The 46,595-nt window shown below is 72.1% G+C and carries 43 protein-coding genes and 1 tRNA gene (1 of these 44 running past the window's edge); 27 read left to right on the top strand and 17 right to left on the bottom strand.

The features are described 5' to 3' along the window. The 5 genes in view from F8A92_RS05375 to F8A92_RS05395 are tightly spaced (at most 43 nt apart) and all read left to right on the top strand, a layout consistent with a single transcriptional unit that may run on beyond the window. A protein-coding gene (locus tag F8A92_RS05375; protein ID WP_153504076.1) for an ABC transporter permease crosses the window boundary here: on the top strand, window positions 1-84 show its 3' portion. 876 nt of this gene lie to the left of the window's left edge; only the last 84 of its 960 coding nucleotides appear in the window; the start codon falls outside the window, past its left edge; it ends in the stop codon at window positions 82-84. Then, window positions 81-1,010 (top strand): ABC transporter permease, encoded by a 930-nt coding sequence (locus tag F8A92_RS05380; protein ID WP_153504078.1) that lies wholly within the window; start codon window positions 81-83, stop codon window positions 1,008-1,010. The genes F8A92_RS05375 and F8A92_RS05380 overlap by 4 nt, the downstream gene beginning before the upstream one ends. Next, a complete protein-coding gene (locus F8A92_RS05385) occupies window positions 1,007-2,674 on the top strand; it encodes a dipeptide ABC transporter ATP-binding protein (protein WP_228389228.1) in 1,668 nt (555 codons plus the stop codon). Before F8A92_RS05380 ends, F8A92_RS05385 begins: the two co-directional genes overlap by 4 nt. A gap of 14 nt (window positions 2,675-2,688) precedes the next feature. Continuing rightward, complete coding sequence (locus tag F8A92_RS05390; RefSeq protein ID WP_153504082.1) at window positions 2,689-3,819, top strand: MsnO8 family LLM class oxidoreductase; 1,131 nt, start codon at window positions 2,689-2,691, stop codon at window positions 3,817-3,819. 43 nt (window positions 3,820-3,862) lie between these two features. Then, window positions 3,863-4,708 carry a DUF1684 domain-containing protein gene (locus F8A92_RS05395; RefSeq protein ID WP_153504084.1) on the top strand — a complete coding sequence of 282 codons (846 nt, stop codon included), beginning with the start codon at window positions 3,863-3,865 and terminating at the stop codon, window positions 4,706-4,708. Window positions 4,709-4,739: 31 nt separating this feature from the next. Here F8A92_RS05395 and F8A92_RS05400 read toward each other — a convergent pair whose 3' ends face one another. Next, window positions 4,740-5,570 carry an ERCC4 domain-containing protein gene (locus tag F8A92_RS05400; protein WP_153504086.1) on the bottom strand — a complete coding sequence of 277 codons (831 nt, stop codon included), beginning with the start codon at window positions 5,568-5,570 and terminating at the stop codon, window positions 4,740-4,742. A gap of 42 nt (window positions 5,571-5,612) precedes the next feature. Here F8A92_RS05400 and F8A92_RS05405 point away from each other — a divergent pair, with 42 nt between their 5' ends. Continuing rightward, a complete protein-coding gene (locus tag F8A92_RS05405) occupies window positions 5,613-6,140 on the top strand; it encodes a hypothetical protein (protein WP_153504088.1) in 528 nt (175 codons plus the stop codon). Here F8A92_RS05405 and F8A92_RS05410 read toward each other — a convergent pair. Next, window positions 6,118-6,450 (bottom strand): cupin domain-containing protein, encoded by a 333-nt coding sequence (locus tag F8A92_RS05410; RefSeq protein WP_153504089.1) that lies wholly within the window; start codon window positions 6,448-6,450, stop codon window positions 6,118-6,120. The genes F8A92_RS05405 and F8A92_RS05410 overlap by 23 nt on opposite strands. 260 nt (window positions 6,451-6,710) lie before the next feature. On the opposite strand from F8A92_RS05410, the gene F8A92_RS05415 reads away from it, so the two are divergent. Then, a complete protein-coding gene (locus F8A92_RS05415; RefSeq protein ID WP_153504091.1) occupies window positions 6,711-7,967 on the top strand; it encodes an SAM-dependent methyltransferase in 1,257 nt (418 codons plus the stop codon). Window positions 7,968-7,990: 23 nt separating this feature from the next. Next, on the top strand, window positions 7,991-8,638 hold the full coding sequence (locus F8A92_RS05420; protein WP_228389229.1) for a class I SAM-dependent methyltransferase: 648 nt from the start codon (window positions 7,991-7,993) through the stop codon (window positions 8,636-8,638). Window positions 8,639-8,662: 24 nt separating this feature from the next. Here F8A92_RS05420 and F8A92_RS05425 read toward each other — a convergent pair whose 3' ends face one another. Then, window positions 8,663-9,682 carry an LLM class flavin-dependent oxidoreductase gene (locus F8A92_RS05425; protein ID WP_228389230.1) on the bottom strand — a complete coding sequence of 340 codons (1,020 nt, stop codon included), beginning with the start codon at window positions 9,680-9,682 and terminating at the stop codon, window positions 8,663-8,665. A gap of 121 nt (window positions 9,683-9,803) precedes the next feature. On the opposite strand from F8A92_RS05425, the gene F8A92_RS05430 reads away from it, so the two are divergent. Further along, window positions 9,804-10,370, top strand: a complete 567-nt coding sequence (locus F8A92_RS05430; RefSeq protein ID WP_153504095.1) for a DinB family protein — start codon at window positions 9,804-9,806, stop codon at window positions 10,368-10,370. Between the two features lie 56 nt (window positions 10,371-10,426). Then, window positions 10,427-11,029: a TIGR03086 family metal-binding protein gene (locus F8A92_RS05435; protein WP_194291369.1), complete on the top strand. Its 603-nt coding sequence runs from the start codon at window positions 10,427-10,429 to the stop codon at window positions 11,027-11,029. Here F8A92_RS05435 and F8A92_RS05440 read toward each other — a convergent pair. Beyond that, window positions 11,014-12,477: a protein adenylyltransferase SelO gene (locus F8A92_RS05440; protein ID WP_153504099.1), complete on the bottom strand. Its 1,464-nt coding sequence runs from the start codon at window positions 12,475-12,477 to the stop codon at window positions 11,014-11,016. The genes F8A92_RS05435 and F8A92_RS05440 overlap by 16 nt on opposite strands. Before the next feature lie 54 nt (window positions 12,478-12,531). Beyond that, a complete protein-coding gene (gene ctaD, locus F8A92_RS05445; protein ID WP_228389231.1) occupies window positions 12,532-14,223 on the bottom strand; it encodes an aa3-type cytochrome oxidase subunit I in 1,692 nt (563 codons plus the stop codon). 52 nt (window positions 14,224-14,275) lie between these two features. Between ctaD and F8A92_RS05450 the strand changes: the two genes are divergently transcribed. Then, entirely contained in the window at window positions 14,276-14,938 is a 663-nt protein-coding gene (locus F8A92_RS05450) for a helix-turn-helix transcriptional regulator (protein ID WP_194291370.1), read from the top strand. 73 nt (window positions 14,939-15,011) lie between these two features. Here the strand turns inward: F8A92_RS05450 and F8A92_RS05455 are convergent, their stop codons facing one another. Genes F8A92_RS05455 through F8A92_RS05465 form a run of 3 tightly spaced genes read right to left on the bottom strand, consistent with a single transcriptional unit; the run spans window position 15,012 to window position 17,853 of the window. Beyond that, window positions 15,012-15,506 carry a CoA-binding protein gene (locus tag F8A92_RS05455; protein ID WP_153504103.1) on the bottom strand — a complete coding sequence of 165 codons (495 nt, stop codon included), beginning with the start codon at window positions 15,504-15,506 and terminating at the stop codon, window positions 15,012-15,014. Then, window positions 15,506-16,798 (bottom strand): O-acetylhomoserine aminocarboxypropyltransferase/cysteine synthase family protein, encoded by a 1,293-nt coding sequence (locus F8A92_RS05460; RefSeq protein ID WP_153504105.1) that lies wholly within the window; start codon window positions 16,796-16,798, stop codon window positions 15,506-15,508. The genes F8A92_RS05455 and F8A92_RS05460 overlap by 1 nt, the downstream gene beginning before the upstream one ends. Beyond that, on the bottom strand, window positions 16,795-17,853 hold the full coding sequence (locus tag F8A92_RS05465) for a ketopantoate reductase family protein (RefSeq protein ID WP_153504107.1): 1,059 nt from the start codon (window positions 17,851-17,853) through the stop codon (window positions 16,795-16,797). The genes F8A92_RS05460 and F8A92_RS05465 overlap by 4 nt, the downstream gene beginning before the upstream one ends. A 50-nt stretch (window positions 17,854-17,903) precedes the next feature. Between F8A92_RS05465 and F8A92_RS05470 the strand changes: the two genes are divergently transcribed. The 3 genes from F8A92_RS05470 (at window position 17,904) to pntB (ending at window position 21,994) form a co-directional block, all read left to right on the top strand. Further along, window positions 17,904-18,884, top strand: a complete 981-nt coding sequence (locus tag F8A92_RS05470; protein WP_194291371.1) for an endonuclease/exonuclease/phosphatase family protein — start codon at window positions 17,904-17,906, stop codon at window positions 18,882-18,884. 106 nt (window positions 18,885-18,990) lie between these two features. Next, window positions 18,991-20,517, top strand: coding sequence for a Re/Si-specific NAD(P)(+) transhydrogenase subunit alpha (locus F8A92_RS05475; protein ID WP_153504111.1), 1,527 nt, complete (start codon window positions 18,991-18,993; stop codon window positions 20,515-20,517). 4 nt (window positions 20,518-20,521) lie between these two features. After that, on the top strand, window positions 20,522-21,994 hold the full coding sequence (gene pntB / locus F8A92_RS05480) for a Re/Si-specific NAD(P)(+) transhydrogenase subunit beta (protein ID WP_153504113.1): 1,473 nt from the start codon (window positions 20,522-20,524) through the stop codon (window positions 21,992-21,994). 31 nt (window positions 21,995-22,025) lie between these two features. Here the strand turns inward: pntB and F8A92_RS05485 are convergent, their stop codons facing one another. Then, window positions 22,026-23,051, bottom strand: coding sequence for a glutathione S-transferase family protein (locus F8A92_RS05485; RefSeq protein WP_228389232.1), 1,026 nt, complete (start codon window positions 23,049-23,051; stop codon window positions 22,026-22,028). A 25-nt stretch (window positions 23,052-23,076) separates the two neighbouring features. After that, window positions 23,077-24,213 (bottom strand): serine hydrolase domain-containing protein, encoded by a 1,137-nt coding sequence (locus F8A92_RS05490; protein ID WP_153504117.1) that lies wholly within the window; start codon window positions 24,211-24,213, stop codon window positions 23,077-23,079. Between the two features lie 167 nt (window positions 24,214-24,380). Here F8A92_RS05490 and F8A92_RS05495 point away from each other — a divergent pair, with 167 nt between their 5' ends. After that, a complete protein-coding gene (locus F8A92_RS05495) occupies window positions 24,381-25,529 on the top strand; it encodes an acyl-CoA dehydrogenase family protein (protein ID WP_153504118.1) in 1,149 nt (382 codons plus the stop codon). A gap of 32 nt (window positions 25,530-25,561) precedes the next feature. Further along, a complete protein-coding gene (locus F8A92_RS05500) occupies window positions 25,562-26,335 on the top strand; it encodes an MBL fold metallo-hydrolase (protein WP_153504120.1) in 774 nt (257 codons plus the stop codon). Between the two features lie 76 nt (window positions 26,336-26,411). Here F8A92_RS05500 and F8A92_RS05505 read toward each other — a convergent pair whose 3' ends face one another. From F8A92_RS05505 to F8A92_RS05520, 4 genes are all read right to left on the bottom strand, one after another. Then, complete coding sequence (locus F8A92_RS05505; RefSeq protein WP_153504122.1) at window positions 26,412-27,131, bottom strand: GDSL-type esterase/lipase family protein; 720 nt, start codon at window positions 27,129-27,131, stop codon at window positions 26,412-26,414. Continuing rightward, window positions 27,128-28,204: a glycosyltransferase gene (locus F8A92_RS05510; protein WP_153504124.1), complete on the bottom strand. Its 1,077-nt coding sequence runs from the start codon at window positions 28,202-28,204 to the stop codon at window positions 27,128-27,130. Before F8A92_RS05510 ends, F8A92_RS05505 begins: the two co-directional genes overlap by 4 nt. Beyond that, window positions 28,194-29,291, bottom strand: a complete 1,098-nt coding sequence (locus tag F8A92_RS05515; RefSeq protein WP_194291372.1) for a glycosyltransferase — start codon at window positions 29,289-29,291, stop codon at window positions 28,194-28,196. Before F8A92_RS05515 ends, F8A92_RS05510 begins: the two co-directional genes overlap by 11 nt. 154 nt (window positions 29,292-29,445) lie before the next feature. After that, entirely contained in the window at window positions 29,446-30,225 is a 780-nt protein-coding gene (locus F8A92_RS05520) for a MerR family transcriptional regulator (RefSeq protein WP_153504128.1), read from the bottom strand. A 198-nt stretch (window positions 30,226-30,423) separates the two neighbouring features. On the opposite strand from F8A92_RS05520, the gene F8A92_RS05525 reads away from it, so the two are divergent. The 3 genes from F8A92_RS05525 (at window position 30,424) to F8A92_RS05535 (ending at window position 32,400) form a co-directional block, all read left to right on the top strand. Next, window positions 30,424-30,879: a GyrI-like domain-containing protein gene (locus tag F8A92_RS05525; RefSeq protein WP_153504130.1), complete on the top strand. Its 456-nt coding sequence runs from the start codon at window positions 30,424-30,426 to the stop codon at window positions 30,877-30,879. 43 nt (window positions 30,880-30,922) lie between these two features. Next, window positions 30,923-31,318, top strand: coding sequence for a hypothetical protein (locus F8A92_RS05530; protein WP_153504132.1), 396 nt, complete (start codon window positions 30,923-30,925; stop codon window positions 31,316-31,318). A 176-nt stretch (window positions 31,319-31,494) separates the two neighbouring features. Then, complete coding sequence (locus tag F8A92_RS05535) at window positions 31,495-32,400, top strand: type IV toxin-antitoxin system AbiEi family antitoxin domain-containing protein (protein WP_153504134.1); 906 nt, start codon at window positions 31,495-31,497, stop codon at window positions 32,398-32,400. Between the two features lie 127 nt (window positions 32,401-32,527). Here the strand turns inward: F8A92_RS05535 and lysS are convergent, their stop codons facing one another. Together lysS and F8A92_RS05545 are read right to left on the bottom strand one after the other, a co-directional pair. Then, window positions 32,528-34,033 carry a lysine--tRNA ligase gene (gene lysS, locus F8A92_RS05540; RefSeq protein ID WP_153504136.1) on the bottom strand — a complete coding sequence of 502 codons (1,506 nt, stop codon included), beginning with the start codon at window positions 34,031-34,033 and terminating at the stop codon, window positions 32,528-32,530. A 26-nt stretch (window positions 34,034-34,059) separates the two neighbouring features. Next, on the bottom strand, window positions 34,060-34,509 hold the full coding sequence (locus F8A92_RS05545; protein ID WP_153504138.1) for a GNAT family N-acetyltransferase: 450 nt from the start codon (window positions 34,507-34,509) through the stop codon (window positions 34,060-34,062). A gap of 199 nt (window positions 34,510-34,708) precedes the next feature. On the opposite strand from F8A92_RS05545, the gene F8A92_RS05550 reads away from it, so the two are divergent. From F8A92_RS05550 to F8A92_RS05575, 5 genes are all read left to right on the top strand, one after another. After that, window positions 34,709-35,473: an SDR family oxidoreductase gene (locus tag F8A92_RS05550; RefSeq protein WP_153504140.1), complete on the top strand. Its 765-nt coding sequence runs from the start codon at window positions 34,709-34,711 to the stop codon at window positions 35,471-35,473. 130 nt (window positions 35,474-35,603) lie between these two features. After that, on the top strand, window positions 35,604-38,897 hold the full coding sequence (fdh, locus tag F8A92_RS05560; protein WP_267130031.1) for a formate dehydrogenase: 3,294 nt from the start codon (window positions 35,604-35,606) through the stop codon (window positions 38,895-38,897). After that, window positions 38,897-39,856, top strand: a complete 960-nt coding sequence (locus F8A92_RS05565) for a 4Fe-4S dicluster domain-containing protein (RefSeq protein WP_153504145.1) — start codon at window positions 38,897-38,899, stop codon at window positions 39,854-39,856. Before fdh ends, F8A92_RS05565 begins: the two co-directional genes overlap by 1 nt. Next, the gene (gene nrfD, locus F8A92_RS05570; protein WP_153504147.1) at window positions 39,853-40,926 is read left to right on the top strand and encodes an NrfD/PsrC family molybdoenzyme membrane anchor subunit; all 1,074 of its coding nucleotides are present in this window, start codon (window positions 39,853-39,855) and stop codon (window positions 40,924-40,926) included. Before F8A92_RS05565 ends, nrfD begins: the two co-directional genes overlap by 4 nt. A 29-nt stretch (window positions 40,927-40,955) precedes the next feature. Further along, window positions 40,956-42,254 (top strand): L-lactate MFS transporter, encoded by a 1,299-nt coding sequence (locus F8A92_RS05575; RefSeq protein ID WP_153504149.1) that lies wholly within the window; start codon window positions 40,956-40,958, stop codon window positions 42,252-42,254. A gap of 493 nt (window positions 42,255-42,747) precedes the next feature. On the opposite strand, the gene selD is transcribed toward F8A92_RS05575, so the two are convergent. Beyond that, window positions 42,748-43,749 (bottom strand): selenide, water dikinase SelD, encoded by a 1,002-nt coding sequence (gene selD / locus F8A92_RS05580; RefSeq protein WP_407643685.1) that lies wholly within the window; start codon window positions 43,747-43,749, stop codon window positions 42,748-42,750. A 32-nt stretch (window positions 43,750-43,781) separates the two neighbouring features. Here selD and F8A92_RS05585 point away from each other — a divergent pair. The 3 genes from F8A92_RS05585 to selB form a co-directional block, all read left to right on the top strand. After that, a tRNA-Sec gene (locus tag F8A92_RS05585) sits at window positions 43,782-43,877 on the top strand. Window positions 43,878-43,904: 27 nt separating this feature from the next. After that, window positions 43,905-45,203 carry an L-seryl-tRNA(Sec) selenium transferase gene (gene selA, locus F8A92_RS05590; RefSeq protein ID WP_153504153.1) on the top strand — a complete coding sequence of 433 codons (1,299 nt, stop codon included), beginning with the start codon at window positions 43,905-43,907 and terminating at the stop codon, window positions 45,201-45,203. A gap of 13 nt (window positions 45,204-45,216) precedes the next feature. Continuing rightward, window positions 45,217-46,595, top strand: a 1,379-nt coding sequence (gene selB / locus F8A92_RS05595; protein ID WP_228389234.1) for a selenocysteine-specific translation elongation factor, incomplete at its 3' end; no start/stop codon positions are given.

The raw sequence follows: 46,595 nt of genomic DNA on the forward strand, positions 1-46,595 counted from the left end.
CTCCTGGTCGATCTGGTCTACCCCGTGCTCGACCCCCGCATCGTGAGCACACCGCCGATCTCCCGACGAAAGGTACGCACATGACCGAGATCGCCACCGCTACCCTGCTTCGGGACTCTGACCTCCTGCCCGCCGACCCCGCGCCCGCGGCCGCGCCTGCGCGAGAGCCTGCCGTCCGCGGCGGCCGGCTGCCGCGATGGTTGCGGTTCGGCCTCACGCGGCCGGGTCTGATCATCAGCGTCGCCTTCCTCGCGCTGGTGCTCACGGCCTGCTTCGCCCCGAACCTGCTGGCCTCGGGCAACCCGCTGACCGGCCGACCGGCCGACCACCTGCGGGCACCGGACCTGGTGCACCTGTTCGGCACGGACCATCTGGGACGTGACGTGTTCACCCGCGTGGTGCACGGAACCGCTCTGTCGTTGCGTTCTGCGCTGGTGGCCGTCACGATCGCGCTCGTGGTCGGTGGCCTGCTGGGGCTCGTCGCGGGGACCCTCGGACGCTGGATCGACGAGGCGATCATGCGTTTCGTCGACGTACTGCTGGCCATCCCGGCCCTGCTGCTTTCCCTGGCGCTCGTTACCGCGCTCGGCTACGGGACCGTCAACGTGGCCATCGCGGTCGCGATCGGCTCGGTCGCGACGTTCGCACGAGTCGCCCGGTCCGAGACCTTGCGAGTCTCGCGCGCCGCGTACGTCGAGGCGGCGCGCTCGGCCGGCTCACGTCCGTGGACGACGCTCTGGCGGCACATCCTGCCCAACGCGATCGGCCCGATCCTGGCGCTCGCGGTGCTCGAGTTCGGGGTGGCGATCCTCGCCGTCGCCTCCCTGAGCTTTCTCGGGTACGGCGCTCCGCCGCCCACTCCGGAATGGGGGGCGATGGTCGCCGAGGGACGGAACTACCTGGCGACCTCCTGGTGGCTGACGACGCTGCCCGGGCTCACCGTCGCTGCGACGGTGCTGGCGGTCAACCGCGTCTCCCGGGCGCTCGACGGAGAATGGAGACGAGCATGACCACCCCCGACACGGCCCCGCTCCTCGCGGTCCGGGACCTACGCGTCAGCTACCGGACCAGAGGGCGCGAGGTCCCCGCGCTGCGCGGCGTCGACCTGCAGCTCTCGCGCGGCGAGGTCGTCGCGCTGGTCGGCGAATCCGGATCGGGCAAGAGCACGCTCGCGCACTCGATCATCGGGCTGCTGGCACCCAACGCGTCCATCGGCTCAGGCCAGGTGCTGTGGCGCGGCACGGATCTCGCCCAGGCATCGACTCGCACCTACCGCCGGCTGCGGGGGCGCGAGATCGGCCTCGTCCCGCAGGACCCGACCGTCTCCTTGAACCCTGTGCAGCGCGTCGGAGCGCAGGTGGCGGAGGTCTTGAAGGTGCACGGACTCGCTGATCGTCGAGGCGCCGCGGCGGCAGCCGTGGCGGCCCTGGAGAAGGCCGGCCTGCCGGACCCGGAGCTGCGGGCGCAGCAGTATCCGCACGAGCTCTCCGGGGGCATGCGGCAACGGGTGCTGATCGCGATCGCCATCGCGGCAGATCCGCAGCTGCTCATCGCGGATGAGCCGACGAGCGCGCTCGACGTCACGGTGCAGCGGCGCATTCTCGACCACCTCGATGGCTTGCGCACCGAACGCGAGCTGGCGGTCCTGCTGGTGACTCACGATCTCGGCGTCGCGGCCGATCGCGCGCAGCGGATCGTCGTGATGTCCGAAGGGCGCATCGTCGAGGACGGCGCGGCCGACGCCGTGCTGCACGACCCGCGGCACGAGTACACGCAGCGCCTGCTGCGGGCAGCCCCCGGCCTGGCGCTCGGCGGCGACCGGAACCGCAGCCGGGTCGACCGGCCTCCGGCGGTACGCGCGCTGGCGAGCGCCGAGCAGCCGGCGCTGGTCCGGGCGGCCAACCTGGTGAAGGAGTTCCGGCTACCGCAGGGCGCGACGGTGCGCGCCGTCGACGATGTCAGCTTCGCGATCCCCACGGGGCAGACCCTCGCGCTGGTCGGCGAGTCCGGCTCGGGCAAGTCCACGACCGCGCGCCTGGTCCTCGGCCTCACGCCACCGACGTCCGGCACAGTGACGGTCGGCGGCGCCGAGATGAGCGGGCTGCGCGGCAGCGCCTGGCGAGAGGCGCGCCGGCATGCGCAGCTGGTCTACCAGAACCCGTTCGCCTCGCTCGATCCCCGGTGGCGCGCGGAGGACATCGTCGGCGAACCACTCCGGGTGTTCAAGGTCGGCACCCGGGCCGCACGCCACCGGCGGGTGGCGGCACTGATCGACCGGGTCGCGCTGCCGGCCTCCACGCTGGATCGCAAAGCCGCCGAGCTCTCCGGGGGCCAGCGGCAGCGCCTCGCCATCGCCCGCGCGCTGGCGCTGTCGCCGCAGCTGGTCGTCCTCGACGAGCCGGTGTCGGCACTGGATGTCTCGGTGCAGGCGCAGGTGCTCGAACTGCTCGCCGAGCTGCAGTGCGACCAGCAGCTGACCTACCTGTTCATCACCCACGACCTCGCGGTCGTCGGCCAGATCGCCCACCAGGCAGCCGTCATGCGAGCCGGCTCGATCGTCGAGTCCGGTCCCGTCGACCAGCTGTTCACGCGACCGCGACACGACTACACCCGCGACCTGCTCGACTCCATCGCAGGTCGCCACCTGTCCCACGCGCCGGCGGCGCGTGCCTGACCGAAAGGCCCCACATGCCCACCACCCCGCTGTCCGTCCTCGACCTCGCCCCGGTCTCCGACGGAGCCGAACCGGCGCAGGCGCTGCGCAACACGATCGACCTCGCCCGGCATGCCGAACGCCTCGGCTACCACCGGTACTGGGTTGCCGAGCACCACTTCACCCCGGGCGTCGCGAGCTCGTCACCGGCCGTCCTGACCGCGCTCATCGCCTCCGCCACGAGCCGGATCCGAGTGGGATCGGGAGCGGTGCTCGCCGGCAACACGACCGCTGCGGCCGTGCTCGAGCAGTTCGCGACCATCGACGCCGTCCACCCCGGTCGCATCGACCTCGGGCTGGGCCGCACGGGCCAGCGCCGCGCGGAGGCGCTGGCCACGGTCGCGGCCGGTGCGCCCCCGAAGCCGGCGCGCCAGGAACGGGTCGTCGACGGGCTGCTGCTGCCGGCGCCGTTCGACGTGACCCGCCAGCTGACTTCCTCGCGAGCCCGCACCGCCGACCGGCTGCTTCGCCAGGACGGCGCCCAGTCGCCGCCGTTCGCCGAGCAGGTCGCCGACATCGAGGCGTTCATCGCGGGCAGCTACCGCACGGAGGACGGCGAGCCGGTGGAGCTGGTGCCCGGCCGAGGCGCCACGCTGGAGCTGTGGCTGCTCGGCAGCAGCGGCGGCGAGAGCGCGCAGCTGGCCGGCGCCCGGGGGCTGCCGTTCGCGGCGAACTACCACGTCGCCCCGTCGGCGGTCCTGGAGGCGGTGCAGGCGTACCGCGACGCGTTCGTGCCGTCGTCGCGGCTCGACCGGCCGTACGTCGTGGTATCTGCGGACGTGGTCGTCGCCGAGTCGGACGAGCGGGCCCGTGAGCTCGCCTCGCCGTACGCCGCGTGGGTGCGCAGCATCCGCAACGGCACCGGCGCAATCCCCTACCCGTCGCCGCAGCAGGCCGCCGCTCAGGCGTGGTCGGACGAGGATCGCGCGCTGGTCGACGACCGGGTGCGCACGCAGTTCGTCGGAAGCCCGCAGCGCGTGGCCGAGCAGCTACGCACCCTTCAGGCCGCCACCGGTGCCGACGAGCTGCTCGTCACCTCGGTCACCCACGACCACCGTGACCGCGTGCGATCGCACGAGCTGCTCGCCACCGCTTGGGCGGCATGATCCTCCCCCTAATCACCTACATCATCGAAGGGACCACCGCATCATGACGACGACGAAGCAGTTCACCGAGGAATGGGCCCGGTGGCACGAGGAGCACGAGCGCAACCGGGCGCACGAGCACGGCTTCCTGGCGATCACCGGGCTGTACTGGCTCAGCACCGACCCGACCACGCTGCCCGATGCGCCCGGGTCTTGGACCACCGGCGACGACGGACCGGTCGTCGAGCTCGCCGACCGGGAGTGGCTGACCGTCGAGGGACGGCGCGTGTCCGGCCGTCACGAGTTCGGGCCGATTCCCGAGCGCGGCGGCATCAACGCCGAGTTCGACGGCGGAGTCATCGAGGTCGCCCGGCGCGGCGGCCGCGATCTGCTGCGTCCGCGGCGCGGCGACAACCCGTTCCTGAAGGCCTACCGGGGGAACCCGACGTTCGCGCCGGATCCGGCCTGGCGGCTGCCGGCGCGATATCTGCCGTGGGAGACGCCGCGGGCCGTCACCGTAGGCGCCGCCGTCGACGACCTGCAGCACGTCTACGACTCCCCCGGGCAGGTGGAGTTCGAGGTGGGCGGCGCGACGCTGCGCCTTACGACGTTCCCCGGCCATGAGCCCGGTTCCCTGTTCGCGCTTTTCACCGACCAGACCAGCGGGATAACGACGTACGCCGCCAACCGGAGCGTCGCCATCCCGGCGCCGGACTCCGAGGGCCGGACCGTCGTCGACTTCAACCGCGCCGTGAACCTGCCGTGCGCGCACACCGACTTCGCGACGTGCCCCCTGCCGCCGGCGCAGAACCGACTGCCGGTCGCGGTGGAGGCCGGCGAGCGCCACCCGACGTCCCGGCTGACAGGCACGGTCACCGACACCGCGATTCTGTTACCGGCGACCCGCTAAGCGGGTCGCCGGCCAAGCTCGGGGTGGTGGGTCACTCGGAGTCGGGCAGTATCCGATGCGCCTCCTCGCCGACCAGCCGCTCGCGGACGGCGGAGCCGAGGAACCGGTACGACCACTCCTGCGCGAGCGACCGGTTCTCCAGGAACAGGATCGGGACCGACGGCCAGCGCACCTGGCACTCGGCGAGCATCTCTGCGACCACGGCCGGCCGCACATGCTCGAGCTTGAACACGGCCGAGTACCGGTCCTCGACCACCACCGCTGCCCGGTCGATGCCGGTCAGGTCCGCCAACCGGTACGCGAGACGGCCGGACGTCAGCGATCCGACGAGGTCGTCGAGCGATTTGCGCTCGACCACCGCCACCAAGTCGTCGTCGACGAACGTCGCGTAGTCCCCGACCGGCAGCGCCCTCTTCGTGACGGTCGCCTGCTGTTGCGCGAACTTCCATGCGTAGCGCTCGCGGGTGTCGACGACGATCTCCAACGAGTCGAGACCGCCCGCGCGGGCCTTGGGGAGAGCGACGTTGGGGCGGGCCGCCTTGGCGACGCGCGCGGTCTGCCAGAAGATCATCTCGCGGCCCCGCGCGCGCGTCAGCACAAACTGTGATCGCGCCTCGCGTCGGCGGTCGGCGACGATGTCGATCGCCGCCCCGCGACGCGAGCACTCTCGAAGCGGCACGGATTCGACGATCTCCGCGTCGTCCGGCCACGGCCCGTCGTGCCGGTGGCAGTACACCTTCGACGTGCGCGGCCACGTCTCGCGGGTACGCAGCACTATGCCGTCACCGATCGGGATCCGAACGAGGTACGGCAGGCTGGAGGCCGCGTCGGGGTTGCGGACGATCAGGAGCGGCTCGGTCACCCCACCACGGTATGCGCCGAGCGGGCCGTCTCTGCAGTCACCGTGCGCCTCAGTTGGCAGAGCCTCCCTCACGGTCGTCTAGCGAGCCGGAGCGCCAGCGGAGGCGACGTCGAGACGTTCTGCGGTGGACTGTCGGCTTGCGTCGTCTCGACGTCGCTCGTTCCTCGCTCGCTCGACGACCGTTGGGATGCGTTCGACGACCCGTTGGGCCGGCAGTCGCTCGTTCCTCGCTCGCTCGACGACCGTTGGGATGCGTTCGACGACCCGTTGGGCCGGCAGTCGCTCGTTCCTCGCTCGCTCGACGACCGTTGGGGTGCGTTCAACGACCCGTTGGGCCGGCAGTCGCTCGTTCCTCGCTCGCTCGACGACCGTTGGGATGCGTTCGACGACCCGTTGGGCCGGCAGTCGCTCGTTCCTCGCTCGCTCGACGACCGTTGGGATGCGTTCGACGACCCGTTGGGCCGGCAGTCGCTCGTTCCTCGCTCGCTCGACGACCGTTGGGGTGCGTTCAACGACCCGTTGGGCCGGCAGTCGCTCGTGTCTCGCCCTAGCGGTCGACGACGACGGTGAGCAGGACGACGGTGTCGGACAGCGCCTCGAGGTCGTGGCGGGCCGGCGGGATGATGAGGTAGTCGCCGGCCACGCCCTCCCAGTGCTGCTCGCCCGCGATGAGCCGTACGCGGCCGTCGAGGACCTGCAGGCTGGCCTCTCCCGGGCTCTCGTGCTCGCCGAGCGCGCGGCCGCCGGCGATGGCGATCACCGTCTGCCGCAGCGAGTGCTCGTGGCCGCCGTGGACGGTGCGGGCGGTCCGCCCGCTCGAGTGCTCGCGCGCCTCGGCGAGGAGCTCTTCGGCGAGCGCGGCCAGTCTGATCGATTCCATCTGCGTCTCCTATGGATCGCGGTCCGGGAAGCCCAGTTCACCGTACGTGACCGGCCCCCGGTGGCGCACCGGACGCCGGACCAATCCCGAACCGGCGCGGCACCGAACCGGCACCATGCGACCACCCTCGGACCCCCGGCCCCACGACCCTACCGACGCCGATTCCGCCCGGACCGCGCCCGGGCATAATCTGCGAGAAGAAGCGAGGCCCCCGGGCACGGCGGCGCCGACGAACCTCAGAGTGGAGGGCTGGTAGCAAGATGGTCCCGGTACCCGATGCCCAGCAGCTGGGCGCAACCCCGCTCGCCGGCGCACGCGCCGCGCTCGCCCGCCGGTTGCTGCCCACCGTGCTCAACCGGTTCGACGTCGACATCCGGACCGCCGGTGCTCCGCCCCTGCGCACCACCGCCCCGGCACCGGGCCTTCCGCAGATCGACGTGCACCGTCCGGACGACCTGATCCGCCGGATCGCCGACGCGCCGAAGATCGGCATCGGCGAGGGCTACATGGCCGGTGACTGGTCCGAGGCCGACGGAACCGACCTCGCCGACGTGCTGGCGCCGTTCGCCGAGAAGCTCAGCAGCGCCATCCCGCCGGTCCTGCGCCGGCTGCGCAAGGTCGTGGACCGGCCCATCCCGCTGCACATGCGCAACAGCACGGCCGGCTCCCGCCGCAACATCGAGGCGCACTACGACCTCAGCAACGACCTCTTCGCGTTGTTCCTCGACCAGACGATGTCCTACAGCAGCGCGCTGTTCGAGCACGGCCGGCCGCGCACCCGCGAGACGCTGCGCGCCGCCCAGCTGCGCAAGATCGACGCCGCGCTCGACCGCGCCCGGATCACCGAGGCATCGAGCGTGCTGGAGATCGGCACCGGCTGGGGCGCGCTGGCGATCCGCGCCGCGCAGCGCGGCGCGAAGGTCACCACCATCACGCTGTCCAAGGAGCAGGCGAAGCTCGCCCGCGACCGCGCGCGGGACGCCGGGGTCAGCGACTCCATCGACATCCGGCTGCAGGACTACCGCGAGGTCACCGGGCTCTACGACGCGGTCGTCAGCATCGAGATGATCGAGGCGGTCGGCGAGGAGTACTGGCCGATCTACTTCCAGACGATCGACGCGCACCTCAACGTCGGCGGCACCGCTGTGATCCAGGCGATCCTGATGGACGACGCTCGGCTGCGCGCCACCAGGGCGTCGTACAGCTGGATCCAGAAGCACATCTTCCCCGGCGGGATCATCCCGTCGCTGCCGGCGATCGAGCGGACGCTCGACCGCCACACGACGCTGGAGCTCACCGAGATCTCGAAGTTCGGCCAGTCGTACGCCGACACGCTGCGCATCTGGCGGGCCGGGTTCGACGCGCGCCTCGACGAGGTGCGCGCGCTGGGCTGGGACGACCAGATGATCCGCGCGTGGCAGTTCTACCTCGCCTACAGCGAGGCCGGCTTCCGCACCGGGTACCTCGACGTCGCGCAGCTGCGGCTGGAGCGGCCGCGGGCGGACGCCGACGTCTGAGCGGCGCGCGGCATGATGGCGGCATGGGATTGCGCAGCAGCTGGGAAGCGCACGTGCTTCCGCGGATCATGGACCGTTCGCTCCGGGACCCGATCACGCACCCGTGGCGTGAGTTCGCGTGCGGGCAGGCCCACGGCGAGGTTCTCGAGCTGGGCTTCGCCGCCGGCCTGAACCTGCGGTTCTATCCCGCGGCCGTGCACCGCGTGCTCGCCATCGAGCCCGCAGATCTCGCGTGGGCGCTGGCCGAGCGCCGCATCGACCGGGCCAGAAGCGCACGACCGGCGCTGGAGGTCGCGCGGATCGGGCTGGACGGCGCCCGCGTGGACCTGCCGGACCGCAGCGTCGATGCGGTCGTGTCGACGTGGACGATGTGCAGCATCCCGGACCTGACGTCCGCGCTCGCGGAGGTGCGGCGCCTGCTGCGCCCCGGCGGCGAGCTGCGGTTCGCCGAGCACGGCCTCAGCCCGGACGCCGACGTCGCCCGACGCCAGCGGCGGTATCAGCGGTGGTGGACGCCGGTGGCCGGTGGCTGCCACCTCACCCGCGACTTCCCCGCGCTGCTCGACGCGGCCGGCTTCGACGTCGACATCGCCCATCGCGAGTACGCGATGCCCGGCAACCTGTCGCGGCCCTGGTCGTGGATGCTGCGGGGCACCGCGACGCCGCGCTGAGCCGACCGGCCGCGCCGGAGCCGATCAGCCGAGCAGCGCCCGCACCCGGGGCACCACCTCGGTGCCGTAGAGCTCGATCGAGTGCAGCATCTTCTCGTGCGGGAGCGTCCCGTTGCTGAACTTCAGGTCGAACCGGTCGATGCCGAGCGCCTGCGCGGTGCGGGCGATCTTGTCCGCGACGGTCTGCGGTGAGCCGACGTACAGCGAGCCCGACTCGACCTCCTCGTCGTACTGCGCGCGGGTGACCGGCGGCCAGCCCCGCTCGCGGCCGATGCGGTCCCGGTTGACCTTGAAGTGCGGGAACAGCTCCTCGCGCGCCTGCTTGTCGGTGTCGGCCACGTGCCCCGGCGAGTGGACGCCGATCGGGAGCTCACCGGACTCGAGCTCCGTGCAGGCCCGCCGGTAGAGGTCGGCGTACGGCACGAACCGGGCCGGGTCGCCACCGATGATGGCCAGCATCATGGGAATCCGGTAGCGGGCGGCGCGGACGACGGACTCCGGCGAGCCGCCGACCCCGATCCAGGTCCGCAGCCGGCCCGACTCGGTCTTCGGGAACACCTCGACGTTGCGCATCGCCGGGCGGGTCGTGCCCTCCCAGGAGACGGGGCCCTCGTCGAGCAGCCGGGAGAACAGGTCGAGCTTCTCGTTGAACAGCACCTCGTAGTCGTTCAGATCCAGCCCGTACAGCGGGAACGACTCGGTGAACGAGCCGCGGCCGAGCTGCACCTCCGCGCGTCCGCGGGACACCGCGTCGAGGGTCGCGAACTTCTCGAACACGCGCACCGGGTCGTCGGAGGACAGCACCGTCACCGCCGAGCCGAGCAGGATCCGCTCGGTGCGGCCAGCGGCCGCGGCCAGCACGATCTCCGGGGCCGACACGGCGAAGTCGTCACGGTGGTGCTCGCCGGCCGCGAAGGCGTCGATGCCCACCGAGTCGGCCAGCACCGCCTGCTCGACCACGTTGCGCAGCACCTCCGGGTACGGCAGCCGCCGCGCCATGGAGTCGACCGTGACGTCGCCGAAGGTGTCCAGGCCGAAATCCACGTCGTTCTCCTCATCGATGGGCGATACGGTGGTGCGAGCGACGAAACGGCGGCGCCCTACCAGCGCTGTCTCGCGCCCAGCGTAGCCCGCAACCGGGTCCTCGACCGGCGGCGTCGCGCGGATGACAACGGCGATCGGCGGCAACGTGGACGCAGCCAGCGAACAGACCATTGCCGGATACCGCCGTGCCCGGCGAGAACTGGCTGCCTGGCTGGAGACCGCGTCGCCGGCCGACCTGCGCCGCAGCAGCAACGGCACGTGCTGGACGAACGAGCAGCTGCTGTTCCACATGGTCTTCGGATACATGATCGTCAGGGCGCTGCTGCCCCTGGTCCGAGTCGTCAGCCGCCTGCCCGCGTCGTGGGGCAGGGCGTTCGCCGGCCTGCTGAACGCCGCTACCGGACCGTTCGACAGGGTGAACTACTGGGGCTCCCGCGCCGCGGCCCTGGTCTACGACCACCGACGAATGGCGCGGAAGCTGGAGAAGACGACGGCAGCGCTGACGCGGCGGCTCGCCCAGGAGACGCCGGCATCGCTGAGCCGGTCGATGCCGTTCCCCACACGCTGGGACCCCTTCTTCACCGACACCATGACCGTGGCGGACCTTTATCCCTACGCCACACAACACTTCGACTTCCACGCCAAGCAGCTGCGACTGGCCTCCCCGGATGATCGCCGGGGCGCGTGAGCCGGCAGCCGGGCGGCGCGAGCCGCGTCGCGGGTTCGGCGCGTACGGTGGCAGTCGTGAGTGATTCAGTCACCCTTCTCACCGCCGGGCTCGATCTGATCGGCGAGCAGGTCGAGGCCACGTCGGACGACGGCTGGTCGGCCGCGTCGCCCTGTGAGCGCTGGACGGCCCTGGACGTGCTGGCGCATGTCACCGGCACGACGCAGAAGGCCATCGCCTGCATGAGCGGCGCGGAGTACACCGGCGAACCGGCCGATCCCGTGACCGGTGAGGGCGTCGCGCCGATCGTGCAGCGGTGGCGTGACACCGCCGACCAGGCGGCCGACAGCGTCATCGCGGCGGACCCCGCCCAGCAGGTCGAGACGCCGCGCGGGTCCATGCCGCTCGGCGCGGCGCTCGCCCTTCCGGCCGCGGACCTCGCGGTGCACGCGTGGGACCTCGCCGCAGCCGGCGGCCGCCGGCTGGAGCTGTCACCGGAGCTGCTCGCGCACGTGCAGTCGGTCATCGACAGCCTGCCGCCGGATCGGCTGCGCTCCCCCGGCTTGTTCGGCCCGCAGGTCGAGGCGCCGCCCGGCGCCGGTCCGACCGAGACGCTGATGGCCTTCCTCGGCCGCCGTCGCCCGGACGCCGAGGAGTCCCGGCCTCAGGTGCCGCAGTAGGTGACGTACCCGGTGGTGAACTCGGCGGGCGCCGGCTCGGCGTAGCGGTCGAGCCCGGGACGTTCGGTGAACGGCTCGCGGACCACCGAGAGGAGCTGTTCGAAGGGCGCCAGGTCGCCGTCCACGGCCGCGGCGAGCGCCTCCTCGACGAGATGGTTGCGCGGGATGTACACCGGGTTGACCGCGTCCATGGCTGCGGCGGTCGCGGTCCGGTCCGTCTCCCCCAGCCGTTGCCGCCAGCGCGCCTGCCAGGCGTCGTACGCCGCGAGGTCGAGCACGTGCTCGCGGACGTCGTCCGGCTCGCCGCGCAGCACGCGGGCCAGGCCCCGGAAGGTGGAGGTGAAGTCCAGCCGGTTCATCGCCATCATCGACAGCAGGTCGCCGATCAGCACGCCGTCGGACTCGACCGCGCCGGCCAGCCCGAGCTTGGCCCGCAACCGCGCCGCCCGTGCCGCGTCGTACGCCGCAACGAACGCCTCCACGCGTTCCGTCGCGTCGGCGATCGCGGCGTCGACGTCGCCGTCCTCGGCGAGCAGGCCGAGGAGCGTCTCGGCGAACCGGGAGAGGTTCCACAACGCGATCGGCGGCTGCTGTCCGTATCGGTAGCGTCCGCCGGTGTCGATCGAGCTGAAGACCTGGTCCTCGTCGTACGCGTCCAGGAAGGCGCAGGGCCCGTAGTCGATCGTCTCGCCCGAGATGGTCATGTTGTCGGTGTTCATCACCCCGTGGATGAACCCGATGCTCATCCACGAGGCGATCAGCTCGGCCTGGCGGGCGATGACGGCGCTGAGGAAGCCGGCGTAGTCGCCGGGCGCCACCTCGGGATAGTGCCGCGCCATCGCGTAGTCGGCCAGCCTGCGGACGTGCTCCACGGTGCCGTGGTGCGCCGCCATCTGGAACGTGCCGACCCGCAGGTGGGACGCCGCGACGCGGGTCAGGATCGCGCCGGGCTGGACGCCGCCGTCCCGGAGCACCTGCTCGCCGGTCGTGGCCGCGGCGAGCGCCCGCGTGGTCGGGATGCCGAGGGCGTGCATCGCCTCTCCGACGACGTACTCGCGCAGCACCGGCCCGAGGACCGCCTTGCCGTCGCCACCGCGGGAGAACTGGGTGCGCCCGGAGCCCTTGAACGCGATGTCGCGGCGGTTGCCGTGCCGGTCGACGATCTCGCCGAGCAGCACCGCCCGCCCGTCGCCGAGCATCGGGCTGAGCTGGCCGAACTGATGACCGGAGTACGCCTGCGCCAGCGGCGTGGCACCCTCGGGCACGACGGCGCCCGACAGGGCCGCGACGCCCTCCTCACCGGCCAGGACGCCGGGGTCGAGCCCGAGCTCCGCGGCCAGCTCGGTGTTCAGCGCGACGAGCCGGGGGGCCGGCGGGACGGCCGGGTCCCAGGGCACGTAGAACCCGTCCAGCTCCCGCGCGTACGTGTTGTCGAACCGCCAGTCCATGAGCTACCTCCCAGCCCCTTACGGTGCCACGAAACGGCGGCGGCCGCCGATGCGCTAGGGATGCCGTCGCCCGCTGTGCGCCTCCAGCCGGAGCCGCTCGCGCATCTGGGGGTAGTGCAGATCGAACGCCGGTCGCAACGACCGGATCCGGGGCAGCGTGAGGAAGTTGTGCCGGGGCGGGGGCGTGGTCGTCGCCCACTCGAGCGAGTTGCCGAACCCCCAGGGGTCGTCCGCCGTGGTCACCTCGCCGTACCGGTACGAGCGATACAGGTTCCACATGAACGGCAGCACCGACATCCCGAGCACGAACGCGAACACCGTCGAGAGCTGGTTGAGGCCGGCGAAGCCGTCGCTGAGCAGGTAGTCGCCGTAGCGACGCGGCATCCCCTCGTTGCCGAGGTAGTGCTGGACGAGGAAGGTGCCGTGGAATCCGATGAACGTGAGCCAGAAGTGCCACTTGCCCAGCCGCTCGTCGAGGAACCGCCCGGTGAACTTGGGGAACCAGAAGTACACCCCGGAGTACGCCGAGAACACGATCGTGCCGAACAGCACGTAGTGGAAGTGCGCGACGACGAAGTAGGTGTCGGTGACGTGGAAGTCGATCGGGGGCGAGGCGAGCAGGACGCCGGTGATGCCGCCGAACGTGAACGTGACGATGAACCCGACCGCGAACAGCAGCGGTGTCTCGAAGGTCAGCGCGCCCTTCCACATCGTGAACAGCCAGGTGAAGATCTTCAGCCCGGTGGGGATCGCGATGAGGAACGACATGAAGGAGAAGAACGGCAGGAGGACGGCGCCCGTGGCGAACATGTGATGCGCCCAGACCGCGATCGACAGGACGGCGATCGCGATCGTCGCGAACACCATGCCCTTGTACCCGAACAGCGGCTTGCGGCTGAACACCGGGACGACCTCCGAGACGATGCCGAAGAACGGCAGCGCGACGATGTACACCTCCGGGTGGCCGAAGAACCAGAACAGGTGCTGCCAGAGGATCGCGCCGCCGTTCTCCGCCTCGAACACGACCGAGCCGAGTTGCCGGTCGGACAGCAGCAGCAGGAACGCGGAGGTGAGGATGGGGAACGCGATGAGCACCATGAGGCTGGTGACCAGCGTGCTCCAGGTGAACATCGACATCCGGAACATGGTCATCCCCGGCGCGCGCATGCACACGATCGTGGTGATGAAGTTGACCGCGCCGAGGATCGTGCCGAGACCGGAGATCGCCAGACCGACGATCCACAGGCTCGGGCCGACCCCCGGCGAGTTCGCGGCGTTCGACAGCGGCGTGTACGCGAACCACCCGAAGTCGGCCGAGCCCGCGGGCGTGAGGAACGCGGACAGGGTGACGAGCGAGCCGAGCGAGTAGAACCAGTACGACAGCGCGTTCAGCCTCGGGAACGCGACGTCGGGAGCGCCGATGTGCAGCGGCATGACGAGGTTGCCGAACGCGAAGAACAGCGGCGTGGCGAACATCAGCAGCATGATCGCGCCGTGGTTGGTGAACAGCTGGTTGTACTGCTCCGGCGAGAGGAACTGGTAGCCCGGGTAGGCCAGCTCGGCGCGCATCAGCATCGCCATGAGGCCGCCGATCAGGAAGAACCCGAACGCGGTCCCGAAGTACATCTTCCCGATCATCTTGTGATCGGTCGTGCCCAGCACGCGGGCGAGCATCGAGCCGGGTCTGGCTCGGTGCGGTACGGCGACCGGGGTCAGCTCCAACGGGCGATCGGGTGCGAGTGTCACGGGCACCTCCTCAGGGAGGTTTATCCAATTCGATGCTGTATAAACTATGACTATGGCACAACCCACCCGCGACGGGGAAGATGCCGGCGGAGCCGGGGACCGTCGGGCCCGCATCCTGCGGCTGCTCCAGGAGCAGTCCCGGGCGCTGGACATCACGCAGATCGCCGCTCTGGCGGGGATCCACCGCAACACCGTCCGCTTCCATCTGGAGAACCTGGTCGCCGCCGGCACGGTGGAACGATCGACGGGACGCCCCACGGCGCGAGGGGGCAGACCGCCGCAGCTGTTCCGCACGGCACCCGGCTGGGACCGCACCGGCCCGCGGAACTACCTCGGCCTCGCGGCGGCGCTGCTCGAGCAGCTGCGGACTCGCCCGGACGCCGCCGCGGCGGCGGAGGAGGCAGGGCTCGCGTGGGGGGAACGGCTCGGCGCCGACGCCCCGGTTCCGGCAGACGCCGACGCGGCCCGCAGCACGCTGACGAGCGGACTTCGGCAGCTGGGCTTCGCCCCCGAGCAGGTGGACGAGCGGCGGATCGATCTGCGGCATTGCCCGTTCGTCGAGCTCGCCGCCGATCCCGACCGTCTCGTCTGCCGGCTGCATCGTGGGCTGCTGCAGGCCGCGGTCGCCGGGTGGCCGGACGCGATACGGGGCGTCGACCTCGAGCCCGAGGTCGAGCCGGGTCGCTGCGTCGTCCGCCTCACGCCGGCCCAGTGAGCAGCCCGCCAGAACCGTTGTGTTGTGGCGACTTCGGGCGACGTCGCCCGAAGTCGTCACAAGTCAACGGGGGCTAGGTGGTGAGCTGGCGCTTGCTGGAGATGACGCCGGTGTCGAAGCCCGCGAAGTGCAGGCCGCCGTGGAAGCGCGCGTGCTCGATCTTCGTGCAGCGGTCCATCACGACCGTCATCCCGGCCGCCTCCGCGCGGCGCGTGGACTCCTCGTCCCACAGCCCCAGCTGCAGCCATAGGGTCTTCGCGCCGACCTCGATCGCGTCGTCGAGGACCTCGGGGATGTCGCTCTGCTTGCGGAACACGTCGACGATGTCCGGCACCACCGGCAGCTCGCGCAGCGACGGGTACACCGGATGCCCGTGCACCTCCTTGAGCGAGGGGTTGACGAAGTACACGTCGTACTCGTGCGTCGCGAGCAGGTAGGTCGCCACGAAGTACGACGCGCGGGAGGGCTTGTTCGAGGCGCCGACGATGGCGATCGACTTCGCCGTGCGCAGCAGGTTCAGCCGTTCGGGGGCCGACGGGCCCTGCCAGGTGCGAGCCGGTCGCGTCATCACTGCTCTCCGATCGCCGCGGTCAATGCCTGGTCCAGGTCCCAGAGTATGTCCTCGATGTCCTCCAGCCCGACCGAGATGCGGATCAGGTCGTCGGGGACGCCGGCCGCGACGAGCTGCTCGTCGCTGAGCTGCCGGTGGGTAGTGGACGCCGGGTGCAGCACGAGGGTCCGCGAGTCGCCGACGTTGGCCAGGTGCGAGGCGACCTGCAGCGCCGCGATGAACCGCTGGCCGGTCTCGCGGCCGCCCTCGACGCCGAACGCGAACACCGCGCCCGGGCCCTTGGGCAGGTACTTGCCGGCCCGCTCGTGGTGCGGGTGCGACGGCAGGCCGGCGTAGTTGACGTACGCGATGCGCGGGTCGGCGTCGAGCCACTCGGCGACGCGCCGGGCGTTCGCGACGTGCTCGTCCATCCGCTGCGGCAACGTCTCGACGCCCTGCAGCAGCATGAACGCCGAGTGCGCCGGAAGGGCCGGGCCGACGTCGCGCAGCTGCTCGCTGCGCAGCCGGGTCAGGAACGCGTACTCGCCGAAGTTGCCCCACCACTCCAGGCCGCCGTACGACGGGACCGGCTCGGTCATCCGCGGGAACTTCCCGTTCGCCCAGTCGAAGCGGCCGGACTCGACGACGACGCCGCCGAGGGTCGTGCCGTGGCCGCCGAGGAACTTGGTCGCGGAGTGCACGACGATGTCGGCGCCGTGCTCCAGCGGCCGCAGCAGGTACGGCGTCGCCATCGTGGAGTCGACGATCAGCGGCAGGCCGTGCCGGTGCGCGACCTCGGCCAGCCCGGCGATGTCGGCGATATCCCCCGACGGGTTGGCGATCGACTCGGCGTACACCGCGCGGGTGCGCTCGGTGATGGCCGCCTCGTAGTCGGCCGGGTCGGTGCCGGGCACGAACGTCGTGTCGATGCCCAGCCGCCGCATGGTGACGTCGAGCAGGGTGACGGTGCCGCCGTACAGCTGGGCGGCCGCGACCAGGTGGTCGCCGGCCTCGCACAGCGAGCTGACGACGAGGAACTCCGCCGACATGCCGGTCGCCGCGGCGACCGCGCCGATGCCGCCCTCGAGCGCTGCGACCCGCTCCTCGAACGCCGCGACGGTCGGGTTGGAGATGCGCGAGTAGATGTTGCCGTACTTCTGCAGCGCGAACAGGCTCGCCGCGTCCTCGGCGTCCTCGAAGACGAAGGACGTGGACTGGTAGATCGGCACCGCGCGGGCCCCGGTGAACGGGTCGGGGGTACCACCGGCGTGCAGGGCCTTGGTCCGGAAGCCGAACTCGTGGTCTCTCATCCTCGGATCTCCTCTCGCGAGCTCTGCTCACGGTACGCAGCGGTACGGCGCAGCACCGCCTCGACGTCCGCCGCCGGGATCGAGCGGGGCGCGGCGCCCGAGGCGGCGGCCACCCGGGCCAGCGACGCCAGCGCCGCGTTGACCGGCGTCGGTACGCCGTGCAGGCGGCCCAGCCGGACGATCTCTCCGTTGAGGTAGTCGGTCTCGATGGTGCCGGTGCGGCGGGCGAGCGACTGGAACGTCGACGAGCCGACCTCCTCCGGTGCGCCGTCGACGGCGGCCGTCCGGGGCGCGCTCGCGCCCAGCGCCTTCTCCTTGGCCGAGGAGACGACCGGCTCCCCCGACGCGGCGAGCGCCGCCTCGGCCTCCTTCCGGCAGGCCCGCGTCAGCGCGGCGGCGCCGTCGCCCGGCACGATGAGCGCGTCGACGGCGTTGCCCATGTTCGCCACCAGCTTGCGGCGCTTCCAGGCCATGACGTCGTCCGGCAGCGGCACCCGCAGCCCGGCTCCCGACCAGTCGTCGGCGATGGCGCGGGCGAGCGCGTCCGCGGGCTGCGCGCGCGGGTAGCGGCCGAGGAAGAAGATGCCCGAGTCGCCGTCGTAGCGCGCCACGACCTCCCCCGGGCGGACGTGGGTGGCGGGGCACCACACCGCGGCGGCGTACACCCGCGCGAAGTAGCGCAGCGCGAGGTCCTCGCCGGCGAGGCCGTTGGTGGCGGTGACGACCGGCAGCGTCTCGCCCGCGGTGCCGACCACCCCGTGCTCGTCGCGCACCGTCGCGTCGGCCCAGGCCGCGAGGGCCGCGCCCGCCTGGTGCAGCTTCGTGGCGAGCACCAGGACGTCGCCCGGGCCGAGGTCCGCCTCCTCCGGAGCGGTCCACACCGGCGCGCAGACCTGGTAGGTGGCCCGCGGCGTGCGCAGGGTGAGCCCGTCGCGGGCGAGCACCGCGGCGTGCTCGCCGCGCGAGACCCACGCCACCGGCACCCCGTGCTCGGCGAGGCGGCCGCCGATCGTGCCGCCGATGGCCCCGGTGCCGATGATCACGTATCGCCGCATGGGCCCTGTCTATCAGGCGGCGGTTCGGAGGCGCCGGGCAGAATGGCCGCGTGCGAGGCAACCGGGTCGGCTGGGCGGTGCTCGGCCTGCTCGTCGTGGCGCTGGTGGTGACCGGCGATCCCGCCCTCGTCGGCGTCTCGACCTACCAGCCGTTCGCGCAGCTCATCGCGCTGCGCGGCTGGCTGGCGCTGGGCCTCCTCGCGCTCGCCGGGGTCCTGGGCGGCGCCGCGCTGCTGGTGCATCACCGCGGCGTGGACCGGCCGGTGCGGCTCACAGCGGCGATCCTGGCATTGCTCGCCGCGGCCGGCGTGCACGGCGCGGTGGTGATCGGCCGCGGCGTCACGGCGGCCGCGGCCCTGCCGGCCGACAAGCGCGCCGGCGATCTCGACGTGCTGGCGTTCAACACCTGGGGCGGCGCGGCGGGCGACGCCCGGGTCAGCGCCCTGATCGACGACGTGCGGCCGGACGCCGTGGTGCTGCCGGAGACCACCGCCGCGGCGGCGCACCGCATCGCCGCCGCTGCCGGTCCGGGCTTCACGGTGCTCATGGGCGAGGGCCGCCCGGGCGGCTCCGGCCCGACCGCGCTGCTGATCAGCGCCGGCCTCGGCGAGTACGAGCGGATCGACGGCCCGGACCTCGAGTACGGCATGGTCGGCGCGCGGCCTCTCGACGGCCCCGGGCCGGTGCTGTACGCCGTCCACGTGGTCTCGCCGGTCGGTGAGCGGACGGCGGCGTGGCGTCGCGAGCTCGCGCTGGTGACCGCGATCTGCGACCGGACCGACGGCGCGGTCGTGGCCGGTGACTTCAACGCGACGGTCGACCACGCGCCGCTGCGCGCGACGCGGTGCGTGGACGGCAGCGTCCGCTCGGGCGGCGTCGGGACCTGGCCGGCCGGCGCCCCGCGCCTGCTGGGGGCGCCGATCGACCACGTGCTGGCCGATCCGGCACGGTGGAGCCCGGTCGGCAGCGCCGTCCGGGACGTCGGGGGCAGCGATCACCGCGCCCTCGTCGTCCGGTTACGGCGGCACTAGATTTGGGACGGGCTGGCCGAGACCCTCGGCGCCTGGTCGAATGGATGATCACACCGCCCGGCCGCACGGCCGGGCGTCGCTCGGACACGCAGAGAAAGGCCTGCTCATGCGCATTGGCGTGCCCAGGGAAGCCGGCGACGAGACCCTCGTGGCGGCGACGGCCAAGACGGTGGGGCAGCTGATCGGTCTCGGCTACGACGTCACCGTCGAGCACGAGGCCGGAGCCCTGGCCGACCAGCCCGACGAGGCGTATGCCGAGGCCGGCGCGGCGCTCGGCACCGCGGACGACGTCTGGGGCAGCGACGTCCTGGTCAAGGTCAACGCCCCGACCGACGAGGAGATCGCGCGGCTGCACCGCGGCCAGACGGTCATCTCGCTGATGGCGCCCGCGCGCAGCCCCGAGCTGCTCGAGAAGCTGCAGGGCGCCGGCGTCACGGCGCTCGCGATGGACGCCGTCCCCCGCATCTCGCGGGCGCAGTCGATGGACGTGCTGTCGTCGATGGCCAACGTCGCCGGCTACCGCGCGGTCGTCGAGGCGGCGCACGAGTTCAAGCGGCAGTTCACCGGCCAGGTCACCGCTGCCGGCAAGGTCCCGCCGGCGAAGGTCTTCGTCGTCGGCGCCGGCGTCGCCGGGCTGGCCGCGATCGGCGCGGCCGGCAGCATGGGCGCGATCGTGCGGGCGTTCGACGTCCGGCCCGAGGTCGCCGAGCAGGTCGAGTCGATGGGCGCGCAGTTCGTTACCGTCGACCTCCAGCAGGAGGTCAGCAGCGACGGCTACGCCAAGGAGCTCACGGCGGAGCAGGAGCAGCTCACCGCCGACATGTACGACGCCGAGGCGCGCGGCGCCGACATCGTCATCACCACGGCGCTGATCCCGGGGCGTCCGGCCCCGCGGCTGATCACCGCCGCCACCGTCGCGGCGATGGCCCCCGGCTCGGTGATCGTCGACATGGCGGCCGCCAACGGCGGCAACTGCGAGCTGACCCGCCCGGGCGAGAAGTACGTCACCGACAACCAGGTCACCATCATCGGCTACACCGATCTGGCCGGCCGGCTCGCGGCGCAGACCTCGCAGCTCTACGGCACGAACATCGTCAACCTGCTCAAGCTGCTGACCCCCGGCAAGGACGGCGTGCTCACCCTCGACCTGGACGACGTCGTGCAGCGCGGCATCACGGCCGTCCGCGACGGCGAGGGCATGTGGCCGCCGCCGCCGGTCCAGGTGTCGGCGGCGCCGGCCGCGACGAAGGCAGCTGCGGTCGCGACCGCGCCGCCGCCGAAGCCGAAGGACCCGCGCCGGCGGCTCTACGCCGCCGGCCTCGCCGCGGTGCTGTTCGCGCTGGTGGCGACGTTCAGCCCGGCGTCCTTCCTCGGGCACTTCACCGTCTTCGCGCTGGCGATCTTCGTCGGCTACTACGTGATCAGCAACGTCACCCACGCCCTGCACACGCCCCTGATGAGCGAGACGAACGCGATCTCCGGCATCATCCTGGTCGGCGGCCTGCTCCAGGTGGGCAGCGACAACCTCGCCGTCACGATCATCGCCGTCCTCGCCGTCCTGGTCGCGAGCATCAACATCTTCGGCGGCTTCCTCGTGACCCTGCGCATGCTCAAGATGTTCCGGAAGGACTGACGCGATGACCTCCCCGCTCCTGGCGAGCGCCACCGACGCCACCACGACCGATCTCCGCCTGGCCGGGCTGGTCACCGCGGCCTACATCATCGCCGCCGTGCTGTTCATCTTCGCGTTGGCCGGGCTGTCGAAGCACGAGACCGCGAAGCGCGGCAACATCGCCGGCATGGTGGGCATGGCGCTGGCCATCGTCGCGACGATCATCCTCGCCGTACGTGACTCGCAGCGGCCGGCCGCCGTGACGATCGCCCTCATCCTCGTCGCCATCCTGATCGGCGCGGTGATCGGCGCGTGGCGGGCCCGCACGGTCGAGATGACCGGCATGCCCGAGCTGGTGGCGATGCTGCACAGCTTCGTCGGTCTCGCGGCCGTGCTGGTCGGCTACAACTCGTTCCTGCAGGCCGACCACACGGCGTCCGACTCCCTGGCCACCATCCACTCCGTCGAGGTGTTCCTCGGTGTGTTCATCGGCGCGGTCACCTTCACCGGCTCGATCGTGGCCTACCTGAAGCTCAGCGCGAAGATGAAGTCCTCGCCGCTGATGCTGCCCGGCCGGCACCTGCTCAACCTCGCGATCCTCATCGCGTCGGCCGCGCTGCTGGTGTGGTTCATGCTCGACAAGAGCGACCTGGGCGGTACGCCGACCGCGCTGATCCCGCTGCTGGCGATGACCGTCCTCGCGCTGCTGCTCGGCTTCCATCTCGTGGCGGCGATCGGTGGCGGCGACATGCCGGTCGTGGTCTCCATGCTGAACAGCTACTCCGGCTGGGCGGCGGCCGCCGCCGGCTTCATGCTCGGCAACGACCTGCTGATCATCACCGGCGCGCTGGTCGGCTCGTCCGGTGCGATCCTGTCCTACATCATGTGCAAGGCGATGAACCGGTCGTTCGTGTCCGTCATCGCCGGCGGCTTCGGCTCCGACGGCGCCGTGTCCGGCGAGGCCCGCGACTACGGCGAGCATCGCGAGATCACCGCCGAGGATGCCGCCGAGCTGCTCAAGGACGCCAAGTCGGTCGTCATCACGCCCGGCTACGGGATGGCCGTCGCGCAGGCGCAGTACCCCGTCGCGGCGCTCACCGAGAAGCTCCGCGCGCGCGGCGTCGACGTCCGCTTCGGCATCCACCCGGTGGCCGGGCGGCTGCCCGGGCACATGAACGTGCTGCTGGCCGAGGCCAAGGTGCCCTACGACGTCGTCCTGGAGATGGACGAGATCAACGAGGACTTCCCCGACACCGACGTCGTCCTGGTCATCGGCGCGAACGACACCGTCAACCCGGCCGCCATGGAGGAGCCCGGCAGCCCGATCGCCGGCATGCCCGTGCTGGAGGTGTGGCACGCCCGCGACGTCATCGTCTTCAAGCGGTCGATGGCGGCCGGCTACGCCGGCGTGCAGAACCCGCTGTTCTTCAAGGACAACAGCCGGATGCTGTTCGGCGACGCCAAGGAGCGGGTCAACGACATCCTGAACCACCTCTGACCGGCGCCGCCGCCGGGCCGGCCGCGGCGCCTCAGTGCACCCAGCTCGGCGGCTGCTCGTCCGCGCGCACCGGAGGAGGCGGGGTCCCGTCGCCGAACGGCCGGCCGCCGAGCTGCTCGCGCCCGTGCGCGGTCAGCCAGCCGCTGAGGTCGGGTCCCTTGGGGATGATCCCGCTCGGGTTGATGTCCTTGTGGACGACGTAGTAGTGCGCCTTGATCTGCTGGAAGTCGATCGTGTCGCCGAACCCGGGCGTCTGGTACAGGTCGCGCGCGTATCCCCACAACGCCGGCATCTCGGTGAGCTTGTTGCGGTTGGTCTTGAAATGCCCGTGGTAGACCGGGTCGAACCGGGCGAGGGTGGTGAACAGCCGCACGTCGGCCTCGGTGATCTGCTCGCCCATCAGGTACCGGCGGTCGGTCAGCAGCTCCTCGAGCCAGTCGAGGGCGACGAACAGCCGGTCGTACGCCGCGTCGTAGGCCTCCTGCGACCCGGCGAAGCCGCACCGGTAGACGCCGTTGTTGACCTCGGTGTAGACCCGCTGCATGACGTCGTCCATCTCGTCGCGCAGCCGCTCGGGGTACAGGTCCGGCGCGCCGTCGCGGTGGAACCGGCGCCACTGGCTGGAGAAGTCGAGGGTGATCTGCGGGAAGTCGTTGGTGACCACCTCGCCGCTGGGGATGTCGACGATCGCCGGGACGGTGATGCCCTTCTGGTAGTCGGGGAATCGCTTGAGGTAGGCGTCCTTGATCCGCGGGATGCCCAGGACCGGGTCCACGCCGCCGGGGTCGAGGTCGAAGGTCCACGAGTCGGCGTCGTGCGTCGGCCCCGGCAGCCCGACGCTGATCGCGTCCTCCAGGCCGAGCAGGCGCCGCACGATCAGCGTGCGGTTGGCCCACGGGCAGGCCCGCGCCGCGACGAGCCGGTAGCGCCCCGCCTCGACCGGCCAGCCGCTGGAGCCATCGGCGGTGATGCGGTCGTCGATGTACTTCGTGTCGCGGGTGAACTCCTTGCCCGGCACGGAGTACACACCACCCTTGCTGTGCTCGTCAGATGCCATGCGATCCATCCTCGCACCGCCCGTCTCAGAGCGCCGAGTAGATCGCGTCGACGTAGGCCTCGGAGCGGTCCGAGCCGATGATGCCCGGCGCCATCTTGTTCATCATGTAGCTGATCGTCAGGCGCCGGTCGAGATCCATGATGATCACCGATCCTCCCCAGCCGCCCCAGTAGCAGGCCCTGCCCTGCGGCGCGTAGGGCAGCGTCTCGGTCTCCGGCAGCGCGTAGCCGATGCCGAACCGCAGCGAGACGCCGAGCACCAGGTCCACGCCGTGGCTCTGCTCGTCGAAGATCACGTCGATGGTCTCCGGCGACAGCAGCCGCACGCCGCCGGCCGCACCGCCGAGCGAGAGGACGCGCAGCATCGTCGCCACCGAGCGGGCGTTGCCGTGCCCGTTGGCGGCGCCGACCTCCGACCGGCGCCACGCGTCGGTGTTGGCGGCGTTCGCGTCCACGGGCGGTCCGGTGAACGTCTTGACCATGGGGCTGTCCGGATCCACCGCGCCGAGGTCGATGGGCAGCGGCGGCGGCGCGATCACCGGAGCGATCCGCGGCCAGTCCTTCTCGGCGGCGCCGATCTGGAAGTCGGCGCCCAGCGGGCCCGCGATCTCCTCGGCGACGAACCGGCTCAGCGTCTTGCCGGACACCCGCCGTACCACCTCACCGACCAGATGGCCCTGGTTGAGCGCGTGGTAGCCGGACGCCGACCCCGGCGTCCACCACGGCGCCTGCCGAGCGAGCGCGGCGGTGGCGCTGGGGGTGTCGAGCATCTGCTCCGTGGTGTACGGCGCCTCCCAGCCGGACACGCCGGAGGTGTGCGACAGGAAGTGCCGGACCTCGACGGCGTCCTTGCCGTTGGCGGCGAACTCCGGCCAGTACGTCGCCACCTTCTCGTAGGGGTCCAGCAGGCCGCGCTCGACGCACACCAGCGCGGCCAGGTTGGTGACGGTCTTCGTCGTGGACCACACGTTGACGATGGTGTCGCGCTCCCACGGGCGGGTCATCGCGGCGTCCGCCCAGCCACCCCAGATGTCGACCACCGGCCGGCCGTCGAGGTCGACGGCGATGCTCGCGCCGAGCTCCTCGCCGCTGTCGAGCCGCTCGGCGAGCGCCTCGCGCACCGCCGCGAACCGGGCGTCGGACTCTCCGTGTACTGCGCTCATGGCATGGCCCTCTCGGTCGGGTGGCGGGTTAGGCACACGCTAGGCGGCGGACGGCGATTCGCCAACCGCCGGGCGCGGTGGGTCGTCGCTCACGTCCGGTGGACGCAGATAGTTAGTAGTGCGAAGATTATCGGGAGTTGATACGACGGTCAGGTGAGGAAGCAGGCATGGAGCGCAATCTCTACGAGCAGGAGCACGAGGACTTCCGCGGCATGGTCCGCGCCTTCATGGAGAAGGAGGTCGCTCCCCACCAGGAGGAGTGGCTGGCGCAGAAGATGGTCCCCAAGTCGCTGTTCGAGAAGGCGGCCGAGATCGGCCTGATGGGGCTCAACGTGCCCGAGGAGTACGGCGGCTCGGGCCCGGTCGGCTACCGCTACAACCAGATCATCTCCGAGGAGACCGCCCGCGTCGGCGGCCACCTCGGCGGCATGCGGGTGCACTCCGACGTCTGCCTCGCCTACATCCTGGCGTACGCCGACGACGAGCAGAAGCAGCGCTGGCTCCCGCGGATCGCCGAGGGCAAGGGCATGCTGTCGATCGCGATGACCGAGCCCGGCACCGGCTCCGACCTCGCCGGGATGAAGACCACCGCCCGGCTGGACGGTGACCACTGGGTGCTCAACGGCGCGAAGACGTTCATCACCGGCGGCGCGAACGCCGACCTCGTGATCGTCGTGGCCCGGACGTCGTCCAGCCCGGACAACCGGCGCAAGGGCCTGAGCCTGCTAGTCGTCGAGGACGGCATGCCCGGCTTCGAGAAGGGCCGGCTGCTGAACAAGATCGGCCTGCCGCTGCAGGACACCGTCGAGCTGTCGTTCACCGACGTGCACGTGCCGGTCGCCAACGTGCTCGGCGAGGAGGGCGAGGCGTTCTCCTACCTCGGCAACAACCTGCCCCAGGAACGGCTGTCGATCGCCTCGGGCGCCGTCGTCGCGTGCGAGGCGGCGCTGCGCTACACCGTCGACTACGTCAAGGATCGTCAGGTGTTCGGCCAGGCGCTGGCGTCCTTCCAGAACACCAAGTTCGAGCTGGCCGCGCTGGAGGCCAAGGTCGAGGCCGCCCGCGCGATGGTCGACCGGGCCGTGCTGCTGCACGAGGACGGCAAGCTCACCCCGGTCGACGCGGCGAAGTGCAAGCTGTTCTGCACCGAGCTGCAGGGCGAGGTCGTGGACCGCTGCCTGCAGCTGTTCGGCGGCTTCGGCTACATGCTGGAGTACCCCATCGCGCGGCTGTACACCGACGCCCGGGTGAGCCGGATCTACGGCGGCACGTCGGAGATCATGAAGACCATCATCGCCAAGTCGATGGGGATCTAGCCCCGCGAGCGGACGTCGACAACACTGGGGCGATGACCTCCACCGACCCCACCGTGCAGCTCATCGGCGGCCCGACCGTGCTGATCGAGTACGCCGGGCTGCGGATCCTCGTCGACCCGACGTTCGACGAGCCCGGCGACTACCCCATCGGGCAGCGGACGCTGACGAAGACGGCCGGTCCTGCGCGCCGTCTGGACGAGCTCGGACGGATCGACGTCGTCCTGCTCTCGCACGACCAGCACCCCGACAACCTCGACACCGCGGGCCGGGCCGCGCTCGCCGAGGCGGGGCAGGTGCTGACCACGCCGGCCGCGGCCGAGCGCCTCGGCGGTACGGCGACCGGCCTGGCGCCGTGGCGCGGCATGGACCTCGACGCGCCGGCCGGACCGGTGCACGTGACCTGGGTACCGGCGATCCACGGCCCCGACGGCACGGAGGGCCTGGTCGGCCCGGTCACCGGCTTCGTGCTGCAGGCACCGGACCAGCCGCGGGTCTACGTCAGCGGCGACAACGCGTCGCTGCGGGCCGTCGCCGAGATCACCCATCACCTGGGGCCGATCGACGCCGCGATCCTCTTCGTCGGTGCGGCGCGCACCCCGTTGCTGGATGCCTACCTGACGCTCACCGCCGCGCAGTCGGCGCAGGCCGCCGGCATCCTCGGCGCCCCGATCGTCGTACCGGCACACACCGACGGCTGGGCGCACTTCACCCAGGACTCCGAGGCGGTGCGCGCGGCGTTCGAGGACGCCTCGCTGAGCGGCGTCCTGCGGCTGCTGCCGCCCGGCGAGTCGACCGCCCTTCGCTGACGAGGTGCCCGGTTGTGCACGCCAGACGCTGCACAGGTAGGCACCTTGAGCTGCAGCTGACGGTCCACGTGGCCGGTCACGCGCGGCGGCGCCGGTCGATGCGCCGCCGCGCCAGCCACCGCCAGCCGTGCCGGACGTACCAGCGCCGCCGGTCTCGCGGGCCGAACCGTGGGAGACCGGCCGGGACGTCGGGCACCGGCGCCGGCACGCCCCACCGCGCGGCGAGCGCCGCGGCGTACCTCGCGGCGTACTCGAAGTGCCCGGCCTGCGACAGGTGGGTCCCGTCGGGCCCGGTGACCCGCGGGCCCGGCCACGTCAGGTGGACGCCGCCGGCCGCCGGGGAGAGCGCCGCGGTCAGCTCGTTGATCAGGGCCCCCTGCCGGTCCCACGCCCGCATCGCCCACGCCGGTCCCGGCAGCACCGCGGAGATCCGCGGCAGTTCCATCGTCAACGGCACGCCGCCGCGCTCGCGGACCGCGGCGAAGAGGCCCTCGATCGCCGCCCGGCTGTCGGAGATTCCGTAGCCCGCCCGCAGGACGTCGTTGCCGCCGACCCACAGACAGACCAGGTCGCCGTCCGCGACGTCCGCCACCGCGAGCTGTTCGGCGAGGATCTCCGCCGACGTGGCGCCGCTGCGCGCGAGCCGCGACGCGAGGGTGACCTCGACGCCGGTCCGCGGGAGAAGGTCGACGAGGATCTCGTGCCACGGCACCAGGCGCTGGTTCGTCCACACGTCGGCGATCGCGGCTGTCAGGGAGTCGCCGACCCCGTGGACGACGATCCGTTCGGGTCTCATGCCCGGTATTGCGCCAGCAGCTCGCCGGCGGCACGCTCCCAGGTGTACTGGCGGGCCGCGGCCACCGACCGGGTGCGGGCGCCGACGTCGCCGGAGACCCGGAGCGCCGCCTCGGCGAAGCCCTCCGGCGTGCCCTCCGCCGGGACGGTGGACGGGATCTCGCTGATCGACCCCGACCGGCGGCACACCACAGGCAGCCCGCACGCCATCGCCTCGAGCGCGCTGACGCCGAAGGTCTCGAACGGTCCCGGGGCGAGGAAGACGTCGGCTGCGCCGAGCAGCTCGGCCATCCGGGGCGGACCGTCCACGAAGCCGGCCGACCGGGTGCCCCGATGGCGCGCGATCGTCGCCGCCTCGGGACCCGAGCCGATCACGAGCAGCTCGACCGGCAGGCCGGCGTCCGCCAGCCGCTCGGCGGTGCGGGCGCTCAGCAGCGGGTCCTTCTCGGCCGACAGCCGTCCGGCGTGCACCAGCCGGAGCGCGCCGTCCCGCCGGGGCGCCCGCGAAGCGGGCCGGAAGGTCTCGTGGTCGACGCCCCATGGGATCACCCGGACCTCGATGCCGGCGTCGGCGTACGGCGCGGCGGCGAACCGGCTCGGCGCGACGACCGCGTCGACGCCGTCCCCGATCCGGCGCAGCCATCGCGTAATGGACCCGGCGGCCCGCGGCACCCGCGACCAGAACGCCGCCAGCAGGTCGAGCCGCTCGTGCGCGACGAGGATCGCGCGGATCCCCCGGCTCCGGCACTCCGGACCCAGCCACGCCAAGGTGAGCTGGTCGTGGATCTCGACCACGTCGGGGCGTACGTCGTCGAGCAGCGCGCGGACGGCGCCCCGCTCGAGCATCAGCCGGTACGACTGGCCGGCGACGAGGCGGACGCCGGGGAGCGTCCCGACGTCCAGCACCCCGGGTATCGCCTCGATGCCGGCGTCCGGGCCGGGCACCACGACGACGCTGCGCACGCCGAGCGCGGCCTGCGCCAGCGACACCCGCCGCAGCACGGTGCGGATGCCGCCGCTGGTCGGCGAGACGAAGTTGGCCAGCCGCAGCACCCGGAGTTCCTCAGCGTGCACCGAGCGCCTCGTCGTACGACGCGAGCAGCGAGCTCATGCTGGAGTCCCAGGTACGGTGCGCGACCGTGGCGGCGATCTCGCCCGGCGCCCGGCCGGGGGAGGCGAGCTCGGCCAGCGCGGCGGCGCGCAGCGAGCCGCCGTCACCGCCGGCGAAGTGCCGGCCGGACAGGCCCGGAGCCACCAGCTCGGTGCTCCCGGAGCCGGCGTCCGGGACGATGCACGGGACGCCCGACGACAGTGCCTCGAGCACCACCTGCGAGAGCGTCTCGCCGCGGCCGGGGTGCACGAACAGGTCGAGCGACGCCACGGCCTCCGGGTACGTCGGGCCGCGGAGCCTGCCGGTGAACTCCGCCTCGGGCAGCAGCCGCTCGAGGCGCCCGCGGGCCGGGCCGTCGCCGATGACCTTCAGCCGGGCGCCGGGGATCCCGCGCAGCGCGATGAGCAGGTCGAGCTCCTTCTCACCGGCCAGCCGGCCGGCGTACCCGATGGTGACCGTGCCGGTGGCGGACGTCGTGAGGCGCTGGGTGCGGGCCGCGGGGGTGAACCGCGCGGTGTCGATCGCCCGCAGCCACTCGCGCGGAACCGGCGCACGCCAGCCGCGCAGCGTGCCCAGCGCGTACTGCGAGCAGGCGATGTTGATGGTGGCCATCGAGTGCAGCGCCTGCTGCACCCGGCCGGCCATCCGCGACGTCAGCTGCGCCCCGGGCAGCCGGTGCATCGCCTGCGCCGAGAACGCGGTGAAGTCCGTCATGTAGGCGGCGATCGCGGGGATCGCCTGGCGGCGCGCGGCGCGCAGGGCGCTGTAGCCGACGCTGAGCGGCGAGGCGACGTGCACGAGGTCGGGGCGCCAGTGCTCGATCATCCGCACGCACCGCGCCCCGAGGCGGCCGACGGTGTACTCCTGCGTGGGGCCGACGCGCAGCGCCTTCGCCGCGTGCAGCTCCTCCCCCGGCGAGTCGGAGGTGAGCGGTGCGACGACCCGGATCCGGTGACTGCGGCCGCGGAGCTCCTCGACCAGCCGGACGCTGGAGGTGGCCACCCCGTTCATGGCCGGCGGCCACGACTCGGTGACGAACAGGATCTTCATCGAGCCTCCGGCCCGGTCGCGACGTCCACGTGGCGATTGCACGCGACGAAGGCGGCCGGGCCTCGAACCCCACATGAGCGCGGGTGAACGGCGAGAAGAACTTCGATACTCGGCAAGTATCGATCTTGCTCGAGATTTGCTCGGCGAGGAGCGATTACCCGTCGTGCCGGTCCGCGTTGGCGTGGATCGCGTCGTGCACGTACTGCGCGAGGCCGGGTCGGATGTCCTCGTACGTCTTGGTGAACCGGGGATCGGCGAGGTACATGTCGGCCAGGTTGCGCTGCATCTCGTAGCCGCAGTCGTAGAACCGGTTGATGCTCGCGCGGTGCGCCTCGGCGGCATCCATCGCCGGCTCGCTGCTCGCCGGGAGCCCGGCGTCGATCGCGGCCGTGAAGGCTGCGTTGACGGCGTCCGTCTCGGCCTTGACCGACTCCCAGTCGGACCGGGTGTAGTGCGCCGTGCGGCGCTGCGACTGCGCCCAGGCGTCGGTCTCGCCCCAGCGGCTCTCGGCCTCGGCGGCGTACGACTCGTCGAACGCGTCGCCGAACAGCTCGCGCATCTCGGTCGCGGTCAGCTTCTCGTTGCTCATTTGCTTCTCCAGTGCGTGGTCGATGGCCCCGACGAGCTCCTGCAGCTCGTCCAGGCGGGACATGACCGTCGCGCGCTGACGGCGCAGGTGCTCGATCGCGCTCTCGTCGCCGTCCAGCAGCTCGCGGATGGTCTCCAGCGGTATCTCCAGTCGCCGGTAGACCACGATCTGCTGCAGTCGGGCGAGGTCGGCGTCGGTGTACAGCCGGTACCCGGCGCCGGAGCGCGCCGACGGAGCCAGCAGCCCGATCTCGTCGTAGTGGTGCAGGGTGCGCACCGTGACGCCGAACGTCTCGGCCACCTTCCCTACCGTCCAGGTGCTGCTCACCTGCGTCCTCTCGGTCATGGCTCTCACGATGCTGCCTCACGTCGCGGGAGGGTCAAGCCTATTCGTCGCGCTGGAGGACGCCCGGCTCCTTGCCGCTGCTGCGCGAGATGCCGGGTTGTGCATGCCAGACGCTGCACAGGTCGGCACCTGAGCGATTCCGCGCGGCGGGACCTCCGGCCCTGGGCCGGCCGGCCGCCGGCCCGCAGGCTGGGAGCCATGGACTACGTCGTCGAGATCAGCGAAGTCCCCGTGCAGCCCGCTGCGGTGGTGAAGGCGTACGTCGAGGCGACGCAGCTTCCGCAGTTCTTCGGACCGGCGTTCGGGGAGGTGCTCGAGGCCGTCGGCCGGCAGGGCCGGGCGGTCACCGGGCCGCCGTTCGGCCGCTACATCCCGCGGGACGGCGGCTTCGACGTCACGGCCGGATTCCCCGTGGACGGCGCGGTCACCGCCGCCGGCAGGGTGACGCCCGACGAGCTCCCCGGCGGGACCGTCGCCACCACCCTGCACGTCGGCGGCTACGACGCGGTGGCCGCCGCCTACGAGGCGGCCACCACCTGGCTCGAGCAGCACGACCTCGCGGTCACCGGCGTCCCCTGGGAGAGCTATCTCGACGGGCCCGAAGTGCCCGAGCCACGCACCCGGGTGTGCGTCCCCTGCGGCCCGAGGTCCTGACCAGCCCGGCGCCGGCCCGAGATCGTGCGCGGACGGGGCGCCGATGAGCAAGCGGGCGCCGATGAGCGATGATCCGTGGATGCCCGACGACGCGACGACGAACTGTCCCCGCTGTGCACCGCTGCGCGAGTGGGGAGTCCCGCTCGGGCCGCGCGACGTCCACCAGCGGGTGCTCGATCTACTCGACGTCCTCGGCGACGGGTTCACCGAAGTGCAGCAGCCGGGGCCCTGGCCGGGGACGGCGTGGCAGCTGTGGTCGACGGTCCCCCGGGGCCAGATCACCGAGCAGTGGATAGCGCACGGGACGCCGCCGGGCGTCGAGCTGCCCACCAGCGTCGTGATCCGTTGCGACGCGTGCGGCTGCACGTTCGGCCAGGCCTGGGCGCCGGACCGCGGCTACCCGACCTGGCGGATCGACGGGCGGCCGATCGCACCCTGACCGGCAGCCATCCCCGGCCGTACCGGCCCGGGTGCCTGGTTGTGCACCGCAGACGCTGCACAGGTAGGCACCTTGCGGCCGCGCGGCGGGCGTTCGACCATCCACAGGGCGCCGGTTGTGCACAGGTGCGGCGGTGCCGCTCGCGCCGGGCGATGCAGTGCCGGACGCTGCGCGGTATGCACGCACGCACTCGGTTGCCGGACGCCGTCCGAGAGCTCGCCCAGGGGCGGCACGGCGTCCTCACCCGGACGGACCTCGAGCGTGCGGGCCTGCCCCGCGGTCAGGTGGCGGCGCTCTGCCAGGAGCTGCCCCGCCTCATGCGGGGCACGTATCTCCTTCCCGGCGATCACGACCCCTGGATGCAGAAGGTGGTCGCCGGCCTGTTGTCGGCCGGCGAGGGGTCGGCCGCGTGGGGCCGGACGGCCGCGGCACTGTGGGGCCTGGGCGAGCGGCCGTCGGTCATCGAGGTGCTCAGCGACAAGCACCGTCCGGCGACCGAGGACTGGCTGCGGATCAAGCGCGACCCGGTCCTGCTGCGGCGGGTGGTGGACGTCGAGCCGTGCCGCGTGGCGCTGGAGGACGCGGTCATCGACGCGAGCGCGTCAGGCGACCGCGCCTCGGCGCTCGCCCTGGTCGCCCGCGCCCTGCAGGAGCGCCGCACGACGCCCGAGCGGCTGCTCGCCGTGGCGCGGGGACGCCACCGGCTGCGGCACCGCGCGCTGCTGCTCGACGCGATCGGACCCACCGCCGCGGGCGCGCACAGCGCGTTGGAGCACCTCTACCGCCTGGACGTCGAGCAGGCGCACCGGCTTCCGCCGATGCGCCGCCAGCACCTCGTCCCGACGTCCGGCCACCACGCCGACGGCGGCTACCCGGAGCATCGGCTGCTGATCGAGCTGGACGGCGTCCGCTACCACGACCTCGACGCCGACACGGCGCTCGACAACCGGCACAGCGCGGCGGGCTATCGCACCCTGCGCTTCGGCTGGCCGACGATCGACGCCGACCCGTGCGGGGTGGCGAGCACGGTCGCCGCCGCGTTGCTCATCGCGCTGCCGCGACGCTGCCGCCGCTGCCCCTGACGGACGCCGGTACCCACCACGCCGTACCCGCCAGCCCGGACGCTCAACGTGCCTAGCTGTGCAGCGTCTGGCGTGCAGAACCCGGCATCTTGAGGTGGCCGGCGCCCCGCGATCCAGGCCGCCTGAGCTACTCGGGCTTGACGAAGGGGAACAGGATCGTCTCCCGGATGCCGCGGCCGGTGAAGACCTTGAGCATCCGGTCGATACCGAGTCCCACCCCGCCGGTCGGCGGCATGCCGTACTCCAGCGCGCGCAGGAAGTCCTCGTCGACCTCCATCGCCTCGACGTCGCCGCCGGCACGGTGCGAGGCCTGCTCGACGAACCGCTCGCGCTGGATCACCGGGTCGACGAGCTCGGAGTACCCGGTGCCGCACTCCATGCCGTCGATGTAGAGGTCCCACTTCTCGACGACGCCCGGGATGGAGCGGTGCGCGCGGACCAGCGGGGAGGTGTCCAGCGGGAAGTCGCGGACGAAGATCGGTCCCTCGAGGACGTCGCGGGACGTCGCCTCGAAGATCTCCTCGAGGACCTTGCCCGCGACCCACGCCGGGTTGACGTGGATGCCGAGCCGGTCGGCCACCGACCGCAGCTCGTCGAGGGAGGTCTCGGGAGTCAGCCGGGTCCCCGCGCCCTCGGAGGCCAGCTCGTACAGCGACTCCTGCCGCCACTGCCCCGACAGGTCGATGGTCGAGCCGTCCCAGCGCTCGAAGCGCAGCGCCCCGACCGAGTCGAGGGCGGCCTGCTGGTAGAGCTCGCGCGAGAGGTCGGCGACGTCGTTGTAGTCGGCGTACGCCTGGTAGTACTCGAGCATCACGAACTCCGGCGAGTGCGTCGAGTCCGCGCCCTCGTTGCGGAAGTTGCGGTTGATCTCGAACACCCGGTCGATGCCACCCACGACGCAGCGCTTGAGGAACAGCTCGGGCGCGATCCGCAGGAAGACGTCCTGGTCGTAGGCGTTGTAGTGCGTGGTGAACGGCCGCGCGGTCGCCCCGCCCTGGACCGCCTGCAGCATCGGAGTCTCGACCTCGATGTAGCCGTGCGCGTCGAGCGTACGGCGGATCGAGGCGATCGCCCGGCCCCGCGTCTCGACCATCCGGCGCGCCTCGGGACGCACGATCAGGTCTGCGTACCGCTGCCGGATGCGGGTCTCCTCGCTCATCGGCTTGTGCGCCACCGGCAGCGGCCGGATCGCCTTCGCCGTGAGCGTCCACGCGTCGGCCATCACCGACAGCTCGCCGCGCTTGGAGGTGATCACCTCGCCCTCGGCGAAGATGTGGTCACCGAGGTCGACGTCGGCCTTCCAGTGCGCCAGCGACTCCTCGCCGACGTTCGCCAGCGACAGCATCACCTGCAGCTCGACGCCGCCCTCGCGCAGCGTCGCGAAGCACAGCTTGCCGGTGTTGCGCATGAAGATCAGCCGTCCCGTGACGCCCACCCGCTCGCCCGTGCGGGTGTCCGCCGGCAGCTCGGGGAAGCGCTCGCGCACCTCCGCCAGCGACGTCGTCCGGGCGACCGATACGACGTACGGCTCGACGCCCGCCTCCAGGAGGCGATCGCGCTTCTCGCGGCGGATCCGCAGCTGCTCGGGTAGGTCGTCGTCGGGACTCGGTACGTCGGGAGGGTTCTGCGCCACGGCAAAGACCTTACCCAAGCGCCGGGTCAGATCTCCTTCGAGAGCTTCACGACCTGCTCGCCGTACCCGATGGCCGCGTAGAACTCCCGCGCCGCGGTGTTGGACGCCGGCGTCTCGATGTGCACCCACTTGTGGCCGCGGCCACGGGCCCAGTCCTCGCACGCCTTCATCAGGGCGGTGCCGACGCCCTGGTGGGCCACGCGCTCGTTGACTGCGAGCCCGTCGACGTACGCCTCCTTCTGGCCCTTCATCTGCCCCTTCATGAAGACCTTGACCATGCCGGCGACACCCTCGTCGTCCTCGGCGACGAAGACGGCCTGCGGGGTCTGCTGCGTCTCCTCCGCGGCGAGCATCCACTCGACGGTGTCGAACGGTCCGCTTCCGCTGTCGTCGAACGGGTTGACGTTCTCCAGCAGCCGCGGCGCGAGCTGGTGGCAGGCTTCGCGATCTCGCTCCTCGAACGGACGGATGTTCATGAGGTCCTCCACTCATCGACGTAGTGGCAACGATCGTAGGCATATCGCGTTTGCCCCGGTACCGGCGCCCTCCGGCGCGGCGGATGCGCCGTGCCGGGCGTCCGGCCCGGCGACCGAGCGATCGCTAGGCAACCGGGTGGGAGGCCCTCGCGGCGGGTAATCTGCCAGCAACCCGCACACCCCCACACCGGAGGCCCGCATGGCTGACAAGCTCAATCGTTTCGAAGGAAAGTCCGCGATCGTCACCGGCGGCAGCCGGGGCATCGGCCTCGGCATCGCCGAGGCCATCCTCAACGAGGGCGGCCGCGTCATCATCACCGGCCGCAAGCAGGAGCAGCTCGACGCTGCCGCCGCCGAGCTGAACGCCGGCGACCGGCTGCTGACGCTGGCCGGCAACGCCTCGCACGACGACCACCGCAAGGAGCTCGTCGACCTCGCGATGGAGAAGTTCGGCAAGATCGACCACGTCGTCGGGAACGTCGGCATCAACCCGTTCTACGGCTCCACCCTCGACATCCCGCTCGACACGGCGCGCAAGATCCTCGACACCAACATCGTCTCGACGCTCGGCCTCATCCAGCTCACGTGGCACGCCGGCATGAAGGACACGGGTGGATCGGTGCTCATCGTCGCGTCGGTCGCCGCGCTGCGCTCGGCCGGGGCGATCGGCATCTACGGCACCTCGAAGGCCGGTCTGGTGCAGCTCACCAAGCAGCTCTCGATCGACATGGCACCCAACGTCCGCGTCAACTCGATCTCCCCTGCCGTCATCAAGACCCGCTTCGCCGAGGCGCTGTATGCCGAGAACGAGGAGGAGGTGGCCAACAGCTACCCGTTGAAGCGGCTGGGCACCCCCGAGGACACCGGGGCGACCGCCGCGTTCCTGCTCTCGGACGACGCGGGCTGGATCACCGGCCAGAACATCGTCATCGACGGCGGAGCGATGAACACGCCCAAGGTCTGAGCCGCCCGGGCCGCGGCGGCCGAACCTGAGACCGCCGCGGCCGGTCAGCGGCATTCACTGGCCAACGAGGTGCGCCAGGCGCTACGTTGAGCCGACATCGAGTTCCCGGCGGGCACGAGAGGTGGCAGTCATGTCGCTGAAGAGAACGTTCCTGGAATGGCCGGTCGTGCGCCAGCTCAAGGACGGCGACCTGCTGGGCCGCGGCCCGTCGGTGACGTCGGCGAAGACGCGCCAGATCACCGCCCGCACCGAGACCGCCGATCGGGTCGTGCAGAGCGTCTGCCCCTACTGCGCCGTCGGCTGCGGGCAGCGCGTCTACGTCAAGGACGAGAAGGTCATCCAGATCGAGGGCGACCCGGACAGCCCGGTCAGCCGCGGTCGCCTGTGCCCCAAGGGATCGGCGAGCGAGCAGCTGGTCAACCAGCCCGGGCGCATCACCAAGGTGATGTACCGCCGCCCGTACGGCACCGAGTGGGAGCCGCTGGAGCGCGACACCGCGATCGACATGATCGCCGACCGGTTCATCGAGGCGCGGCGCGCGCACTGGCAGGACGCCGACGACCAGGGCCGCCCGCTGCGCCGCACGATGGGCATCGCCAGCCTGGGCGGCGCGACGCTCGACAACGAAGAGAACTACCTCATCAAGAAGCTGTTCACGGCGGCCGGCGCAATCCAGATCGAGAACCAGGCGCGTATTTGACACAGCGCCACGGTCCCCAGTCTGGGGTCCTCCTTCGGCCGCGGCGGCGCCACCCAGTACGTGCAAGACCTCTCGAACGCCGACTGCATCGTCATCCAGGGCTCGAACATGGCCGAGTGCCACCCGGTCGCCTACCAGTGGGTGACCGAGGCGAAGCTCAAGGGCGCGAAGGTCATCCACGTCGACCCGCGGTTCACCCGCACGTCGGCGACCGCTGACCGGCACATCCCGATCCGCGCCGGCAGCGACATCGTGCTGCTGGGTGCCCTGATCAACTACGTGCTGCAGAACGACCTCTGGTTCGAGGAGTACGTCCGCCACTACACCAACGCCTCGCACCTGATCAACGAGGACTACCGCGACGCCGAGGACCTCGGCGGCCTGTTCTCGGGCTACGACCCGAAGACCGGCCAGTACGACCTGAGCACGTGGGCCTACCGAGAGCAGAGGGGCGACGGCGACGCGCTGGTCGGCTCCGCCGGCGGCGAGGAGCACGGTGCGTCGCACTCCGCACGGTCCTCGGGTGACACGCACGGCTCCGGCGGGCCGCCGCTCGAGCACGCCGAGATCGCGACCGACCCGACGCTGCAGGATCCGAGCTGCGTCATGCAGATCCTCCGGCGGCACTACGCGCGGTACACCCCGGCCATGGTCGCCGACGCCTGCGGCATCAGCGAGGAGGACTTCGGCTATCTGGCCGAGGCGATCACCGCCAACAGCGGACGCGACCGCACGACGGCGTTCGTGTACGCGGTGGGCTGGACCCAGCACACGATGGGCGCGCAGTTCATCCGCACGTCCTGCATCCTGCAGCTGCTGCTGGGCAACATGGGCCGCCCCGGCGGCGGCATCATGGCGCTGCGCGGGCACGCCAGCATCCAGGGCTCGACCGACATCCCCACCCTGTACAACATCCTCCCCGGCTATCTGCCGGTCCCGATGGTCGGCCAGCACGACACCTGGGCCGAGTACCTCGACGCGGTGGGCTCGAAGAAGCAGAAGGGGTTCTGGGCGAACGCCGACACGTACATCGTCAGCCTGATGAAGGCCTGGTGGGGGGACGCAGCGACCGCCGAGAACAACTGGGCGTACGACTATCTGCCGCGGCTCTCCGGCCCGCACGGCACCTACCAGACCGTGATGGCGATGCTCGAGGACCAGGTGGACGGCTACTTCGTGCTCGGCCAGAACCCCGCGGTCGGCTCCGCGAACGGTCGCCAGCAGCGGATGGGGCTCGCCCACCTCAAATGGCTCGTCGTGAAGGACTTCGCGATGATCGAGACCGCCACGTTCTGGAAGGACTCCCCCGAGATCGCGACCGGTGAGCTCGACACCGAGAAGATCGGCACCGAGGTGTTCTTCATGCCGGCCGCGACCCACGTGGAGAAGTCCGGCACCTTCACCCAGACGCAGCGGATGCTGCAGTGGCATCACAAGGCGATCGATCCGCCGGACGACGCGCAGAGCGACCTCGAGTTCTTCTACGAGCTCGGCAACCGGATCCGCGACCGGCTGGCCGGCTCCGACGACCCGCGCGACCGGCCGCTGCTGGACCTCACCTGGGACTACCCGCTCGGCGAGGACGGCGAGATCGATCCCGCCGCAGTGCTGCAGGAGATCAACGGACGCACGCTCACCCCGGACGGTGACGGTCAGCTGCTGGACGGCTACACCCAGCTCAAGGCCGACGGATCCACCTCCAGCGGATGCTGGATCTACTCCGGCGTGTACGCCGGCGGCGTCAACCACTCGGCGAACCGCAAGCCCGGCCGAGAGCAGAACCTGGTCGCGCTCGACTGGGGCTGGGCGTGGCCGATGAACCGCCGCATCCTGTACAACCGGGCGTCGGCCGATCCCGAGGGCAGGCCCTGGAGCGAGCGCAAGAAGTACGTCTACTGGGACGCCGAGCAGGGCAAGTGGGTCGGCCCCGACGTCCCGGACTTCCCGGGCGACAAGGCGCCGTCCTACCGGCCCGCGGCGGGCACCGGGGGGCCTGACGGGCTGGCCGGGGACGACCCGTTCATCATGCAGTCCGACGGGAAGGGCTGGCTGTTCACGCCCAAGGGCATGGTCGACGGGCCGCTGCCCACGCACTACGAGCCGCAGGAGAGCCCGGTACGCAACCCGCTGTACGGGCAGCAGCAGAGCCCCGCGCGGCGGGTCTTCCCCCGCAAGGACAACCTGTGGAGCCCGTCGGCCGGTGAGCCGGGTGCGGACGTGTACCCGTACGTGTTCACGACGTACCGCCTCACCGAGCACCACACGGCGGGCGGCATGAGCCGCTTCCTGCCCTACCTGTCCGAGCTGCAGCCCGAGCTGTTCTGCGAGGTCTCCCCCGAGCTCGCCGCCGAGCGCGGCCTCGAGCACAACGGGTGGGCGACGATCGTCTCGCCACGGACCGCGATCGAGGCACGGGTGATGGTCACCGACCGGATGACGCCGCTGACCGTCGGCGGCCATCGGGTGCACCAGATCGGGCTGCCGTACCACTGGGGCGTCGGCAAGCAGGCCGTCGTCTCCGGCGATGCCGCGAACGACCTGCTCGGCGTGGCGCTCGACCCCAACGTGCAGATCCAGGAGAGCAAGGCCGGCTCCTGCGACATCCGCCCGGGGCGCCGGCCCCGGGGACCGAAGCTGTTGCAGCTCGTCGAGGAGTACCAGTCGCGGGCCGGCAGCACCGTGATGACCGGCAACGAGCTGCTCACCGAGGAAGGACCACGCTGATGGGCTGGCACGAGCAGCTGTCCGGGCCGACCGACCCGGCCGCCGACGCGGGCTGGGGCGCCTCGGCCGAGCCCCGCAAGGGCTTCTTCACCGACACGTCGATCTGCATCGGCTGCAAGGCCTGCGAGGTCGCCTGCAAGGAGTGGAACCTGCTGCCGGAGGACGGCCTGGATCTGCTCGGGACCAGCTACGACAACACCGGCGCGCTCGGCGCGACGACCTGGCGGCACGTGGCCTTCATCGAGCAGCCGGCGGACCGGATCGCCGAGGCCCGCGCCTCGGGTGCCGCGCTCGTCGACCTCGGGATGCCCAGCGTCGGGCCGCCGACCACCGCCGAGGCCGGCGCCGTGACGGCCGACGTGCCGGACTTCCGCTGGCTGATGTCCTCGGACGTCTGCAAGCACTGCACCCACGCCGGCTGCCTCGACGTCTGCCCGACGGGGGCGCTGTTCCGCACCGAGCACGGCACCGTCGTCGTCCAGTCCGACGTCTGCAACGGCTGCGGCTACTGCGTCCCGGCGTGCCCGTTCGGCGTGATCGAACGCCGCTCTCCGCTACCGGACCAGACCTCCGCCGAGCGCGTCGGCATCGCCCAGAAGTGCACCCTCTGCTACGACCGCCTCGACTCCGGCCTCACCCCCGCCTGCGCGAAGGCCTGCCCCACGACATCCATCAAGTTCGGCGACCTCGACGAGATGCGGGCCGCGGCGCAGGAGCGCGTGACGGCGCTGCACGCGCAGGGCCTGACCGAGGCGCGGGTGTACGGCGGCAACGACAACGACGGCGTCGGCGGCACCGGCTCGGTGTTCCTGCTGCTCGACGAGCCCGAGGTCTACGGGCTTCCGCCGGACCCGCAGGTGCCGACCTCCCGGCTCCCGCAGATGTTCCGCAGCGCGGGGATCGCGGCCAGCGGCATGCTGGCGGCAGCGGCGCTGGCCTTCCTGGGAGGACGGCGATGACCCTGAGCCCCTTCGACTCCGACCGTGGTCCCGAGCTGCCGCGCGGAGGTCGCCGCGGCAAGAAGGACCGCCGCCGCGCCGACCCGAACGCGACCGTGCCCGAGGCCCGGTTCTCCAGCTACTACGGGCACCAGATCGTCAAGCCGGCGCCCTGGGGGCACGAGATCCCGGCGTACTTCTTCCTCGGCGGTGTGGCGGCCGGCTCCGGGCTGATCGGGGCGCTCGCCCACGGCAAGGGCCTGGGCACCCTCCGGCGCAACAGCCGCTACTCGGCGCTCGGCGCGGTGGCGCTCTCCGGCGCGACGCTGATCGCCGACCTGGGGCGGCCCGAACGCTTCGTGAACATGCTGCGCACCGTCAAGCTCACCTCGCCGATGTCGGTCGGGACCTGGATCTTCTCGGCGTTCAGCGCGAGCTCGGGGCTGGCGGTGGCCGCCGAGGCGGCGTCCGCGCTGGGCATCGGCAGTGGCCGCTCGGGCGCCGGCAGGGCGGTCGGCAAGGCCCTGGCCGTCGCCGGGCCGCTGGCGAGCATCGGCAGCGCCGCGTTCTCGGCGCCGCTCGCGTCGTACACCGCCGTCCTGGCCAGCGACACAGCGACGCCGCTGTGGCACGAGAGCTACCGCGAGCTGCCGTTCGTGTTCACCGGCTCGGCGCTCGCCGCGTCGTCCGGCCTGGCGATGCTCACTACTCCCGCGGCGCAGACCGCGGAGGTCAGGCGGCTCGCCGTGCTCGGGGCGGCTGCCGACACGGCGGCTTTCCACCTGATGAAGCACCGCCTGGGCCAGCTGGCCGAGCCGCTCGAGAGGGGCCGGCCGGGGACGCTGGCGAAGGCCGCGACCGCGCTCACCGCGGCCGGAGCGGCCGGCACGGCGCTGTTCGGACGCAGCCGGCTCGGGTCCGCGCTCAGCGGGCTCGCGCTGATGGCCGGCTCCGCGGCCACCCGGTTCGCCGTCGTCGAGGCCGGCATCGAGTCGGCGAAGGACCCGAAGTACACCGTGATCAGCCAGAAGGCGAGGCTCGCCGCCCGGCGGGCGTCGGGACGGGTCACGGACTCGATCGTCACCGCGTAGCAACGCCCGCCACACCTCAGGAGGACACCATGACCAGCCCCGACTCCTCCGCACGGCCGACCGGGAACCGGTGGCTGATCCTCGTCGCCGCCATCCTGCTGCAGCTCGCCCTCGGCGCGGTGTACGCGTGGAGCGTGTTCTCCAAGGCGCTGAAGGAGCCGCAGGCCTTCGGCTGGAGCGCGGCGCAGGCCGCGGTGCCGTTCACCGTCTGTATCGGCATGATCTTCGTCGGCTCGTACGTCGGCGGCCTCATCCAGGACCGCAAGGGACCGCGGCTGGTGGCGCTGGTCGGCGGCGTCATCTACTCGGTCGGCGTCATCCTCGCCTCCTTCGCCCAGACCAAGGACTCCCTGTGGCTGCTGGTGCTGGGCTACGGCGTCCTCGGCGGCTTCGGCCTGGGGATGGGCTACATCGTGCCGATCGCCATGCTGCAGAAATGGTTCCCCGACAAGCCGGGCCTGATCACCGGTCTGGCGGTGGGCGGCTTCGGCTTCGGCGCGGTCATCACCGCGCCCCTCGGGCAGGCCCTCATCGACAACGACCCGTCGGTCCCCACCAAGGCGTTCCTGCCCCTCGGCATCGGGTACCTGGTCGCGGTGCTGATCGGCGGCAGCTTCTTCCGTAACCCGCCGGCCGGCTACCGGCCGCCGGGCGCGCCCCTGCCTGCCGCCGACGAGCCGGCGGCACCGGCCGCGGACGCGACGACGCCGCCGGTCGCGGTGACCACGGACTACACCACCGCGCAGGCGCTGCGCACACCGCAGTGGTACCTGCTCACCGCCATCCTCACCCTCAGCGTGGTCGCCGGCATCTCGTTCATCGGCGTCGCGGCCAGCAGCATGACCGACGTCGCGGGGATGTCGGCCGCGGGGGCCGCCACCCTCGTCGGCGTGCTCGGGCTGTTCAACGGCGGAGGCCGCATCTTCTGGGGCTGGATCTCCGACAAGATCGGCAAGATGCCGGCGTTCATGGGAATCCTCGGCATCCAGGGCGTGTGCCTGCTGATCCTCCCGCACGCGAGCAACGCGGTGCTGTTCGCGATTCTCGCGGCCGCCATCTACACCTGCTACGGCGGCGGCTTCGGCACCATGCCCTCGACGGCGGGCCGGTTCTTCGGCGTGACGAACGCGGGCGCGATCTACGGCCTGATGCTGATCGCCTGGTCCATCGGCGGCGTCATCGGCCCCACCGTCATCACCAAGATCATCGGCGCCGAGAAGGCGTACACCGCGGGCTTCACCGTCGTCGGGATCATCGCGCTCGCCGGCATCCTGCTCACTCTGGTCACCAAGCCGCACCGCAAGGTGGAGGTCGCCGAGAAGGTCTAGGTGGACACCAAGCCGCCGACAACCCGCGACACCCGAGCCCCTGAACGGTCGTCGAGCGAGCCGGAGCCGCTAGGCGCAGGCGACGCCGAGACGTCGTACGGCCAACTGTCGACTTGCGGCGTCTCGACGTCGCTCGTTCCTCGCTCGCTCGACGACCATGTAAAACACGCGCGCGACCGTGGACTCCCTCGACGAGCGTGGAACGCGCCGACGACCACTGCAAGCCGCGACGCCGAGGCACCCGTACGGTCGTCGGGCCGCCTCCACACGGTCGTCGAGCGAGCCGGAGCCGCTAGGCGCAAGCGACGTCGAGACGTCGTACGGCCAACTGTCGACTTGCGACGTCTCGACGTCGCTCGTTCCTCGCTCGCTCGACGACCGTGTAAACACACGCGCGCGACCGTGGGGCGCTCGACGACCGTGGGGCGCTCGCCGGCATCCTGCTCACCCTGGTCACCAAGCCGCACCGCAAGGTGGAGGTCGCCGAGAAGGTCTAGCGGACGACGAGGGTGGTGCCGTCGGCGTACGCCGGGACGAGCTCGCCGATCACCGGGGCGCCGGGGACCTCTCCGGCGATCAGCAGGCCGCCGGAGGTCTGCGCGTCCGCGAGCAGCACCAGCTCGAGCTCGTCGGCGCCGTCGGCAGCGAGGTGCGGGCGGACCCAGTCGAGGTTGCGCCGCGACCCGCCCGGCACGTACCCGTCCGCGAGCGAGGCGCGGACGCCGTCGAGCACCGGCACGGCCGCCCGATCGAGCACCGCGGTGACGCCGGAGGCGCGCGCCATCTTGTGCAGGTGCCCCAGCAGACCGAACCCGGTCACGTCGGTGGCGGCCTGGACTCCGGCGTCCAACGCGGCCCGCGCCGCCGCGGCGTTCAGCGTCGTCATCGTGGCGACCGCCTCGTCGAACACCTCACCGGTGGCCTTGTGCCGGTTGTTGAGGACGCCGACCCCGATCGGCTTGGTCAGCGACAGCGGCAACCCGGCACGCGCCGCATCGTTGCGCATCAGCCGGTCCGGGTCGCCGACGCCGGTCACGGCCAGGCCGTACGTCGGCTCGGGCGAGTCGATCGAGTGGCCGCCGGCCAGCGGGCAGCCGGCCTCGCGGGCCACGTCGAGCCCGCCGCGCAGCACCTCGCTCGCGAGCTCGCCCGAGAGGATCTCCCGCGGCCAGCCGAGCAGGTTGATCGCCAGCACCGGCGTCCCGCCCATCGCGTAGATGTCCGAGAGGGCGTTGGCGGCGGCGACCCGGCCCCAGTCGTAGGGGTCGTCGACGACCGGCGTGAAGAAGTCGGCGGTGGACAGCACCGCGGTGCCGCCCTCGATCCGCACGGCCGCCGCGTCGTCCCCGTGGTCCAGCCCGACCACGAGCGTCGGCCAGTCGCCGCCGGTCAGGCCGCGCACCATCTCCTCGAGATCGCCCGGGGGGATCTTGCAGGCGCAACCGCCGCCGTGCGCCAGCTGCGTCAGCCGCACTGTTTGGGTCATGGGCCCCACCCTAGGCCGCGGCCGACCGCTACGGTGAGGGAGGAAGCGTATGGGTTCCTGGTGGGCCCCCCGGTCTTCAAAACCGGTGAGGCCGAGTAGCTCGGCCTGGCGGGTTCGATTCCCGTCCGCTTCCGCCAGGCTTTCCAGCGAAGGTGGAGGTGCTCGTGGCCCAGGCCGACGACCCGCGGCGCCGGATCCCGCGCACCGACGCCCTGCTGGCCCACCCCACGGTCGCCGCCGCCGCCGACGAGTACGGCGCCGCCGCGGTACGCGAGGTGGTGACCGAAGTCCAGCAGCGGGCCCGCGACGGGCAGATCGTCCCGGAGCAGGTGCTCGAGCACGTGATCAGCGCGCTGCCCACCCGGCCGGGCTCGATGACACCGGTGATCAACGCGACCGGGATCGTCGTGCACACCAACATCGGGCGGGCGCCCCTGGACCCCCGCGCGGTCGAGGCGCTCGTCGCGGCGAGCGGCTACGTCGACGTGGAGCTCGATCTGGGCACCGGGCAACGTGCCTCCCGGGGCGCCGGGGCGCTGCAGGCCCTGCTCGCCGCCGTCCCCGAGGCCGAGGACTGCCTCGTCGTGAACAACGGCGCAGCCGCCCTCGTGCTGGCGACGACCGCGTTGGCGACCGGCCGCGAGGTGGTGATCAGCCGCGGCGAGCTCGTCGAGATCGGGGACCGGTTCCGCCTGCCCGACCTCATCGAGTCCACCGGCGCGGTACTGCGCGAGGTCGGCACGACGAACCGCACGTCCGTCGCCGACTACGCGGCCGCGATCGGGGAGCGCACCGGCTGCATCCTCAAGGTGCACCCCAGCAACTTCCGCATCGACGGGTTCACCTCGTCCGTCGGGGTGCGGGAGCTCGCCGCCCTCGGGCCGCCGGTCGTGATGGACTCCGGCTCCGGGCTGCTGCGGCACGACGACGCGCTGCCCGAGGAACCCGACGTCGCGACCTGCCTGCGCGACGGCGCCACCCTCGTCACGGCCAGCGGCGACAAGCTGCTCGGCGGACCGCAGGCCGGGCTCGTCCTCGGCGAGCGCGCGACCGTCGAGCTGCTGCGCCGCCACCCGCTGGCCCGCGCGCTGCGGGTGGACAAGCTGACGCTGGCGGCGCTCGAGGCCACCGTGCGCGGTCCCCGTCCGCCGGTGGCCGGCTACCTGCACGCCACCCCCGACGAGCTGCGGCACAAGGCGCGGCGGCTCGCCGATGCGGCCGGCCTGAGCGCGGCCGACGTCGTCGAGGTCGACGGCCGCGTCGGAGGCGGCGGCGCCCCCGGCGTACCGCTCGCCGGGTGGGCCGTCGCGATCCCCGAGGACGGCGCGGTGGCACTGCGTACCGGCTCACCCGCCGTGCTGGCCCGCGTCGAGCGGGGCCGCTGCCTCGTCGACCCGCGGTGCGTGCCCGACGACGACCTGCCGGCGCTCGCGGGCGCCGTACGCCGGGTCCTGGGGCGGTGAGCCTGGCGTGGCGGTGATCGCGACGGCCGGGCACGTCGACCACGGCAAGTCCGCGCTGGTGCGTGCGCTCACCGGCATCGAGCCCGACCGGTGGGACGAGGAGCGCCGCCGCGGGCTCACCATCGACCTCGGCTTCGCGTGGACCACCCTGCCGTCCGGCACCGACCTCTCCTTCGTCGACGTACCTGGTCACCAGCGGTTCATCGGCAACATGCTCGCCGGGCTGGGGCCGGCCGCGGCGGTCATGGTCGTGGTCGCGGCCGACGAGGGATGGCGCGCGCAGACCGAGGAGCACCTGCTGGCGATCGATGCCCTCGGCATCCGGAACGGGCTCCTCGTCGTCACCCGCAGCGACCTCGCCGACCCCGGTACGGCCATGCGCGCGGCCCGCGACCGCATCGCCGCGTCGTCGCTGGGCGACGTCGAGGCGGTCGCGGTCTCGGCGCGGACCGGCGACGGCGTCGCCGACGTCCGCTCGGCCCTGGACCGGCTGATCGGCGCCCTCCCGCCGGCGCCCGCTGGGCCCGCCCGCATGTGGCTCGACCGGGCGTTCACCATCCGTGGCGCCGGCACCGTGGTCACCGGGACCCTCGGCCAGGGCGAGCTCGCGACCGGGTCGCCGGTCGACCTGGTCTCGGCGACCGGCGACAGCGCTCCCGACGTCCGGATCCGCGGCCTGCACAGCCGCGACCTGCCGGTCACCTCGATCGCGGCGGTGTCCCGGGTCGCCGTGAACCTCGCCGGCATCGAGGCCGACCGCATCGGCCGCGGCGGCGTCCTGCTCACCGGCTCCTGGTCGCTCACCGACGTCCTCGACGTCCGGGTCACCGGCGTCCGCGCCGGAGAGCTGCCGGAGCAGCTGATGCTGCACGTCGGTACGCACGCCGCGCAGGTGCGGGTACGCCCGCTCGGCGACGACGCCGCCCGCCTGCAGCTGACGGCGGCGCTGCCGCTCCGCGAAGGGGATCGGGCCATCCTGCGCAACCCCGGGCTGCAGCACGTGGTGGCCGGCGCCGAGGTGCTCGATGCGGCGCCTCCGGCGCTGCGCCGGCGGGGCTCGGCGGCCCAGCGCGGCGTCGTTCTCGGCCAGGGCGCCGGATCACCGGCGTCCCTCGCGTGGTCGACGCTGCAGGAGCGCGGCGTGCTGCGGCACGCCGAGCTGGTCCGCCTCGGACTCGACGAGGCAGAGCCGCGGGGCACCCGCCGCGTCGGCGACTGGGTGGTGACCGACGCCCAGTGGTCGTCGTGGGCGGCGCTGCTGCGCGCGCTCGTGACGGCTCAACGGGACGCCGACCCGCTCGAGCCGGGGGTCACCGAGAACGCCGCGGCCGCCGAGCTGCGGCTGCCCGAGCGCGCCGTGCTGGCGGCGCTCGCGGGCGACGCGGGCGCCGA

This window comes from Cumulibacter manganitolerans, from assembly GCF_009602465.1.
Classification (GTDB): Bacteria; Actinomycetota; Actinomycetes; order Mycobacteriales; family Antricoccaceae; genus Cumulibacter; species Cumulibacter manganitolerans.

Bases quoted from the DNA above. Each gene is read 5' to 3' on its own strand.
- F8A92_RS05380 (WP_153504078.1), top strand. From the start codon at position 81: ATGACCGAGATCGCCACCGCTACCCTGCTTCGGGACTCTGACCTCCTG.
- F8A92_RS05385 (WP_228389228.1), top strand. From the start codon at position 1,007: ATGACCACCCCCGACACGGCCCCGCTCCTCGCGGTCCGGGACCTACGC.
- F8A92_RS05390 (WP_153504082.1), top strand. From the start codon at position 2,689: ATGCCCACCACCCCGCTGTCCGTCCTCGACCTCGCCCCGGTCTCCGAC.
- F8A92_RS05395 (WP_153504084.1), top strand. From the start codon at position 3,863: ATGACGACGACGAAGCAGTTCACCGAGGAATGGGCCCGGTGGCACGAG.
- F8A92_RS05410 (WP_153504089.1), bottom strand. From the start codon at position 6,450: ATGGAATCGATCAGACTGGCCGCGCTCGCCGAAGAGCTCCTCGCCGAG.
- F8A92_RS05415 (WP_153504091.1), top strand. From the start codon at position 6,711: ATGGTCCCGGTACCCGATGCCCAGCAGCTGGGCGCAACCCCGCTCGCC.
- F8A92_RS05420 (WP_228389229.1), top strand. From the start codon at position 7,991: ATGGGATTGCGCAGCAGCTGGGAAGCGCACGTGCTTCCGCGGATCATG.
- F8A92_RS05430 (WP_153504095.1), top strand. From the start codon at position 9,804: ATGACAACGGCGATCGGCGGCAACGTGGACGCAGCCAGCGAACAGACC.
- F8A92_RS05440 (WP_153504099.1), bottom strand. From the start codon at position 12,477: ATGGACTGGCGGTTCGACAACACGTACGCGCGGGAGCTGGACGGGTTC.
- F8A92_RS05450 (WP_194291370.1), top strand. From the start codon at position 14,276: ATGGCACAACCCACCCGCGACGGGGAAGATGCCGGCGGAGCCGGGGAC.
- F8A92_RS05455 (WP_153504103.1), bottom strand. From the start codon at position 15,506: ATGACGCGACCGGCTCGCACCTGGCAGGGCCCGTCGGCCCCCGAACGG.
- F8A92_RS05460 (WP_153504105.1), bottom strand. From the start codon at position 16,798: ATGAGAGACCACGAGTTCGGCTTCCGGACCAAGGCCCTGCACGCCGGT.
- F8A92_RS05465 (WP_153504107.1), bottom strand. From the start codon at position 17,853: ATGCGGCGATACGTGATCATCGGCACCGGGGCCATCGGCGGCACGATC.
- F8A92_RS05475 (WP_153504111.1), top strand. From the start codon at position 18,991: ATGCGCATTGGCGTGCCCAGGGAAGCCGGCGACGAGACCCTCGTGGCG.
- pntB (WP_153504113.1), top strand. From the start codon at position 20,522: ATGACCTCCCCGCTCCTGGCGAGCGCCACCGACGCCACCACGACCGAT.
- F8A92_RS05485 (WP_228389232.1), bottom strand. From the start codon at position 23,051: ATGGCATCTGACGAGCACAGCAAGGGTGGTGTGTACTCCGTGCCGGGC.
- F8A92_RS05490 (WP_153504117.1), bottom strand. From the start codon at position 24,213: ATGAGCGCAGTACACGGAGAGTCCGACGCCCGGTTCGCGGCGGTGCGC.
- F8A92_RS05495 (WP_153504118.1), top strand. From the start codon at position 24,381: ATGGAGCGCAATCTCTACGAGCAGGAGCACGAGGACTTCCGCGGCATG.
- F8A92_RS05500 (WP_153504120.1), top strand. From the start codon at position 25,562: ATGACCTCCACCGACCCCACCGTGCAGCTCATCGGCGGCCCGACCGTG.
- F8A92_RS05505 (WP_153504122.1), bottom strand. From the start codon at position 27,131: ATGAGACCCGAACGGATCGTCGTCCACGGGGTCGGCGACTCCCTGACA.
- F8A92_RS05515 (WP_194291372.1), bottom strand. From the start codon at position 29,291: ATGAAGATCCTGTTCGTCACCGAGTCGTGGCCGCCGGCCATGAACGGG.
- F8A92_RS05520 (WP_153504128.1), bottom strand. From the start codon at position 30,225: ATGACCGAGAGGACGCAGGTGAGCAGCACCTGGACGGTAGGGAAGGTG.
- F8A92_RS05525 (WP_153504130.1), top strand. From the start codon at position 30,424: ATGGACTACGTCGTCGAGATCAGCGAAGTCCCCGTGCAGCCCGCTGCG.
- F8A92_RS05530 (WP_153504132.1), top strand. From the start codon at position 30,923: ATGAGCAAGCGGGCGCCGATGAGCGATGATCCGTGGATGCCCGACGAC.
- F8A92_RS05535 (WP_153504134.1), top strand. From the start codon at position 31,495: ATGCACGCACGCACTCGGTTGCCGGACGCCGTCCGAGAGCTCGCCCAG.
- F8A92_RS05545 (WP_153504138.1), bottom strand. From the start codon at position 34,509: ATGAACATCCGTCCGTTCGAGGAGCGAGATCGCGAAGCCTGCCACCAG.
- F8A92_RS05550 (WP_153504140.1), top strand. From the start codon at position 34,709: ATGGCTGACAAGCTCAATCGTTTCGAAGGAAAGTCCGCGATCGTCACC.
- F8A92_RS05565 (WP_153504145.1), top strand. From the start codon at position 38,897: ATGGGCTGGCACGAGCAGCTGTCCGGGCCGACCGACCCGGCCGCCGAC.
- nrfD (WP_153504147.1), top strand. From the start codon at position 39,853: ATGACCCTGAGCCCCTTCGACTCCGACCGTGGTCCCGAGCTGCCGCGC.
- F8A92_RS05575 (WP_153504149.1), top strand. From the start codon at position 40,956: ATGACCAGCCCCGACTCCTCCGCACGGCCGACCGGGAACCGGTGGCTG.